A 51,467-nucleotide genomic window follows, 5' to 3' on the forward strand; every position below is an offset into this window, starting at 1 on the left:
GGAACATGCCCGTCATGATCCCGTTGGCCGCGGTCGCCACCATCAGTCCCGGCACCAGGAAGGCGCGGTACTGCTGGCCGGGCGTGGCGAGCGCGCTGCCGAAGACATAGCCGAAGAAGAGCAGCATCGTGATCGGCATGGTCTGGGTGAGGATCAGCAGACCCGGGTTGTGCCGGATGCGCCGCAGCTGCCGGCCGAGCATCGCGCCGCCGTCGTACGCCAAGGTGCTCATGTCGCGGGCTCCTTCACGTGGGCCGGGGTGCCGGTCCGCTCCCCGGTCAGCCGGAGGAAGACGTCGTCGAGGGTCGGTGGGCGCAGGCTCGCGTCGAGCAACGGGACCCCCGCGGCGTCGAGTTCGCGCACCAGGCGCGGCAGGGTCAGCGTCGGGTCGGTGGTGACGGCGCCCACCGAGCCCCGCTCACGGTCGAACGACGGCTCACTGCCGGTGAGCCGGTCCAGCACCCCGGCCGCCCCGGTCAGCGCGTCCCCGTGGGCCACGACCACCTCGGCGTACGAGCCGATCAGCGACTTGAGCCCGGCGGGCGAGCCGGTGTGGGCGACCCGACCCCGGTCGACGAGCGCGATGTCGTCGGCCAGCCGGTCGGCCTCCTCCAGGTACTGCGTGGTCAGCAGCACGGTCGTGCCGTCGTCCTTCAGGGCGCGCACGGCCTCCCAGATCTGGTTCCGGCTCGCGGGGTCGAGCCCGGTGGTGGGCTCGTCCAGGAACAGCACCTCGGGGCGGCGGACCAGGCTCGCGGCCAGGTCGAGCCGGCGCCGCATGCCGCCCGAGTAGGTGGAGGCCGGTCGGTCGGCGGCCTCGGTCAGCCCGAAGCGTGCGAGGAGTTCGGCGGCGCGCGCGCCGGAGTCCCGCATCCGGTGCAGCCGCGCGAACAGCCGCAGGTTCTCCCGTCCGGTCAGGTCGCCGTCGACCGACGCGTACTGCCCGGTGACCCCGATGGCGCGGCGGACGGCGCCGGCCTCCCGCACGAGGTCGTGGCCCGCGACACGCGCGGAACCCGCGTCGGGCCGCAGCAGCGTGGTGAGCACGCGTACGGCCGTGGTCTTGCCCGCGCCGTTCGGCCCGAGCACTCCGCAGACCGTGCCCCGCGCCACGGCCAGGTCCAGCCCCCGCAGCGCCCGAACCTCTCCGAACCGTTTCTCCAGACCCTCACTAAGTACAGCGTACGTAGTAGCCATGAGGGCACCATAGCGCACTACGTACGGTGTACGTAACTAGGATGGTCGCGAGGTGATCGACCAATGGCAGGGCGCAACGCCGTACCCGAAGTGATCTGGGCCCGTCCGGAGCGTGCGGGCCGCGGCCCGCGGCCGGCCCGCAGCCGCGCGGACATCGCGGCGGCGGCCGTGCGGATCGCGGACGCGGAGGGACTCGACGCGGTCTCGATGCGGCACGTGGCGGCCGAACTGGGCTGCGGCACGATGTCGCTCTACAACTATGTGCCGCGCAAGGAGGACCTGTACGAGCTGATGGTCGACGCCATCAGCGGCGAGCACGAGATCCGGGAACCCTCCGGCGACTGGCGCGCCGACATGACGACGGTCGCGCACCAGACCCGCGCCCTCATGCACCGCCATCCCTGGATGCCGCGCCTGATGTCCCCGGTCTACGGCTTCAGCCCCAACGCCCTGCGCTACCTGGAGCACTGTCTGGCCTGCCTCGACCCGCTCGACGTGCCCTACGGCACCAAGATGGAGCTGATCGCGATGCTCAACGGCGTCGTGACGACGTACGTGGGCAACGAACTCGCCACCGCCGAACGCGCCCGCACCCTGCCGTGGTCCGAGGAGCAGGAGAACGCGATGCGGATCTCCTACCTCATCGGGCAGGTGTCGACCGGCGCCTACCCGCGGATGGCCGCGGCCGTCATGCAGGACGCCGGCCCGATCGACCTGGAGGCGGTCTTCGAACGGGCGTTGAGCCGGGTGCTCGACGCCTTCGACCCCGCGCGGGCCGGGTGACCCCCGCGAGGGCCGCGCACCCGGTGCGCCGGCTCAGCACGGCGCCCGAGGAAACCTGGTGCGCTAGATCAGGGCGAACTGGCCTTCCGGGCCCTCTTCGTGGTGGTCGAGGACGGAGGCGGGCCCGCGGGCCGCGTCCGGCACCGGAAGGACGCCCGCCGTGCGCAGCCCGTCCGCGGTGACGGGCGCCCCGACGGTCAGCTCCCGCTGCTGCGGACGGAGTTCGGCCAGGAGGGTGAGCACCGTGACGAGTTCCAGCAGTTCGGACGTCCAGGCCTGCGGCCAGCCGGCGGGCCGCACCGCTTCCAGGGTGCCCGGCTCCGCCACCGCGGTCCTGGCCGCGAACCACTGCTCCAGCACGCGGACTCCTCCCGTCTCGAAGTCCCAGGCCTGCGGGGGCACCGGAGAGATCCGGCCCTCGTCCAGCAGCAGGGCCTCCTCGTCACGGTCGTAACGCAGACCGACGGGGCGGGCGGGCAGCGGGGCGCGCACATAGGGGCGACGGCCGCCGGGAAGCTTGGGGCGCTCCCCGTCGCGGCGCATCAGCCACAGCATCCGGCGGCCCAACTCGACGCCGTACGCCCACTCCTGGGGGTCCGCGGTGAGCGGGACCACCGGCCCGTCCGGACCGGACCGCGCGACGGCCACCGTCCAGGCGAGGAAGTCCAGGGGATCGGGGGAGTGGCCCAGCCGGGTGCCGAGATGGTCCAGCAGACCGGGCGCCAGGTTCGGTTCCAGGCCGCCGGGCCTGCGGTACAGCGGGCGGACGCGACCGGAGCGGGGCGCCGGCGTCCGGCCCGGGACCGCCTTCGCGGGCGGCGCGACGACCGGCGGCACCGACGAGACGAGCAGCACGGGCCCGGACGGCTCGGCCCCGGCCGGCTGCTCGACCGCGAACACCTGCCGTGCGTCGGCCACCCGCCACAACTCGGGCCGGGCGGCGTCGATCAGCCGGTGGTCCGGGATCAGCCACTGCTCGTCGAAGGGGCCGTGCACCACGCGCACCGGTTCCGGGCACGGACCCGACTCGCGGGCCAGCCGGCCCGTCCCGGTCGACTGTCCCGGCAGCTGGCCGACGGCCGACTGCGTCGTGCGCGAGCGCGTCGGCCCGAACAGCGCCTCGCGGTCCGGGCCTTCCGCCTTCAGCAGGGCGTCCCACCGTGCCTTCAGGGACGCCGCGTCGGGGGCCGTCGGCCACCCCCGGCCCAGCCTCGGCGGTGCGACGGACCACGGCATGAGGTCCGCGAGCAGCGGGGCGTCGTCGTGCGTCACGCCCGGCATCGTACGACGCGGCCGCCGGCCACCGCCTTCGTGCGGCATGCGTCAGTGGGCGTCGAGGGTGACGGTGAAGGAGAACCGGTCACCGCGGTAGTGGATGCGGGCCACGTCCAGGGCGCGGCCGTCCTCGCCGTGCACGATGCCCGTGTAGTGCAGGATGGGGCTCAGCAGCGGCACCTGGAGCAGCCGCGCCGTCTCCGGGTCCGCGAGCCGCGCCTCCACCGTGTCGGTGATCCGGCTGATGCGCACCCCCACCACGTCCCGGAGCACCTTGGTCATGGGCCAGCGCACCAGATCCTCCGGGTCGATCAGCGCGGCCAGCTCGGGACGCACGTAGTTGCGCGCGTGGTTCGTCGGCTCGCCCGTCTTCTCGTCGCTGCGCAGCCGGTGGTACGTGCCCACCTCGGCCAGATCGGGGAAGTACTCGGCGAGTTCGGCGGACACCGGCACCGACCCGTGGTCGAGCAGCCGCGTCGTCATCCCCGACTGCTGCGCCACGATCGCGTCCACCGAGCCGAGCAGACGTACGGGTGCGCCCCGCTGAGCGCTCGGCTCGATGAACGTGCCCCGCCGGCGATGGCGGGTGATGAGCCCCTCGTCCTCCAGCTCCTTGAGCGCCTGCCGCATGGTCAGCACGCTCACCCCGTAGTGGCCCGCCAGCTGCTCCTCGGTGGGCAGGCGCAGCGGGTCCTGGGGCGAGCGGCCGAGTATCGACGCGCGCAGGGACTGCGACACCTGATACCAGAGCGGCAGCTTGCGGTTCAGGACGATCGAGTCCGGGGCGAAGGAGGTCACGAGGGTATCCGTACCGGTCGCGGGCGTCGAATGCAACGGGTGGTGAATCTCAGTCCGTCGGACGGAAGTGCCGCTGGAGGCCCTGCCACACGTCGTCGTAGGCCTGTTGCAGGTGCTCCGCCCGCGCCGCCTGCGCCGTCGCGGTGACCGGCCAGCGGGTCTCGAACATGAACGCCAGCCCGTCGTCGATCTTGTGCGGACGCAGCTCCGCGGCGCTCGCCCGGTCGAAGGTCTCCCGGTCGGGACCGTGCGCCGACATCATGTTGTGCAGCGAACCACCACCCGGCACGAAGCCCTCCGCCTTCGCGTCGTACGCGCCCTCGATGAGCCCCATGTACTCGCTCATCACGTTCCGGTGGAAATACGGCGGCCGGAAGGTGTCCTCGCCCACCAGCCAGCGCGGCGCGAAGACGACGAAGTCGACCCCGGCCAGGCCCGGGGTGTCCGAGGGGGAGGTCAGCACGGTGAAGATCGACGGGTCCGGGTGGTCGTAGCTGATGGTGCCGATCACATTGAAACGGCGCAGGTCGTAGACGTACGGCAGATGGTTGCCGTGCCAGGCGACCACGTCCAGCGGCGAGTGGTCGTACGTCGCGGTCCACAGGTTGCCGCAGAACTTGTTCACCACCTCGACCGGGCCCTCGACGTCCTCGTAGGCGGCGACCGGCGCGAAGAAGTCGCGTGCGTTGGCCAGGCCGTTGGCGCCGATGGGGCCCAGGTCGGGCAGCTGGAAAGGAGCCCCGTAGTTCTCGCACACATAGCCGCGGGCCGCCGGGCTCGCCCCGCCGTCGGGCGCGGTGTCCAGCAGTTCCACCCGGAAACGCACGCCGCGGGGGATCAGCGCGACATGGCCCGGCTCCGCGTGCAGCAGCCCGAACTCGGTGTGCAGCAGCAGCCCGCCGCGCTCCGGCACGATCAGCAGCTCGCCGTCGGCGTCGCTGAACACCCGCTCCATCGAGGAGTTGGCGTGGTACAGGTGCACCGCCATGCCGGTGCGCTGTGTCACGTCGCCGTTGCCGCCGAGCGTCCACAGCCCCGCGAGGAAGTCGGTGCCTTCGGCGGGTTCCGGCAGCGGGTTCCAGCGCAGACGGTTCGGGTCGGGCACCGTCTCCGTGAAGGGGGCCGTGCGCAGCGCTCCGTTGTCCGTGCGGGTGAACGCCGGGTGCGCGGCCGACGGCCGGATCCGGTACAGCCAGGAGCGCCGGTTGTGCGCCCTGGGCTCGGTGAACGCCGTACCGCTCAACTGCTCCGCGTACAGCCCGAGCGGCGCCCGCTGCGGCGAGTTGCGGCCGTGCGGCAGGGCTCCGGGCACCGCCTCCGAGCTGTGTTCGTTGCCGAAACCGGAGAGGTAGGTCAGCCCCTCGGCCCTTTTCCTGGCGTCCCCGCTCATGATCGCTCCCTCGTGCCTGATTCCTATGCATCACCGTAGGATTCGTGGATTCCGCGCGCAAGAGGTCCGCTCCGGCCAACCTCCGTCGGCCGGCCCCGGTCCGATCGGCGCGACGACGTAGTCCTCAGGGGTCGCTGTACGGTGCAAGAACCCGACTCCAGGGGGATCCGGCTGTCGGACCGGTGTTCTACGCTCCCAGGCATGTCGAGGACGCGCGGACTGCTTGCCGTGCTCGCGGTCTGCGCCCTGCTGGGCGGGCCGTCGGGCTGCGGCTCCGGCGACGCGCACGAGCGGGAGGACGGACCGTCGGTCTCGCCCGTGGGCAAGGTGCTGGACGAGACGGACGAAGAGGGCCGGAACTACCGCGAGGTGGACAAGGAGGGGGCGCCGTATGTCGCGATCGAGGTCCAGCCGGACTCCGACGACAGCTGGGACGTGACCCTGAAGGTCCGCAACTTCCGCTTCTCGCCCGCCGGTACGCGCCCCGTCCCGGCGGCCGGGCGCGGCATCGCCCACCTCTCTGTCGACGGCAGGACCATCGCCCGGCTCCGCAGCGCCGAGTACCACCTCGCCGGGCGGCTCGTCCCGCGCGGCACCCATCACGTCACCGCGCGCCTGTACGCCGACGACGGCACCGTGTGGGCCGTCCGCGGAAAGCCCGTCGAGAGCACCGCCGACATCACGGCGTCGGAAGCCGGGGCGCCGGGCGCCGAGGGGGCCACGCCGACCGGGGGGTCCACGGGCACGGCCGCCGACGGGTCGCTGTCCGCGCCCGCGTCCGCATCGGCGACCGGATCCACGGCCGTGGCCGGATCCGCACCCGGCGATGTGTCCACGCCCGCTGCCGGGTCCGCACGCGCCGACGGGGCCGTAGTCGCCGACAGGTCCCCGTACGCCTACGGGTCCACCTGGGCAGGCGGGGTCCCGCGCGGCGCACGCCTCACGTCCGCCCCATGGGTCTCGCGCGCCGTCATACCCGGCTCCGCCGAGAAGATGAGTGCCCACCGCATCGAGGGCCGTACTGATACGGGAGGTTCACCGGATCCCGGCGGAAAGGCATCATGAAGCCCGTGCCCCATGCGACCTCGCTGCGCAGAGCGCCCGTACAGCGGCGCAGCGCCGAACGACTGACCAGAATCCTCGACGCCTGCGCCGACCTCCTCGACGAGGTCGGCTACGACGGCCTGAGCACCCGGGCCGTGGCCCAGCGGGCCGGCGTGCCCATCGGCTCCGTCTACCGCTTCTTCGGCAACAAGCGCGCCATGGCCGACGCGCTCGCCCAGCGCAATCTGGAGCGCTACACCGAGCGCGTCACGGCGCGCCTGGCGGCGGCCGAGGGCGACGGCTGGCGCACGGCCATGGACGCCGTGCTCGACGAGTACCTGGCCATGAAGCGCACCGCACCAGGCTTCTCCCTCGTCGACTTCGGCAACCAGATCCCCGTCGGCTCCCGCTACTCCGAGCCCAACACCCGTGTCGCCGACCGCCTCACCGACCTGCTCTCCGGCTACCTCGGACGCACCCCGGACGACGATCTGCGCCGCACCTTCCTGATCGCGGTCGAGACGGCCGACACCCTGGTGCACCTCGCCTTCCGGGTCCTTCCGGACGGGGACGAGCGGATCATCGAGGAGACCCGGGAGCTGCTGCGCGCCTACCTGGCCAGGGTCCTCGACTGAACCGTACGAGCGAGGGCGGGCGCCCGGTCGCGCTCGGGGTGGCGCGCGCGGGCGTCGGCCGTGCGCGGATCCGGCACGGCGCGCGGACGTCGCCCGGGCGGGCATGCGGGGAGCCGGAAGGTGTGCGGGCTGTCCGGCACCTTGGCGCCGGCCCTGCGCCGGGCGGGCATGGGTGTACGTGCGGGGGCGTGCGAGGTGCGTGCCGCCGGCCGCGCGGCCGGTGTCGCGCCCACGGGCGTACGACGTCCACGCGGGGCGGCGTACGACGTCCACGCGGGGCGGCGTACGGCCGGCGTGCGGGGTCCGTGGCCGTGGCGAACGGCCGGCGTGCGGGGTCCGTGGCCGTGGCGAACGGCCGGGGAATTTCCGACCGGGTCCCCGACAGCCCTCCCCTCCATGCATACCGGTCGGTATGCTCAGGCCCCAGTTCGTGTGCCACCGCCGCCACAGCCCTCCGGGAGGACCCGTGTCCCGCACCTCCGGCACCACTTCCGACACCCGCACCGCCCTGCGGATCTGCCCCCTGTGCGAGGCCACCTGCGGGCTGACCCTCACCGTCGAGGGGGGCCGCGTCACCGGTGCCCGCGGTGACCGCGACGACGTGTTCAGCAAGGGGTTCATCTGCCCCAAGGGCGCCTCCTTCGGCGCGGTCGACGGCGACCCGGACCGGCTGCGCACGCCCCTCGTCCGCACGGACGGCGAGCTGCGCGAGGCCACCTGGGAGGAGGCCTTCGACGCCGTGGCCGCGGGACTGCGCCCCGTCGCCGAGCGGTACGGCGCGAACGCGGTCGGCATCGTCCTCGGCAACCCCAACGTGCACACCATGGCCGGCGCCCTCTACCCGCCCGTGCTGCTCGCCGGCCTGCGCACCCGCAGCCTGTTCACCGCCTCCACGGTCGACCAGATGCCCAAGCACGTCTCCAGCGGGCTCCTGTTCGGCGACGCCAACGCGATCCCCGTGCCCGACCTGGACCACACCGATCACCTGCTCCTCATAGGGGCCAACCCGCTCGAATCCAACGGGAGCCTGTGCACCGCCCCCGACTTCCCGGGCAAACTCAAGGCGCTCAAGGCCCGCGGCGGCACGCTCACGGTGATCGACCCGCGCCGCACCCGTACCGCACGGCTCGCCGACCGGCACATCGCGATCCGGCCCGGCACCGACGCGCTGCTGCTCGCGGCGATGGCGCAGGTCCTCTACGAGGAGGACCTCGTCGACCTGGGGGACCTCGCGCCGCACGTCCAGGACGTCGCCGAACTGCGCGCCGAGCTGGCCGGCTTCACCCCTGAGGCGGTCGCCGGCGCCTGCGACGTGGACGCGGACACCATCCGGACCCTGGCCCGCGAACTCGCCGCCGCCCCGACCGCCGCCGTGTACGCGCGCATCGGCAGCTGCACCGTCCCGCACGGCACGCTCGCCAGCTGGCTGGTGGACGTCCTCAACATCCTCACCGGAAACCTCGACCGCCCCGGCGGCGCCCTCTTCCCACAGGCCGCCACCGACAGGTCGCCCCGGCCCGCGGGACCCGGCCACGGGTTCGCGCTCGGCCGCTGGCACTCGCGCGTGCGCCGGCACCCCGAGGCGAAGGGCGAGCTGCCGCTGTCCGCACTCGCCGAGGAGATCGACACCGCCACCGCCGAGGGCGAGCCGGTCCGCGCGCTCGTCGTCGTGGCCGCCAACCCCGTGCTCTCCGCGCCCGACGGCGCGCGGCTCGACAAGGCCCTGGACTCGCTCGACTTCATGGTCAGCGTCGACCCGTATCTGAACGAGACCTCGCGCCACGCCCATGTCGTCCTGCCTCCGCCGCCGCCCTCCCAGAGCCCGCACCACGACTTCGCGTTCAACACCCTCGCCGTACGCAACCAGGTCCGTTACACCCGCCCCGCCGTCCCCCTGGAGCCCGGCCGGATGGCCGAGTCGGAGATCCTGGCCCGGCTGATCCTGGCCGCCACCGGCATGCACGGCGCGGATCCGTCCGCCGTCGACACGATGGTGATCGACCAGACCCTCGGCAAAGCGGTCCGCGAGGAGCACTCGCCCGCGCACGGCCGGGACCCGCGCGAACTCGCCGCACAACTCACCGGGGACACCGGCCCCGAGAGGCGGCTCGACATGATGCTGCGCCTCGGCCCCTACGGCGACGGCTTCGGCGTACGGCCCGACGGGCTGACCCTTCAGAAGCTGCTCGCGCACCCGCACGGCATCGACCTCGGCCCGCTGGCACCGCGCCTGCCGCAGCCGCTGAAGACCAGGAGCGGCAAGGTCGAACTGCTGCCGCAGCCCCTCGCGGACGATCTGCCGCGCCTGCGGGAGGCGCTTGCGCAGCGCCCCGACGGGCTCGTCCTGATCGGCCGCCGCCATCTGCGCTCCAACAACAGCTGGATGCACAACGTGCCGGCCCTGACCGGCGGAACCAACCGCTGCACCCTGCACATCCACCCCGAGGACGCGGAACGCCTCGGCGTGCGCGACGGAGCGGACGTGCGGGTGAAGGGCGCCGGGGGAGAGGTGGTCGCCCCGGCCGAGGTCACCGACGGCGTCCGGCCGGGCGTGGTGAGCCTGCCGCACGGCTGGGGCCACGACCGCCCCGGCACCCGCATGCGCCATGCCTCCGCCGCCCCCGGAGTCAACGTCAACCAGCTCCTCGACGGCAGTCTGCTCGACCCGCTGTCGGGCAACGCGGTCCTCAACGGGGTACCGGTCGAACTCACCGCAACGTTGTGACCTGGAGTTTTGCGCTTATTGCTCGCGTGTCAACGTCTTGTTAACGCCGTTTGACGGGACCTAACGTCGTCGCACCGCCTGCCCGGTGGGATGTTCAAGGGCGAACGTTAGGTATCCACACATGCTGACCATCCTCGGCTTCACCATGATCGCGACCTTCCTGGTCCTGATCATGCTGAAGAAGATGTCGCCGATCGCGGCGCTCGTGCTGATCCCGGCACTCTTCTGTGTCTTCGTCGGCAAGGGCGCCGACCTCGGTGACTACGTCATCGACGGCGTCACCGATCTCGCCCCGACGGCGGCGATGCTGATGTTCGCGATCGTCTACTTCGGTGTGATGATCGACGTCGGCCTCTTCGACCCGATCGTCCGGGGGATCCTCAAGTTCTGCAAGGCCGATCCGCTGCGCATCGTCGTCGGCACCGCGGTCCTCGCCGCGATCGTGTCGCTGGACGGCGACGGCTCGACCACCTTCATGATCACGGTCTCGGCGATGTACCCGCTGTACAAGCGGCTGAAGATGAGTCGCGTCGTGATGACCGGCGTCGCCGCCATGGCCAACGGCGTGATGAACACGCTGCCCTGGGGCGGCCCGACCGCCCGCGCCGCCACCGCGCTCAAGGTCGACGCGTCCGACATCTTCGTGCCGATGATCCCCGCGCTCGCCGTCGGCCTGCTCGGCGTCCTGGCCCTCGCCTACGTCCTCGGCCGCCGCGAGCGCAAGCGGCTCGGCGTACTCACCCTCGACGAGGTGCTGGAGCCGCAGGAGGCCGAGACGGTGCTCGTCGCCGCGGGCGGCGGTGACGCCGGCCGGCCCGCGCGTACCGGTGGGGCCGGTACCGGAACCGACGCGGACGCCGACCCGTCCGGCGAGGACGACGCGTTCAAGGGACTCGACCCCGAACGCGCCACCCTGCGCCCCAGGCTCTACTGGTTCAACGCGCTCCTCACGGTCACCCTGCTCACCGCCATGATCATGGAGTGGCTGCCGATCCCGGTGCTCTTCCTGCTCGGCGCCGCGCTCGCGCTCACCGTCAACTTCCCCCACATGCCCGATCAGAAGGCCCGCCTCGGCGCCCACGCCGAGAACGTCCTCAACGTCTCCGGCATGGTCTTCGCCGCCGCCGTGTTCACCGGCGTCCTCCAGGGCACCGGCATGGTCGACCACATGGCCGGCTGGCTCGTCGACAACATCCCCGACGGCATGGGCCCGCACATGGCCTTCGTCACCGGCGTCCTGAGCATCCCGCTCACGTACTTCATGTCCAACGACGGCTTCTACTTCGGCATCCTCCCGGTCCTCGCCGAGGCCGGCCACGCGCACGGCGTCTCCTCCCTGGAGATCGCCCGCGCCTCGATCGTCGGCCAGCCGCTGCACATGTCGAGCCCGCTGGTGCCCGCCGTGTACGTCCTGGTCGGCATGGCCAAGGTCGAGTTCGGCGACCACACGCGGTTCGTGGTGAAGTGGGCGGCGCTCATCTCGCTGGTGGTGCTCGGCGCCGGAATCCTCTTCGGCATCATCTGATGCCCGACGCCTCACCTCGCGAGCGGCCCGGCAGGGGCTGGCTGCTGCGCCTCGTCATCGCCTTCGGCTTCGCGCAGGGGGCGGTGTCGATGGCCCGGCCCGCCGTCTCCTACCGGGCCCTCGCGCTGGGCGCGGACGAGCGCGCGATCGGCGTGATCGCCGGTGTGTACGCGCTGCTGCCCCTCTTCGCCGCGGTGCCGCTCGGCCGTCGTACGGACCACGGCCGGTGCGCGCCGCTGCTGCCGCTGGGCGTCGCCCTCATATCCGGCGGCTGCGCGCTGAGCGGTGTCGCCGGCACCCTGTGGTCGATGGCGGTCTGGAGCGGGGTGATGGGACTCGGTCACCTCTGCTTCGTGATCGGCGCACAGTCACTCGTCGCCCGCCAGTCCGCCGCGCACGAACAGGACCGCAACTTCGGGCACTTCACCATCGGGGCCTCGCTCGGCCAGCTCGTCGGGCCCGTCGCGGCGGGTGTCCTGATCGGCGGCCCCGACATGGCGGGCACCAGTGCGCTCGCGCTGCTCGTCGCGGGCGCGCTCGCGGCCGTCGCGCTCACCTCGCTGTGGCGCCTCGAGCACCGTACGGCGGTCAAGTCGCCCGGCACGGAGGGCGATCGGGTCCCGGTGGGGCGCATCCTGCGGAGCAGGGGCGTACCCGCGGGCATCTTCGTCAGCCTCGCCGTGCTGTCCGCCACCGACATCCTCACGGCGTATCTCCCCGTGGTCGGCGAGCACCGGGGGATCGCGCCGTCCGTGGTGGGGCTGCTGCTGAGCCTGCGCGCGGCGGCCACCATCGCCTGCCGTTTGGTGCTGACCCCTCTTCTGCGGGTGCTGGGACGCGCGCTGCTCCTCACGGTGACCTGTCTGCTGGCGGCCGTCCTGTGCGCCGGCATCGCGCTGCCGCTGCCGGTGTGGGCGCTGGCCGTGGTGCTCGTCGTCCTGGGCTTCTGTCTGGGGGTCGGTCAGCCGCTGTCCATGACGACGGTGGTGCAGGCCGCCCCCGACGGCGCCCGCTCCACGGCGCTCGCGCTGCGGCTGACGGGCAATCGGCTGGGGCAGGTGGCGGCGCCCGCCGCGGCGGGGCTGGTGGCCGGAGTCGCGGGCGTGGCCGCACCGTTCGTGATGCTCGGCGGGCTGTTGCTGCTGTCCTCGGGGATCGCCCTGCGTTCGCCGGCGAAGCCCGGCCGGGTGCGTGCCGGGGGAGCGCGGACGGGGGTGCCGTTGCGCCGCAAGAGCGATATCTGACGGGGTGCAGGGCGGTGTTGCCGCTCTTCTCCGGACAGATGTGAAAGAGAGTCAGATGAACGCCTGATTTGTATGACAATCATCTGACTTGGAGGATGTGCATGCCCACCTCGCCTCTGTCGTTCCGGCCGGCGCCGTCGCGCACCGCCGCCGCACGCGCGGGCGCCGCCGTCGCCCTGGCGGCCGTCACGGCCGCGGGCGCCGCTGTACTGGGGGCCCCGGCCGCATTCGCCGCCCCCGGCGACAACGGCGACGTCAACGTCCGCAGCACGACCACTTCCGTGGACGACCAGGAGGACGAGCTGAAGGTGTGCCGGTTCTACCTGGACGCCTTCGACTTCGACGCGAATCAGTCCATCAACTGGTCGATCGCGGCCCAGCCCCCCGTGGTCGACGGCTCCGTCCTCACGGGCACGCTCGCCCTCCCCTCGTCAGGCCACGGCCGGACCGCCGACCTGGTGCTGCCCGAGGGGCAGTACAGGCTGACCTGGGAGATCGCGGGCGGCAACGGCGCGGGCAAGCACAAGGTCTTCAAGGTCGACTGCGAGGGTGCCACCCCGAGCCCGACGACGACCGCGCCGGGCGGCGGAAGCGGCGGGCCGGGCGGTGGTCCCGGCGGGTCCGACGGCGGACCCAACGGCGGACCTCCCGCGGGCGGCGGCGGCCTCGCGCGCACCCAGGACTTCTCGCCGGTCGCCGGCGCGGCGGCCACGGGTCTGGTCGTGACCGGGGGAGTCGTGTACCTCAGGCTGCGCCGGCGTACCGATGGTGCGGCGTAGGCGCTCCCGGAGGCCCTGGTACCGGACGCGCGCCTACCGCCTGACACGGACAGCCGTGCTCGCCACCGCACTGGTGGCGGGCGGCGTCCGGTGGGCGGGGAGCGACGAGCCGACGGGGTCCGGGGCGGTGGCCGTGGCCGAGTCCCCCGGCCCGGCCGCCGCCACGGGGCCCGGTAGGGACGCGGGAGGTACGGACCGGACGAACGCGCGGCGGGCCGTCGCCGGGCCGCGCGGCGCAGGGGCCGGCCGGACCGCTCCCGCCCGGCCGGCCCGCCCGCCGAGACCGCTCCCGCGCTCACGTGCGACGGCGATCGACATCCCGTACTTCCGGCTGGCGGCCCCGGTCGTCGCCGTCCGGCTCGATCGCGAGCGGCGCCTGACCGTGCCGCCCGTGGACGACCCGAAGGTGGTCGGCTGGTACGAGGGCGGAGCCACGCCGGGCGAGCGGGGCACGGCCGTCGTCGTCGGGCACCGCGACACCAGGACGGGGCCCGCGGTCTTCGCGGCGCTCGGGCAACTGCCGGTCGGCCGGCTGATCGAGGCCCGGCGCGCCGACGGACGGGTCGCCGTCTACACGGTGGACGCCGTGAAGACGTACGAGAAGGCACGCTTCCCCGACAGGGAGGTGTACGGCGACAGGCAGCGCCCCGAGCTGCGTCTGATCACGTGCGGCGGTGTCTACGACCGCAGGAAGGGCTACGCCGGCAACATCGTCGTCTTCGCCCACCTCACTCAGACACGGGGGCGCGCCCGCACCATGTGAGAGCGCGGGCCGCACCCGGCCGGTCGCGCCGGGCGGGGCACCGCACCGCGGTCCGGTGCCGCCCCGCCCGGACCGGCCCGACGGCCCGGCGCTCGACGGTCGGAAGCCGGACCGCCCGGCGCGGGGTGCCCGACGTACCGGTGTCCGGACCGGGCGGGGCACCTGCGGCCACCGGTACCTGATCGTCCGTTTACGTCCGTGCCGAACCGGATGGTCCGATCCCGCCGGATGTCTTCCCCCGGGCGTGCGCGGTCCGTTAACTTCCGTGACTCATACGTCCCGTACGACCCGCACGGGACGTTCGACAACACGCTCTGGCGTCCAGTGAGCCCCCGGGGGCACCTCTCATGACACGCGCCATCTCCCTGCACAGCGTCAGCAAGTCGTACACACGCGGCGTCCGCGTGGTGGAGCGGTTGTCGCTCGACATCCGGCCGGGCGAGTTCCTGGTCCTGCTGGGGCCCTCCGGCTGCGGCAAGTCGACGGTGCTGAGAATGATCGCCGGACTCGAAGAGGTCACCGAGGGCGAGGTGCGTCTCGACGGCGAGTACGCCAACGACCTCCCCCCGTCCGGGCGCGACATGGCCATGGTCTTCCAGAACTTCGCCCTGTACCCGAGCATGACCAGCCGCGACAACATCGGCTTCCCGCTGCGCATCGAGGCGCCCGGCGACGACCCGCGCCCGCGGGTGGACGCCACCGCCCGGATGCTCGGCATCCAGGACCTCCTCGACCGCTTCCCGAACCAGCTCTCCGGCGGCGAACGTCAGCGCGTCGCCATGGGGCGGGCGATCGCGCGGCATCCGTCCGCCTTCCTGATGGACGAGCCGCTGTCCAACCTGGACGCCAAGCTCCGCAACCACCTGCGGGCCGAGATCGCCCGGCTCACCAGGGATCTGGGCACGACGACGGTCTACGTCACCCACGACCAGGCGGAGGCGATGTCGCTCGGCGACCGGGTGGCCGTGCTGCGCGGCGGGGTCCTGCAACAGCTCGGCACGCCCCGGACCGTCTACTCGCTGCCGGCGAACGTCTTCGTCGCCGCCTTCATCGGCACTCCGCGGATCAACCTGCTGCGCGGCCTGGTCCGGGCGCCGCTCGACGGCGCGATGTCGATCAGTCTGGGCAAGCAGTACCTCCGGCTGCCCGAACCCCTGTCCCTGGACCACCAGTTGCTGCGGGTCCAGCAGGGCCGCGAGGTCATCGTCGGACTGCGCTCCGAGGCCGTACGGCTCGCGAAGCCGTCCGCCGCCCGGCCCGGCGAGGTGGCGATCAGCGGGCTCGTCGAGCACGTGGAGTACCAGGGGCACGAGGTCCTCGTGCACTTCAACACGGGGTCGCGGCCCGCCGTGGTGCCGGAGCTGGAGTCGCCGCGTCCCACCCGCCCGGTCCGGCGACGGCGGCGCGAGGGCACGGTCCTCGACCGGCTGCGGGAGCGCGCCGGGGCCCTGCGGGCCGGCCCGGTGGTGGTCCTGGAGCATCCGGGGGACGCGGAACCCGACGTCCCCGACCTGGCCCCGCCCGAGGGCCGGCTGCCCGGGGACCTCGTCGTGCGCACCACGCCCGACATCGAGCTGCGGCACGGCATGCAGGTCCCCCTCCTCGTCGACCTCGCCCATCTGTTCGTCTTCGACCAGCACGGTGAACGCATCTGTCCGGCTCCGGCGCGGCTGCCGGACCTGGAGGAGTGAGTTCCGCTAGGCAGGGCCGCATGACCCCGTACAGCCTGCGCGCCCGTCCGGTCGCCGCCACCGCCACCGTCCTGCTCCTCGCCGGCGCTCCCGCCGCCCAAGCCGTGTTCGGCGACGAGGAACCGCGGGCTGCGGTGCGCGGGGCCGCGTACGTCGAGACCCGGCTTCTCTTCGGCACGGCGCGGCCCGACGGCGGATCCGCCGTCACCGACCGGCAGTTCATGGACTTCGTCGACCACGAGGTGACGCCGGAGTTCCCCGACGGACTCACCGTGCGGGAGGGGCGCGGCCAGTGGCGGGACGCGCACGGCGTGATCGAGCGGGAGCGGTCGTACGAGCTGGTGCTGCTCTACCCGGTCGCGCGGGCCGCCGCGAGCGACCGGAGGATCGAGGAGATCCGGAGTGCCTACGAGCGGACCTTCGGCCAGGAGTCGGTGGGCCGGGTCGACGACCAGGAGCAGGTCGACTTCTGACGGACGTCCCCCGAGGACGCCCTGGGGCCGACCACCCCTGGCGCCCCAAAACTATCATCGCTAGTTTAGGGTCCGGACGACGCGTCCCCGCCCGGGAGGAACACGATGAAGGCACATGACGGCATGTACATCGACGGCACCTGGCGCCCCGCCGCCGGCCGGGACACGATCGAGGTCGTGAACCCGGTCGACGAGCAGGTGATCGGCCGGGTCCCGGCGGGCACGGCCGAGGACGTCGACGCCGCCGTGCGTGCGGCCCGCGCCGCCTTCCCGGGCTGGGCCGCGACCCCGCCCGCCGAACGGGCCGCGCGGCTCGCCGCGCTCCGCGACGCGCTCGTCGCGCGCAAGGACGAGATCGCCGAGACCGTGACGGCCGAGCTGGGCTCGCCGCTCGCGTTCTCGCAGGCCGTGCACGCGGGCGTGCCGGTCCTGGTCGCCGGCTCCTACGCCGAACTGGCCGCGACGTACGACTTCGAGGAGAAGGTCGGCAACTCGACCGTCTACCAGGAGCCCGTCGGCGTCGTCGGCGCGATCACCCCGTGGAACTACCCGCTGCACCAGATCGTCGCCAAGGTCGCCCCGGCGCTCGCCGCGGGCTGCACCGTCGTCCTGAAACCCGCCGAGGACACCCCGCTCACCGCACAGCTCTTCGCCGAGGCCGTGGCCGACGCGGGCATCCCCGCCGGTGTGTTCAACCTCGTCACCGGCCTCGGCCCGGTCGCGGGCCAGGCCCTCGCCGAGCACCCCGACGTCGACCTGGTCTCCTTCACCGGCTCCACCGCGGTCGGCCGGCGGATCGGCGCCACGGCCGGGGCCGCCGTCAAGCGGGTCGCCCTCGAACTGGGCGGCAAGTCCGCCAACGTCATCCTGCCCAGCGCCGACCTGGCCAAGGCGGTGGCCGTCGGGGTCGCCAACGTGATGTCCAACTCGGGCCAGACGTGCAGCGCCTGGACCCGGATGCTCGTGCACACCGGACAGTACGAGGAGGCGGTCGAACTGGCCGCGGCCGCCGCCGCGAAGTACGGAGACCGCATCGGCCCCGTCGTCAACGCCAAGCAGCGCGACCGCGTCCGCGGCTACATCGACAAGGGCCTCGCCGAGGGCGCGCGGCTCGTCGCGGGAGGCACCGAATCCCCGCACGCACAGGGGTACTTCGTCAGCCCCACCGTCTTCGCCGACGTGACCGAGGAGATGTCGATCGCCCAGGAGGAGATCTTCGGGCCGGTCCTGTCGATCATCCGCTACGAGGACGAGGAGGACGCCCTGCGGATCGCCAACGGCACGGTGTACGGGCTCGCGGGCGCGGTCTGGGCGGGCGAGGAGGCCGAGGCGGTCGCCTTCGCGCGACGGCTCGACACGGGGCAGGTCGACATCAACGGAGGACGCTTCAACCCCCTCGCCCCGTTCGGCGGTTACAAGCAGTCGGGCGTCGGGCGCGAGCTCGGAGCGCACGGTCTGTCCGAGTACCTCCAGACCAAGTCCCTCCAGTTCTAGACCCCAGGAGCACGCACATGGTTCGCGCCGCCGTCCTTCCCTCCGTGGGCGCTCCCCTGGAGATCGCCGAGATCGACCTCCCCGAACCGGGCCCCGGCCGGGTCAGGGTCAGGCTCGCCGCCGCAGGGGTCTGCCACTCCGACCTCTCCCTGTCCGACGGCACCATGCGGGTGCCTGTCCCCGCCGTCCTCGGACACGAGGGCGCCGGCACCGTCGTCTCCGTCGGCGAAGGCGTCACCCACGTCGCGCCCGGCGACGGCGTGGTCCTCAACTGGGCGCCGTCCTGCGGAGCCTGCCACGCCTGTTCGCTCGGCGAGGTGTGGCTGTGCGCCAACGCCCTGACCGGCACGGCGGACGTGTACGCGCGCCGCGCCTCGGACGGCAGCGACCTCCATCCCGGCCTGAACGTGGCCGCGTTCGCCGAGGAGACCGTCGTCGCCGCGAGCTGCGTCCTGCCCGCACCGGACGGAGTCCCCCTGGCCGACGCGGCCCTGCTCGGCTGCGCCGTCCTCACCGGTTACGGTGCCGTCCACCACTCCGCGCAGGTACGCCCCGGCGAGACGGTCGCGGTGTTCGGTGTCGGCGGGGTGGGGCTCGCGGCCCTCCAGGCCGCGCGGATCGCGGGCGCCTCGAAGATCGTCGCCGTCGACGTCTCGCCCGAGAAGGAGTCCCTCGCGCGAGACGCGGGAGCGACCGACTACGTCGTCGCCTCCGACGCCACCGCGCGCGAGATCCGCGGCCTCACCGGCAAGCAGGGCGTCGACGTCGCCGTCGAGTGCGTGGGGCGCGCCGTGAGCATCCGCACCGCCTGGGACTCCACACGGCGCGGCGGTCGCACCACCGTCGTCGGCATCGGCGGCAAGGACCAGCAGGTCACCTTCAACGCGCTGGAGATCTTCCACTGGGGCAGGACCCTCGCGGGCTGCGTCTACGGCAACTGCGACCCGGCGCGGGACCTGCCGGTCCTCGCGGAGCACGTCCGCGCCGGGCGCCTGGACCTCGGGAGCCTGGTCACGGACCGGATCGCCCTCGACGGCATCCCGGCGGCGTTCGACAACATGATCGCGGGCAAGGGAGGCCGGGCCCTGGTCGTGTTCTAGTCGTGCCCGCCCGTTCGCGGGCCGGTGCCGGTCCGGGAACGGGCGGACCGGTGCCGGTCCGGGGTCAGGCCTGTTCCGGCTCGGGGCGGCGCTCCGGGGCGGCCGCCGCCGTCCCGCCGTCCGGGGGCACGAGTTCCGATGCCCCTGCCGTACCGGCACGGGGCCGGGAGCGCGACACCGCGACACCCGCCAGGCACAGTGCCCCGCCCGCCAGGGTGAGCGGTCCCGGCACCTCGCCGAGGAACAGCCAGGACATCAGGACGACCAGGGCGGGCACCGCGTACGTCGTCGCGCCCATACGGCTGGCGGTGGTGCGGGCCAGCGCGTACGCCCAGGTCGTGAAGGCCAGCGCGGTCGGGAAGAGGCCCAGGTAGACCATGTTGAGCGTGGCGGAGGCCGGCGCCTTCGCCGCCTCCGTCACGAGCTGCCCGGCGAAGGGCAGGCAGGCGACGGCGCCGACGAGGCAGCCGAACGTCGTGACCTGGAGCGCGCCGGCCCGGCCGAGCGCCGGCTTCTGCGCCACCACACCGCCCGCGTAGCCCACCGCGGCGAGCAGACACAGGACGACCCCGAGGACCGACGAGCCGCCCTCACCGGACATCGACAGGCCGACGGCGACGGCACCCGCGAACGACACGGCCATGCCCGCCAGCAGACGGGGCGGCATCGGGTCCCCGAGCAGTCGGGAGCCGAGAAGGGCGATGAGGATCGGGCCGATGTTCACGACGAGTGCCGCCGTGCCCGCGTCCAGCTGCTGCTCGCCCCAGTTCAGGACGACCATGTAGAAGCCGAACCACAGCAGCCCGGATATCGCGATCCCGGGCCAGGCCGCCCGGGGCGGCCACCCTTCCCTGCGGATCAGGCAGACGGCCCCGAGGGCGAGGGCCCCGGCGAGCAGCCGCCCCAGTGCCAGCGCGCCCGGCGAGTACGCCTCGCCCGCGCTGCGGATCGACACGAAGGCGGAGGCCCACAGTCCGACGGTGACGGTCGCGGCGCCCGCGGCGAGCAGCCGCGTGCGTCCGGTGGGCGGGGCGGGCCGGGAGGTGTTCATCATGCTCCTGAGGCTAGGCGGGGGGCGGGCGGAGGTCTCGCGGATTTCGGACGCCTGCCTGGGGCGCCGCTTCCGGAGCTGGTGCCGCCCGCCGTGCGCGGGGAAGGGACGGGCAGGGGCAGGTCAGCGCAGCGCGGCCGCCTCGACGCCCAGGAGCTCCGCGAGGGCCCGCTCGCCCTCGGGGGTCACCTTGACGGCCCGCTCCGTGCCGACGCGCACACACCATTTCGCGTCCAGGACGTGCCGGCACAGGGCCGCGCCGGCGCCGCCCGCGAGGTGCGGCCGGCGTTCGGTCCAGTCCAGACAGGCCCGGGTGAGCGGGCGACGGGCCGTGAGGTCGAGGTCGATGCCGGCGGACTCGAACCACCGCAGTCCGGCGTCGGTGAGGGCGAACCCGGTGTCCTGGCGGAGCAGACCGCGGGCGGTGAGGGCATCGGTGAGGGCGATACCGAGGCGCCCGGCGAGATGGTCGTAGCAGGTCCGCCCGCGGGCCATCGCCGACACCGCGCTCGACTCCCGGAGCGTGCGCGGGCGTTCGGCCCCGGCCGGCCCGACGTGCGCGGCGAGATCCTCGACGATCTGCGCGACGCGGGGGTCCGCCAGCCGTACGTAGCGGTGCCTGCCCTGCCGTTCCTCGCTGAGCAGCCCGCCCGTGACGAGCCTGCCGAGGTGCTCGCTGGCCGTGGAGGGGGCGACCTGGGCGTGCCGCGCCAGCTCGCCCGCCGTCCAGGCCCGCCCGTCGAGCAGGGCGAGCAGGAACCCGGCCCGCGTCTCGTCCGCGATCAGCGCCGCGAACCCCGCGAGCCCTGCTGCCCTGCTGTGCGTCGGCCTGGTCATGCCCTCCAGCATGCGCCACGGACGTTACGGCCCCCGCCGAAATGTCCTCGCTGCCGGGCTGCCCGGACCGGTCCGCTCAGCTCCCCACCGTCAGCTGCGCGTACTGGGCCGACAGGCCGTCCAGCAGCGCGGTGAGGCCCGTCTCGAAGGCCCGTTCGTCGATCTTCTCCTGCTGCTCGGCGAGCAGGTGTGCCTGCCCCAGGTGGGGATAGTCCGCGGGGTCGTAGGCGTCCGCGTCGTCGACGAAGCCCCCGGCGAACGAGCCCAGCGCGGAGCCCATGATGAAGTACCGCATCAGCGCCCCGATCGAGGTGGCCTGGGAGGGCGGCCACCCCGCCTGGACCATCGCGCCGAACACCGCGTCCGCGAGCCGCAGGCCCGCGGGCCGCCGCCCGGGACCGCGCGCGAGCACCGGAACGATGTTCGGGTGGTCGCGCAGGGCGGCCCGGTAGGAGACGGCCCAGTCGTGCAGCGCGGTGCGCCACTCGCGGCCGTCCTCGAACATCGTCAGGTCGACCTGCGCGCTGACCGAGTCCGCGACCGCCTCCAGGATCTGGTCCTTGGTGCGGAAGTGGTTGTACAGGGACGGCCCGCTGACGCCGAGTTCGGCGGCGAGCCGGCGCGTCGAGACGGCCGCGAGGCCCTCGGCGTCCACCAGCGCCCGCGCGGCGTCCACGATGCGGTCGGTGCTCAGCAGGGGCTTGCGCGGTCGGGCCATGGCGCACATAGTAGGGCTGCATTCGGAAACTAGCAGTGCTAATTTAAATGTACCGCTTTCAATGTCCGCAATCTGTGGGGTGACTCGGTATGAACCTGGAGCTCAGCGAGGAGCAGTCCGCCGTCCGGCAGCTCGCCAAGGACTTCGTGGACCGCGAGATCGCCCCGCACGTCGTCGAGTGGGATCGCGCCGAGGAGGTCGACCGGTCCATCGTGAAGAAGCTGGCCGAGGTCGGCTTCCTCGGGCTGACCATCGACGAGGAGTACGGCGGCAGCGGCGGCGACCACCTGGCGTACTGCCTGGTCACGGAGGAGCTGGGGCGCGGCGACTCGTCCGTCCGCGGCATCGTCTCCGTCTCGCTGGGCCTCGTCGCCAAGTCGATCGCCCACTGGGGCACCGAGGAGCAGAAGCGGCGTTGGCTGCCGGGGCTCACGGCCGGCGAGTACGTCGGCTGCTTCGGGCTCACCGAGCCCGGTACGGGATCGGACGCGGGCAGTCTGGCGACCCGGGCCGTGCGTGACGGCGACGACTACGTCATCAACGGCACCAAGATGTTCATCACCAACGGCACCTGGGCCGACGTCGTCCTGCTGTTCGCCCGCTCCACCGACGCGCCCGGCCACAAGGGTGTCTCGGCCTTCCTGATACCGACCGACACCCCCGGCCTGACCCGCCGCACCATCCACGGCAAGCTCGGGCTGCGTGGGCAGGCCACCGCGGAACTGGTCCTCGAGGATGTGCGGGTACCGGCGAGCGCGATGATGGCGCCCGAGGGCAAGGGCTTCGCCGTCGCGATGTCCGCGCTCGCCAAGGGCCGGATGTCGGTGGCGGCGGGATGCGTCGGCATCGCCCAGGCCGCGCTGGACGCCGCGGTGCGGTACGCGTCCGAGCGGGAGCAGTTCGGGAAGCCCATCGCCCAGCACCAGCTGGTGCAGGAGCTGATCAGCGACATCGCCGTCGACGTGGACGCCGCACGGCTGCTGACCTGGCGGGTCGCCGATCTCGTCGACCGCGGACTGCCGTTCGCCACCGAGTCGTCGAAGGCCAAGCTGTTCGCCTCCGAGGCCGCCGTGCGCGCCGCGAACAACGCCCTCCAGGTCTTCGGCGGCTACGGCTACATCGACGAGTACCCCGCGGGCAAGCTGCTGCGTGACGCGCGCGTGATGACCCTCTACGAAGGCACCAGCCAGATCCAGAAGCTGGTCATCGGGCGTGCGCTGACCGGGGTTTCGGCCTTCTGAGTACGTCCCGCGCGTTCCTGAGTATCTCGGCGGATGTGACGGCCCGGCCCCGGCGGCGACGCTTTCCCCATGAGTGAGACACCGGTCAAGCAGCAGAACACGGCCGCCTTCTACGGACAGGCCGTCGCCTCCTTCTCGGTCGCCATGGCCGCGACCGCCCTGGGCATCTTCAAGCTCCAGGCCGACGCCTGGGTGCGGGGCTTCCTCGCCATCGCGGTCCTGTACCTGGTGACGTCCGCCTTCACCCTGGCCAAGGTGATCCGTGACCGTCAGGACGGCACACGCGCCGGCGGGCGGGTGTACGACCCCTTCGAGAAGCTCTGATCCACCCCGGGGCGGAGGGTTTCGCCCCGGGTCGGCCTTCCGCGCCGAGCGGGGGATCTAAGCGGGCGCTCAGGTTCGGGGGTATGGTGTTCACCCTGTCGGTGGAGAAGGGGCGAACAGCGATGAGTACGGCGGAGGAGACGGCCGGCGGCGAGATGCAGCCGTGGGCCGAGGTCACCCCGGACGCGGCCCGGCGGCTGCTCGTCGCCGCCGTGGAGGCCTTCGCCGAGCGCGGGTACCACGCGACGACGACCCGGGACATCGCGGGCCGCGCGGGCATGAGCCCGGCCGCCCTGTACATCCACTTCAAGACCAAGGAAGAGCTGCTCCACCGGATCAGCAGGATCGGCCACGCGAAGGCCCTCGACATCCTGCGGACGGCCGCCCGGGGCGAGGGCGACGCGACCGAGCGCCTCGCGAACGCCGTGAGTTCCTTCGTGCGCTGGCACGCCGGAGGGCGCACCACCGCGCGGGTCGTACAGTACGAACTGGACTCGCTCGGACCCGACGCCCGGGCCGAGATCATCGGCCTGCGCCGCCAGGTCGACGCCGAGGTGCGCGGGATCATCCAGGACGGCGTGGCCGCGGGCGACTTCGACGTGCCGGACGTCCCCGGCACCACCCTCGCCGTGCTCTCCCTGTGCATCGACGTGGCCCGCTGGTTCAACGTGGACGGACCCCGGACGCCGGACGAGGTCGGCGCGCTCTACGCCGACCTCGTGCTGCGGATGGTGGGAGCCGGGAAGTAGCCCGGGCGCACCGGGCGGCGGTCAGAAGTAGTAGCGGGACACCGACTCGGCCACGCACACCGGCTTGTCGCCGCCCTCACGCTCGACGGTCACCGCGGCCGTGACCTGCACGCCGCCGCCCGCCTCGGTGACGTCCGTGAGGACCGCGGTGGCGCGCAGCCGGGAGCCCACCGGCACCGGGGCGGGGAAGCGCACCTTGTTGCTTCCGTAGTTGACGCCCATCTTCATGCCCTCGACGCGCATGACCTGCGGCACCAGCGCGGGCAGCAGCGACAGCGTGAGGTAGCCGTGCGCGATGGTCGTGCCGAACGGGCCCGCGGCGGCCTTCTCCGGGTCCACGTGGATCCACTGGTGGTCGCCCGTGGCGTCCGCGAACAGGTCGATCCGCTTCTGGTCGACCTCCAGCCAGTCGCTGTGTCCCAGCTGTTCGCCCACCGCCGCCTTCAGGTCGTCGGCGGACGTGAAGATCCTCGGCTCTGCCATGTCCCTGGCCTCCCGCGTCGCAATGTCTAAGCAACTGCTTAGCATGGTCGGGTGGAGGGCTCCTGTCAACGCACCGCGGTTGCCGGGGTGGGTTAGGTTCGAGGGGTGCCCCAGATTCCAGAGAAGATCCACGAGCTCACGGTCGGCCAGCTGTCGGCCCGCAGCGGCGCGGCCGTCTCCGCCCTGCACTTCTACGAGTCCAAGGGCCTGATCAGCAGCCGTCGCACCAGCGGGAACCAGCGCCGCTACCACCGTGACGCGCTGCGTCGTGTCGCCTTCGTCCGCGCGGCGCAGCGCGTCGGCATCCCGCTCGCCACGATCCGCGAGGCCCTCGCCGAGCTCCCCGAGGAGCGCACCCCGACGCGGGAGGACTGGGCCCGGCTCTCGGAGGCCTGGCGCTCCGAACTCGACGAGCGCATCAAGCAGCTGGGCCGGCTGCGGGACCACCTCACCGACTGCATCGGCTGTGGCTGCCTGTCTCTGGAGAACTGTGTGCTCTCCAACCCGGACGACGTCTTCGGCGAGCGGCAGACCGGCTCCCGACTCATGGTGGAACGCTCGGGCCGCACCGCGCGGCCGGAGCCGGCGAACGACTGCCGCTGAGCCCGGTCACCGGGCTCGCGTGAGCCGGTGCGCGACGGCCGCCGGTCCCGGTCTCCGGTGTGACGGGAGCCGGCGCGCGACAGTCTCCGGGCCCCGTCACCGGGCTGACGGGAGTCGGCGTGCGACGGCCGCCGGGCATCCGTCGCAGGGCCCCGCGTCCGGGCGGGCTCCTGTGGCGCACCTGCGCCACGTCCGGTCCCGGGGCGTCGGCGCCCGGGACCGGAGCGCGCGGTGGGTCACTCGTACTCCGTGCCGCCCTTGCGGGTCAGGTAGGCCGGGCTGACCGCCTTCGCGATGGCCCGGCCGCCCGTCACCGGGCTGTAGCGCTCGGTGGACGTGCGGACGACCACGCCCTCGCGCAGGTGCAGGTCGCGCCCGGACACCGTCTCCCGGCCGGTCGCGGTCTCCAGGACCTTCGCGATGTCGTACGGCCCCTCGTACAGCCTTGGCACCAGCGGCAGTTCGCCCTCCAGCAGAGCCGCAGCGTCCAGCCAGCGGACCTCGCCGTCGATCTCCGCGGACACGTCGAACACGGCGTAGCCGAGGGACTCGCGGCGTCCGTCGGCGCCGTACGACAGGTCCTGCACGCCCGCCCCGTACACCTCGCCGAAGATGCCGACGCGGCGCGCGCCCAGGTGGCCGGCGAGCCGGGCCGCGGCCTCCGCGACCCCGTGCCCGCGCACGGCCCGCCAGTACAGATTGCGCGGGTCCTCCTTCAGGGCGAGGGACTTGGCGCCGAAACCCTTCGAGGAGACGTACACGCGGTCCTCGTCGGCGACGTACGTCAGCAGGCAGGCCGATCCGTGCAGCTTCTCGGTCAGGACGACGGGCTCGCCGGGGGCGAAGATGTCCGGGTAGCGCTGGAGGTTCTCGATGTCGACCCAGGGCAGCAGGTCGGGCGCGGACTCGACGTCACCGTCCATCGTGGGCGGGACGGGCGGCACCCACTTGACGATGCCGAGCACCTCGGCGAAGTCGGTCCCCTCCTCGGCGGCCCGCGCCAGGTCGACGTCCGCCAGTGCCCGCGGGCGGCACACGATGCCCTGCGACAGCTCACCGCGCAGCCGTACCGCCTTGACCCGGTCCGAACCGCTCCCCGCCAGGCGACCGGTCAGACCGAGCTCCTCGATCAGCCCGGCCGGGAGCACGGACTGCTCCGGGATGTAGACGGCACGCTCGCCGGTGCGGTAGGCGCCCTTGGCGACCACGGCCCGGTAGAGGCCGACCTGGGCCAGTTCGAGGGCGTCGGCGTTCGGATGCTCGTGGATGGTCAGCACTTCGGCGGTGACGCGCAGCGTCGACATCGGGACTCCTCGGGTTCCTCAGCTGTGTTTCATCGCCTCCCACTGTCCGGACGGGAAAGTGCTGGATCGAGCGGATTTGCTGCTGCTAGCGTGTGGCGCTCTCGCTGCGCGCCGTGCGGTACTCGGCCAGTGCCCGCGTCACCAACTGGGCGTTGGACGAAGCTCGTTGTCCGTCCGACAGGGCCAGGGTGTCCTCCAGGCCGATACGGGTGGCCAGCCCCTGCCGGCCCGCGAGCCGCAGCACCGGCCAGGTGCCGCCGTCGAGGCCGTGCAGCAGCACGGGCCGGCCGTGGTGCCGCCCCGAGCCGGTGGGGCCACCGGCACGCGAGGGGCCTGTGCCGAGGTCGGCGAGCAGCGTCAGGGCCGACTCCCGCGCCGAGCGCGGCGAGTCGTCCATGACCTCGGCCAGGACGCGCAGGACGTGCGGCCCCAGGGGCGACACGGCGAAGCGCTCCGCGCCGTCCGTGCCCGACCAGATGCCCGCCTCCACGTCGATGCCACGGTCGAGGAGCGCCGCCGCCACGTCCTCGGCGCCCGGCTCGTGCCAGTTGACCGAGGCGTGGTCCGGCAGGACGGTCCAGGACCGGATCCGCTCCACGCGGGCCGCCGGATCGGGCTCGGCCCACGCGCCCGTGGTCACCCCGACCGGGACGTCCACCCGCGCCCGTATCGCCTCCAGAGTGGCCGCCAGGGCCTTCGGCGACAATGTGTCCCGGCCGCAGGGAGACTTGGGATGGACATGGATGTCCGACGCCCCGGCCGCGACCGCCTCGGCCGCGGACCGGGCCATCTCCTGCGGCGACATCGGCACGACGGCACCGTCGGACGATCCGCGCGCTCCGTTCAGACAGACCTGCACCATGCCTCGATGGTGCCACCCACCACCGACAACCGGACCCCGACGGGCGCCCGCCCGGGCGCACCTCGCGGGCGACCGCGGCGCGGTCCAGCCGGGGCGGCGCCGCGGGAACGACGACTCGTGGGCGGCCCCGGGAGCGCCCTGCGCCGAGTTGACCCGAAGAGGCGCGCCGCCCCACCGTTTGGACAGGCCTCAGGGCGGCCCCGCACAACCGCCGATCGGCGGGCGGCGCCCAGGGGATCGGCGAGTCGCGGGCGGCGCCGAGGGGATCGGCGAGCCGCGGCCGGCCCCGGTCGGCGGTCCGGGCCAGGTGGCCCCACGGCGTCGACGGGTTTCAGGGACGGCCCCGGAAGGGCGACGGCCCTCGGCGGCCCAGGGCGACCGGTGGGTCGGCGGGCCAAGCCCGTTCGCGCGGGGGTGCGGCTCCGTCGACGCACCCCCGTCCTGCTCAGGCCGACATCAGCAGCCGTCCACGCCTGGACTCCGCCAGGGCCTCGGGTGTCAGAACGGGCCGCGGCACCACGATTCCGCAGCTCGTGCAGACGGGTCCCGACGACGGCTCGTGGGCCAGGTCGTACCTCCAGGTGAGGCGCTCCCCGGCGCACACCGGGCAGACCGTGCCCGGCTCGCGCTCCAGCGCGGCGATCAGCCTGCGCAGCACCTCGGCCAGTGGTTCACGGGGATGTACGCGGGGGTCGTCGCACCATGCGACGCCGAAGCCGCCCCAGGTCAGCCGGTGCCAGTCGTCGACACTGCCCGGCCTGCGCAGTCCGTCGTGCTTCTCCTTCTTGCGACGCTGCGCGAACTCGACCTCGTAGGCGAGCCAGACGGAGCGGGCCTCCTCCAACTCCTCCAGCGCGGCCACGAGCCGCGCCGGATCGGGGGACCGGTCCTCCGGACCGAACCCGGCCCGGGAGCACAGATGGTCCCAGGTCGCCCGGTGCCCATAAGGGGCGAACCTCTCAAGGCACTTGCGCAGCGAGTAACGCCGCAGTGCCAGATCGCACCTCGGATCCCGCACCTGTCTCGCCAGACTCCGGAAACCCGCCATCGCCCTGCACCTCCGTCACACCTGCACCTGAACTTCGGTCACTTCGGCGTCGTCGTACGGACGTCGCCGAATAGACGTATCGACAAGCGATTCGGCTCCATCCTTTTTCCGATGACCGCCACCAGCCGACCGCCGAGTCCCTCCCGGCCTGCCTCCCACCGCTGTCAGCCGCCTGTCGACGGCCCGGTCCGGGTGCGATGAATCCAAAAAACTGACGCATGTTCATCTTCCAACTCGGGGATACCGGCGGTAACGTCCGGCCCACCCCCGTCGGGAGGAGCTGCCATGCCACGGCGCACCCCACGTACCGTCCTCGACAGACTGAGAACTCCCCGTCGATTCCCCAAGTTCCTCAAGAGCGCATCCGTATGCGTGCTCATTGCCGGTCTTTTGTCACCGCTTTCCCAGGCGGCGGCGACCGCGGCACCCTCGGCCGCCGCCACGAACGACTACTGCGGCGGCCAGTGCTCCGACATCCTCCCGCCCGGTGAGAACGGCAACGCGACCCTCGTCGAGATCCTGCTCAACCAGGCCTTCGGCACCCAGCCGGGCCACGCGGAGGACCAGCTCGCCCCCTACGGCGACCTGGCCAAGGGCTACTCCGGGCTCACCGACGCCAAGATCAACAACTTCTTCAACGACGCGTCCTTCGGCGTCCCTTCGGACCAGGTCGCCTCCACCACCAAGCCGCGCAGCGACGTGACGATCGTGCGGGACAAGAAGACGGGCGTCCCGCACATCACCGGCACCACCCGCTACGGCACCGAGTTCGGCGCGGGGTACGCCGCCGCCCAGGACCGGCTGTGGCTGATGGACGTCTTCCGGCACGTCGGACGCGGCCAGCTGACCTCGTTCGCCGGCGGAGCCCCGTCCAACCAGGGGCTGGAGCAGGAGTTCTGGCGCAACGCCCCCTATACCGAGGCGGACCTCCAGGCCCAGATCGACAACGCCACCGCCCAGGCCGGTGAGCGCGGCAAGCAGGCACTCGCCGACGCCAACGCCTACGTCGCCGGCATCAACGCCTACATCGACGCCTCCGACAGCGGTCGCTACTTCCCCGGCGAGTACGTCCTGACCGGACACAAGGACTCCATCACCAACGCCGGCACCATCGACCACTTCAAGCTCACCGACCTGGTCGCACTCGCCTCCGTCATCGGTGCGCTCTTCGGCTCCGGAGGCGGCGGCGAGGTCAACAACGCCCTCTCGCTGCTCGCCGCCCAGTCCAAGTACGGCGTGGTGGAGGGCACCAAGGTCTGGGAGTCCTTCCGGCAGCGCAACGACCCGGAGGCCGTGCTCACCGTCCACGACGGCCAGAGCTTCCCGTACGCCGTCAAACCGGACGACGCCCAGGGCCAGGCCCTGCCCGACGCCGGTTCGGTGACCCGGGAGCCGCTCGTCTACGACCGCACCGGCAGCGCGGGGACCGCCGCCGCCACCGGCGCCTCCGCGACGGCCGCCAAGACCTCCGTCAGCTCGGCGAAGCGCGGCATGTCCAACGCCCTCGTGGTGAGCGGCAAGCACACGGCGAGCGGCCACCCGATCGCCGTCTTCGGCCCGCAGACCGGCTACTTCGCGCCGCAGCTGCTCATGCTCCAGGAGATCCAGGGGCCGGGCCTGAGCGCCCGCGGCGCCTCCTTCGCAGGCCTGAGCATGTACGTCGAACTCGGCCGCGGCCAGGACTACTCCTGGAGCGCCACGACGTCGGGCCAGGACATCATCGACACCTACGCCGTCGAGCTGTGCCAGGACGACTACCACTACCTGTACCACGGCACCTGCACGGCGATGGACAAGGTCGAGCGGACCAACTCCTGGAAGCCCACCGTCGCCGACGGCACCGCGGCGGGCTCGTACCGGATGCAGGTCTACCGGACCAAGTACGGCCCCGTGGAATACCGCGCGACCGTCGGCGGGAAGAAGGTCGCCTACACCACGCTGCGCTCGTCCTTCATGCACGAGGCCGACTCGATCATCGGCTTCCAGATGCTCAACGACCCCGACTACGTGAAGAGCCCGCAGACCTTCCAGAGCGCGGTGCAGCACATCAACTACACCTTCAACTGGTTCTACGCCGACTCCTCGCACACCGCGTACTACAACAGCGGGGACAACCCGGTGCGCGCCACCGGTGTCGACGCCGACTTCCCGGTGTGGGCGCAGCCCGCGTACGAGTGGCGGAACTGGGACGCCGCGACGAACACCGCCCAGTACACCCCGGCCTCCGCGCACCCCAACTCCGTGGACCAGGACTACTACATCTCCTGGAACAACAAGCAGGCCAAGGACTACGCCGCGGCCCCGTGGGGCGAGGGCTCGGTGCATCGCGGCAACCTCCTGGAGGACCGCGTCAAGAAGCTCGTCTCCGCGGGCGGAGTGACCAGGTCCGCGCTGGTGAAGGCCATGGCCGACGCGGCCCTCGCCGACCTGCGGGCCGAGGACGTGCTGCCGAAGCTGCTGAAGGTGATCAACAGCTCGACGGTCACCGACCCCGCCGCCGCGGCGGCGGTGAGCAAGCTCTCGGCCTGGGTCACGGCCGGCGCGAAGCGCACGGAGACCTCGGCCGGATCCCACACGTACGCCGACGCCGACGCGATCCGCATCCTGGACGCGTGGTGGCCGCTGCTGGTGAAGGCGGAGTTCGAGCCGGTCCTCGGCAGCGACCTGTACGCCGCGTTCACCGGCAGCATCCCCGTCGACGAGGCGCCCTCGGCCGGGCACGGACCGACCGGCTCGCACGCCGGAAGCTCCTTCCAGTACGGCTGGTGGAGCTATGTCGACAAGGACATCCGGGCCGTGCTCGGCGAGTCGGTGCAGGGCGGCCTGACGCAGAAGTACTGCGGTTCCGGCAGCCTCGGTGCCTGCCGTGACGCACTGATCAGCACCCTGAAGGATGCCGCGAGCAGGACCGCCGCCCAGGTCTACCCCGGCGACGACCAGTGCTCGGCGGGCGACCAGTGGTGCGCCGACTCGATCGTCCAGCGCACCCTCGGCGGCATCAAGCACGGCAAGATCAGCTGGCAGAACCGGCCGACCTACCAGCAGGTGGTCGAGTACACCTCGCACCGGTAGCCGGCCGGCACGAGAACGCCGGCGGCCCCAGGGGTCGCCGGCGTCCTCACGGGCGGAGGTGTCCCCGCGGGCGGCGGGTCAGCGGACGCGGCCCGCCGCCAGCACCAGCTGCGCCAGTTCCCGGTGGCAGATGTCGCTGTGGGCCCCGGAGGGCGCACCGCCGCGCCGGACCACGGCCGCCGCGTCCACGTTGACGCAGCCGGCGGCGGGCAGTCGCGTGCGCAGGGCCTCGGCCAGCGCGTACTTCTTCGTCCCGGGCACCGCCTGCACCCCGTCGTGCCCCATCGCACCCCACTTGGCGCCCAGCAGCCGGTCGAGGCCGAACTCCGCCGTGGCCGTCCGGGAGTCGCCGGCCATCCGCGAGGCCAGCGGATAGATCTTCCCGAGCGCCGCGTCGAAGTGGGAGTAGCAGCACACCAGGGGGCCGTCGACGCGGTGGTGCTGGCCGTCGAGCACACCGCTCGCCCGCGGGTCGTGCGGCAGCCGTGCGGCGAACGCGTAGTGCGAGAAGGCCCCTTGGAGCAGGGTCACCGACTTCACGGAACGCACGCCCTGCGGCAGCCCCCGCAGGGCGAAGGAGACCAGCCGCCCGCCGAAGCTGTGCCCGACGAGGTGGACACGCACGTCCGGGGCCCCCTGCGCGAGTTGGCCCACGGCCCGCCCGAGCCCGCGCTCGCCGACCGTCCCCGCGCGCCGCTTCATCGCGTAGTACGTGGCCTGGCGCAGCAGTTCGTGCGCACCGTCCCACAACCGGGGCAGCGCGAAGGCCTCACCGTCCCCGGGCCCGGCGAGCGCCCGCGCGAACTCGTCGCACACCGCCGCCGTGTCCCCGAAGAGCATCAGCGGATCGCCCTCCGGCACACCTTCCGCCAGCGTGTCCGCGGCGAAGGACGTCTGCGGCCCCTGCGGCCGGACCTCGACGAGCAGCCGCACGAGACGGCCGAACTCCTCCAGCGAGGCGCCCTCGTCCGGCTGCTGGTCCAGCAGCCGCGCGATCTGCTCGACCACCGTCGCCCGCCCGGGGAAGACCTCCAGGAGCGCGTGCCGGGTGTTCTTGTCCAGCACCGGCTGCGCGGTCGCCGTGTCCTGCGCGGCCACCGGCCGGGGGAAGTCGGGAATCGGCTCGTCCGAGAACCGCATCGACGGCCACACCACACCCACGTACCCCAGGCGCGCGTTCGGGGCGAGTGCGGGGACGGGTTCGAAGAAGCGGCTGTAGAGACGGGTCGCACCCGAGCGGTCGTTGTTCCAGCCGTGCGCGAAGACGATCAGATCGCGGACCCCTCGCCGGGGCACCTCCGCGAGCAGTCGGTCGAGCTCCCGGCCGTCGGCGTCCCCGTCCGCGTCGAAGGTGAGTTCCCAGTAGGGAGAGACACTCACTTCCGGATCGGCCATGACAGACCCCCTCGTCCCCCGTGGGCGGTGCGATACGGGCGCATCGTCCTACCAGGGCACGAGGTTGGCCATACGTCACGCCTCACTCACCTGTAGACGAGATACTCCTTGCGCATCTGCCGGAAGGCCTTGAGCTCGTCCTGCCAGGCCGCCACGACCTCGTCGGCCGTCGCCCCGGCGTCGATCTTCGTGCGTACCAGGGTCGAGCCCGTGAGCTTGTCGATCCAGTTGTCGGAGCGCCAGGCGAAGCCGCTCCAGACCTGCTTGGCCGTCACGAGCAGCGCGATGCCGGTGCGAACGGGGTCGAAGGCGGCCCGGTCGTGCACATGGATCTGCACGCCCCCGATGGTCTTGCCCTGGAACTTGGAGAACGTGGGGGCGAAGTACGCCTCCCTGAAGTGCACGCCGGGCAGTCCGAGACGTTCCGCCGCCGCGGCCCACCGCCCGTCGACGCCCTCGGCGCCGAGCAGCTCGAACGGGCGGGTGGTGCCCCGGCCCTCCGACAGGTTGGTGCCCTCGAAGAGACAGGATCCCGAGTAGACCAGGGCGGTGTCGGGCGTCGGCATGTTCGGGCTCGGCGGCACCCACGGCAGCCCGGAGGCGTCGTAGAAGTCCGAGCGCTTCCAGTCGGACATCAGGACCGTGTCCAGCTTCACCGGCGTCGTCAGGAACTCCTTGTTGAACAGCCGCGCCAGTTCCGCCACGGTCATCCCGTGCGCCTGGGAGACGGGCTGCCGTCCGACGAAGGTCGCGAACTCCTTGTGCAGGACGGGCCCGAGGGCGTCCCGCCCGGTCACCGGGTTCGGCCGGTCCAGCACCACGAAGCGCTTGCCGGCGAGCTGCGCGGCCTCCATGCAGTCGTACAGCGTCCAGATGTAGGTGTAGAAGCGGGCGCCCACGTCCTGGATGTCGAAGACCACGGTGTCCACACCGGAGGCGGTGAAGACGTCGGCGAGCGGCTGCCCGCTCTTCTGGTACGTGTCGTAGACGGGGAGCCCGGTCGCCGGGTCGTCGTAGCGGCCCTCGGAACCACCGGCCTGCGCGGTGCCGCGGAAGCCGTGCTCGGGACCGAAGACGGCGATCACGTTCACCCGGGCGTCGGCGTGCATGACGTCGACGATGTGCCGGACGTCGCGGGTGACGCCCGTCGGGTTGGTGACCACGCCGACCCGCTCGCCGTCCAGCAGCGCGTAGCCGTCCCCTTCGAGGCGCTCGAAGCCGGTGCGCAGTTTGGCGCGGCCGCCCGGGGCCGCCGCGGCCGGTACCGGAGCCAGGGCCGCCGCGGCGGTGCCGGCGGCGAGGACAGCCCGTCTGGACAGGGGGGTGCCCCCACGTCGTGCGGAGCCGGAAGCGTCGGGGCGCATGGTGTGACCTCCGTGATCGCGGAAGCTGGCATGGGCACGCTACGCGCTCCGCGGGGCGATCCGGAATACCGCGGGCGCGGCCCGGACGCCGCCCGCCGCCCGGCGAGGGTGCCGCCGGGCCGCGGCGGTGTGCCGGGCTCGACTCCCGTCCCGCACCGCGGTGCCGTCCCGGGTGAGGCCGCGCACGTCGCACCCGGATCACTACACACTGCCCGGGATCCGCGGACGACGCCCGTCGTACCGTGTGGGATTCGCCCACCCGGGGTTCCGCGCGCGTCCGGGGGGCCGACGTCGTCGGGATGCGCGGCGGGAGGCACGGTGTCGTCGGGGAGCGGCGGCCGGGAGCGTCGCCTCGCCTCGGGGAGCCGCGCAGATCACACCGCCAGGGCCTCCCGCGACGCCGGACACCTCTTCCCTCGCAACATACCGACTGGTTAGTCTGGCGCTGCAGCAGAGCCGATTCGCGTCGCGTCGAAGGAGACCGATGGTGGAAGCCGTGCAGGATGCCCGAGTGGTCGTCACCGGAGCGGGAGGCGGTATCGGAGCCGCCCTGGCCCGGCGCTTCGCCGCCGAGGGGGCCAGGGTCGTCGTGAACGACCTGGACGCCGCCAAGGCCCGGGCCGTGGCCGACGAGATCGGCGCCGTCGCGGTCCCGGGCGACGCGTCCAGGATCGTCACGGAGGCGCGCGACGCCCTCGGCGGCACGATCGACGTCTACTGCGCCAACGCCGGTCTCGCCTCCGCCGGCACCGAGGCCGCCGGCGAGAAGGTCTGGGAGCTCGCCTGGGACGTCAACGTGATGGCCCACGTACGTGCCGCCCAGGAGCTGCTCCCGGCCTGGCTGGAGCGCGGCAGCGGCCGCTTCGTCTCGACCGTCTCCGCCGCCGGACTGCTCACCATGATCGGCGCCGCACCCTACAGCGTCACCAAGCACGGCGCGTACGCCTTCGCCGAATGGCTCTCCCTGACGTACCGCCACCGCGGCCTCAAGGTCCACGCGATCTGTCCGCAGGGCGTGCGCACCGATATGCTCGACGCCACCGGAAGCGCCGGTGACCTGGTGCTCCAGCCCACCGCCATCGAGCCCGAGGACGTCGCCGACGCGCTCTTCAAGGGCATCGAGGAGGACCGCTTCCTGATCCTGCCGCACCCCGAGGTCGCCGGGTTCTACGCGGCACGGGCCGCGGACCCCGACCGCTGGATGACGAACATGAACCACATCCAGCAGAAGTGGGAGGCGGGCCGGTGACCACTTCCGTCTACGCCGCCCAGCCGTGGCTGGCGCTGCTCGACGAGGCCCAGCGTGCCCCCGTGAGCCCGCCCGACACCCTGGTGCACGCGGTCCGCGCGGCCGTGGCGCACACCCCCGACCGCACCGCGCTCGCCTACTTCGACGGCCGGCTCAGCTACCGCGAGATCGACGTGCTGAGCGACTCCGTCGCCGGGCACCTCGCCGCCGGCGGCCTGGAGCGCGGCGACCGGGTCGCGATCCTGCTCCAGAACTCCCCGCAGTTCGTGGTCGCCCTGCTCGGCGCCTGGAAGGCCGGCGCGACCGTCGTCCCCGTCAACCCGATGTACAAGTCGGCCGAGGTCCGGCATGTGCTCGACGACGCCGCGGTCGTCGCCCTCGTCTGCTCCGACCGGGCCTGGGACGCCTATCTGCGGGAGACGGCCGCCGACTCCTCCGTACGCCTCGTCCTGACGGCGTGCGAGCTGGACCTCCAGACGCGCAACGACACCCGCGTCCTGAACTTCGAGCGGCTGCCCGCCGCCGCGGGCACCGCCGACCTCGTGGACGTCGCCCGGCAGGGCCACCCGGCACCCGGCGGCCGTGACCTCGGACCCGCCGACATCGCCCTGATCAGCTACACCTCCGGCACGAGCGGCACCCCCAAGGGAGCCACCAACACGCACGGCAACATCATGTACAACGCCGAGCGGCAGCGGACCGGCCTCGGCCTGCCCGAGTCGCCCGTGTACTTCGCGATGGCACCGCTGTTCCACATCACCGGCATGGTCTGCCAGCTCGCCGCCTGTCTCAACAGCCGGGGCACGCTCGTCCTCGCCTACCGCTTCGAGCCGGGGGTCGTCCTCGACGCGTTCGCCGAGCACGCGCCCCACTACACCGTCGGCCCGTCGACCGCCTTCATGGCCCTGGCCGCCCACCCGGCGGTCACCCCCGGGCACTTCGCCTCCTTCACGGTCATCTCCTCCGGCGGCGCCCCGCTGCCGCCCGCCCTCGTCGAGAAGTTCCGGGCCGGCTTCGGGCCGTACATCCGCAACGGCTACGGCCTCACCGAGTGCACCGCGCCCTGCGCCTCCGTGCCACCGAGCCGCGAGGCGCCGGTGGACCCGGTCTCGGGGACGCTCGCGGTGGGTGTGCCCGGCCCCGACACCGTCGTCCGCATCGTCGACGACCTCGGGCAGGAAGTGCCCTTCGGAGAGCAGGGCGAGATCGTCGTTCGGGGACCGCAGGTCGTCCCCGGCTACTGGCACCGTCCCGAGGCCACCGCGGAGACCTTCCCTGACGGCGAGCTGCGCACCGGAGACATCGGCTTCATGGACGCCGACGGCTGGCTGTACGTGGTCGACCGCAAGAAGGACATGATCAACGCGTCCGGTTTCAAGGTGTGGCCCCGCGAGGTCGAGGACGTCCTCTACACCCATCCGGCGGTCCGCGAGGCGGCCGTGGTCGGGGTGCCGGACGGCTACCGCGGCGAGACCGTCAAGGCGTACATCAGCCTGCGTCCGGGCGCCGAGGAGGACCCCGACGCGCTCGCCGCGTACTGCAAGGAGAGACTGGCCGCCTACAAATACCCGCGGGAGGTGGAGATCCTCCCCGACCTGCCGAAGACGGCAAGTGGGAAGATCCTCCGTCGGGAACTGCGTTCCCGCTCCCATGAGTCCCAGTAGACGACAACGCGAAGACAACCCTCGGAAGGCAGGTGGCGGCAGTGCCCAGGACGACGGACGGTGACGGCACGCCCGTCCCGCAGCGGCTCTTGGCCGCCGCCACCCGGCTCTTCGCGGAGCAGGGGTACGACCGGACCTCCGTGCAGGAGATCGTGGAGGCGGCCGGCGTCACCAAGGGGGCGCTGTACCACTACTTCGGGTCCAAGGACGACCTCCTGCACGAGGTCTACGCGCGCGTGCTGCGCATCCAGCAGGAGCGGCTGGACGCCTTCGCCGACGCGGACGCGCCCGTCGAGGAGCGGTTGCGCGGGGCCGCGGCCGACGTCGTCGTCACGACGATCGACAACCTCGACGACGCGTCGATCTTCTTCCGCTCCATGCACCACCTCAGCCCCGAGAAGCACAAGCAGGTGCGTGCGGAACGGCGGCGCTACCACGAGCGCTTCCGCGCGCTGATCGAGGAGGGCCAGAAGAAGGGCGTCTTCTCCACGGCCACGCCCGCGGACCTGGTCGTCGACTACCACTTCGGCTCCGTGCACCACCTGTCCACGTGGTACCGCCCCGACGGCCCGCTCACCCCCCAGCAGGTCGCCGACCACCTGGCCGACCTGCTGCTGCGCGCCCTGCGCCCGTAGCCGGGCTCCGTTCCCGGGGGCTCCGACCGGCCAGACCTCCGATCGGCCTGGACGACCTCGTCCTCGATCGCCGGACGAGCCGGGAGCCTCCGGCTCCGGGCGGCGGAAGTTCAGCGCCTCCGGCGCTCGACGAGCAGGGTCCGGGACGGGCAGGGGCGGAGCGGGCGAGGACCCCGTGGGGCCCGCCCCTCCGCCCCCGCGGAGCCCGGTGTCACAGGTACTGCTTGATCTCCCGCCGCGCCAGCGACCGCTGGTGCACCTCGTCCGGGCCGTCGGCCAGCTTCAGCGTGCGCGCGCTCGCCCACAGCTCCGCCAGCGGGAAGTCCTGGCTGACGCCCCCGGCCCCGTGCAACTGCACGGCCTTGTCGAGGATGTCGACCACGGTACGAGGCGTGGCGATCTTGATGGCCTGGATCTCGGTGTGCGCACCCTTGTTGCCGACCGTGTCCATCATCCACGCGGTTTTCAGCACCAGCAGCCGCAGCTGCTCGACGGCGACCCGGGCATCGGCGATCCAGTTCTGCACGACGCCCTGCTGGGCGAGCGGCTTGCCGAACGCCGTACGGGACACGGCCCGCCGGCACATCAGCTCGATCGCCCGCTCGGCCATGCCGATCAGCCGCATGCAGTGGTGGATCCGCCCCGGCCCGAGCCGTGCCTGGGCGATGGCGAAGCCGCCGCCCTCCTCGCCGACCAGGTTGCCGACGGGCACCCGCACCTGGTCGAAGACGACCTCGGCGTGGCCTCCGTGCGAGTGGTCCTCGTAGCCGTACACCTGCATGGCACGCCGGACCTCGACGCCCGGGGTGTCGCGCGGCACCAGCACCATCGACTGCTGACGGCGGATGTCGGACCCCTCGGGGTCCGTCTTGCCCATCACGATGAAGATCCTGCAGTCCGGGTTCATCGCCCCGGAGATGTACCACTTGCGGCCGGTGATGACGTACTCGTCGCCGTCCCGCCGGATGTGCGTGGTGATGTTCGTGGCGTCGGAGGAGGCCACCTCCGGCTCGGTCATCGCGAACGCCGAGCGGATCTCACCGGCGAGCAGCGGCTCCAGCCACTGCTTCTTCTGCTGCTCGTCGCCGAACTGCGCGAGCACCTCCATGTTCCCGGTGTCGGGCGCGGCGCAGTTCAGCGCGGTGGGCGCCAGGTGCGGGCTGCGGCCGGTGATCTCGGCGAGCGGCGCGTACTGGAGGTTGGTCAGCCCGGCGCCGTACTCCGAATCGGGCAGGAAGAGGTTCCACAGGCCCTGCCTGCGAGCCTCGGCCTTCAGCTCCCCGACGACGGCCGGGGTGTCCCAGGGCGACGCCAGCCGGGCGCGCTGCTCCTCGGCGACGGCCTCCGCCGGATAGACGTACTCGTCCATGAAGGCGAGCAGCTTGGCGCGCAGCTCCTCGGTGCGTGCGTCGAATGCGAAGTCCATGGCGGATCAGCCTTCCTGAAGGGTGGTCAGGCCGTGCTCGATGAAGAAGGGCACCAGCTCGCCGATGCGGTCGAAGCCGGCGCCGACCGTCTGGCCGAGCGTGTAGCGGTAGTGGATGCCCTCCAGGATCACGGCGAGCTTGAACCAGGCGAAGGCCGTGTACCAGGAGACGGCGGACACGTCGCGCCCCGAGCGCGCGGCGTACCGCTCGACGAGCTCGGCCGGGTCGGGGTGCCCGGCGGCCGAGGCGGTCGTGCTGATGGGGGAGTTCGGCAGGTCCAGCGGCGCGCTGTACATCACCAGCAGGCCGAGGTCGGTGAGCGGATCGCCGAGCGTGGACATCTCCCAGTCGAGGATGGCCTTGATGCGGTCGTCGGTGCCGATCAGCACGTTGTCGAGCCGGTAGTCGCCGTGCACCACGGCGGGCGCCGGGGAATGCGGCAGCTCGCGTCCCAGGGCGGCGTGCAGCTCGTCGATCCCCGCGAGCTCACGGTTCCTGGACGCGTCCAGCTGCTTGCCCCAGCGGCGCAGTTGCCGGTCGAGGAAGCCCTCCGGGCGGCCGAAGTCGCCGAGGCCCACTTCCTCCGGGTCGACCGCGTGCAGCTCGACCAGCGTGTCCACCAGCCCGAGGACGGCGTCGCGGGTGCGCTGCGCGCCGAGCGGGGCGAGCTGCTGCGCCGTGCGGTAGGGCGTTCCCTCCACGAACTCCATGACGTAGAACGGCGCACCGAGCACCGACTCGTCCTCGCACAGCAGCAGCGGGGCGGGTACCGGCACGGCCGTCGGGTGCAGGGCGCTGATCACCCGGTGCTCGCGCTTCATGTCGTGCGCGGTGGCCAGCACATGGCCCAGCGGAGGCCGTCGGACGACCCACTTCGCGGTGCCGTCGGTGACCGCGTAGGTGAGGTTCGACCGTCCGCCTTCGATCAGCCGGCCGGTCAGGGGGCCGTGCACCAGTCCCGGGCGCTCACGGTCGAGCAGGCCGCGCAGCTGGTCGAGATCGAGACCTGGCGGGTGGTCTGGGCTCATCATTGCTCCTACGCACATGGAAACCGGATGTCGACCATGATGCCGACCGGTCGGTATGTCGTCCAGTGGGTGCGCGAAACGTGATCGGCGTCTCCCCGGGGCCGCGCGGGACGTGCGGGCCGCGCGGCCGAGGGGAGACGCCGTGAGGGGGTGCCGGGTCGGCGCCGGGAGGCGACTGCTCAGTGGTCGTCCCAGTGCCCGTCGTGCCGGGCGTGCCGGTGGCCGTCGTGCAGGTAGTCGAGGTGGTCGCCGTGCGCCACGGCCGTGTGGCCGCAGCCCTCGCCGTGCTGGTGTGCGTGCTCCTCGTGCGCGACGTGGCCGCTCGGCTCGCACTCGTCCCAGTGTCCGGAGTGCTCGCGATGCAGGTGTCCGTCGTGCGCGTAGTCGACGTGGTCCCCGTGCCGCACCTGGGGGTGACCGCAGTCCGGGCCGTGGGTGTGCTCGTGGGTCGGGTGCTCCTGGTGAAGGGTGGTCATGCTGCTCACCTTCGGAAGTGGCGTGGAATGACGACTCAGGCTAGCGCCGCAAAAAGGGGCAATCGTGCGTTTTAGGTCATGCGTGCCGTCCATGTACTCCGGAGGGTCGAGACCGTCGCACGCCCGCGCAGCCGACGCGCCCGACGGGCCGGGCCACCGGACGGGGTGTCCCGCCGGTGACTCGCCCCGTCGTCGTGGGCCGACGAGTGGACCCGTCACAGGGCCTACTGGGGGTTTACCGGGGGGCCGACCGAGGGGCAGACCGGGGGACCGACCGGAGCGGCGGACCCGGGGCACGTGAAGGGAGTGACCCCGGAGCACCGGCGGCACTCTTCCTCAGAACACGAGCGCCAGCGCGCACACGGCCAGCGCCACCGTGCACAGGGCCGCCGCGGTCGCGTGCCGGGGCGCGAGTGCCGCCGGGCCGCTCGGGCCGGCCGTCGACAGGGTCCGGATGCGGTGATGCGCCAGCGTCAGGAAGCCCAGCCACAGCGCGCAGCACAGCGCACAGGCCAGCAGGCCGGCCACCGAGCGGCCACCGTGCAGCGCCGTCTTCATGGCGAGCAGGGCGGCGACCGTGCTCGACAGGGTCGTCCGCCGCCAGGCGAGGCGGGTGCGCTCCGGCTGGAGGCCCGGGTCCCGCTCGTCCTGGGCCTGCGAGGTCACCCCGCCCACCCGGCGAGCACCACGAACACCATCGCGAGCGCGACGACGGCGACGGCGATGCTCAGCAGCGCCGGGAAGCGGGACACCGGCAGGTCGTCGCCGCGGCGCATGGCGCGCTCGCAGCGCACCCAGTGATTGACGGCGCGCAGCGAGCAGAGCACGCCCGCGCCCAGCAGGGCGAGCGCGAGGCCCACGCGCCAGGCCCAGCGCAGGTCCGGCAGGAACTGGTCCACCGCGAAGCCGCCGCCGATCAGCGCGAGCGCCGTGCGCAGCCAGGCGAGGAAGGTCCGCTCGTTCGCCAGCGAGAACCGGTAGTCCGGTGTCCCGCCCTCCTGGCGGATCTCCTGGGGCGCGAACCACAACCGGACATTCCGCACGAGTTCGATCACGCCCAGGACCCTACCGGTCCGGTGCGGGGAGCATCCCGGGCCCTCTGCCCGCTCTGTTCGGCCCCTCCGTCCGAGGCGGTCCGCTGCCCGGCGCTGCGCGAGGCCCGCCCTCGGTCCGCTGCCCGGCTACTCCATCCGAGGCTCGGCCTCGTGGCCCGCTGCCCGGCCCCTTCCGTCCGAGGCGGTATGCGGCACGGCCCGCGGTCCGCCCCGCCCGGTTCCTCAGTCCGCCGCGCGGTGCTCCTTGAGCCGCTCGTAGGCGGCCAGGCCGTCCGGGACCCACGTCCAGTCCGCCAGACGGCTCTCCAGCTCCTCGTCGGAGAGGAAGTCGTGCCAGGCGACCTCCTCCACCTGCGGGTTCACCGGCAGTTCGCAGCGGACCTCGTACACGGCCGACCACCAGCTCTGCCCGGCACCGTCGTCGTAGAGGAACTTGAACAGCGGCACGGGCCGGGGGAGCCCCTGGACGCCGAGCTCCTCCTCCGCCTCACGCAGCGCGGCGCCGTCGTAGGACTCGCCCGCGCCCACGACCCCGCCGACGAACATGTCGTAGAAGGAGGGGAAGACCAGCTTCGTGGACGTGCGGCGATGGACGAAGACACGGCCCTCGGCGTCCCGCGCCAGGACGAAAACGGCCCGGTGGCGCAGCCCGCGCGCGTACGCCTCCCCTCGCCGGGACTGCCCGATGACCTGGTCGTTCTCGTCCACGATGTCGAGGATCTCGTCGGCGGCGCTCATGCCTCCATCCAAGCAGTCCGGGGCGACGCGCGGGCGGTGTGCCCGCCGTCCGGTGCGCAGGTCCCGCATCCCGCGTGGTCCGCGCCGTCCGGACCGGCCCCCGCTCCTGTGCGGTCGGCGTCGTCCGGCGCGTGCTCCTCAACGCGGCTGGAGGTCCCGCGACCGCTCCGTCTCCGAGGTGCCGGCGGGCATCGCCGGGTGCAGTCCCAGCAGCACGATGCCCACCACGACGGCGGCGAGGCCCGCGGCCTCCCAGGCGAGCGCCCCGGCGTCCATGCGCAGCCGGTCCCCGAGGAAGCCCACCCCGCAGACGATGCCGGCGATCGGCTGGGCCGCGGTGAGCGCGGGCAGCGACATCCGCAGCGGCGCGGTCTCGAAGGCGCTCTGGACCAGGATCAGACCGGTCACGCCGAGCACCAGCACCACGTAGGGCTGCCAGCCGGTGAGCAGTTCGCCCCAGCCGCCCTCGCCGAACCGTTGTCCGCTGACCCGGGTCAGCGCGTCCTGGACGCCGTACAGCAGTCCCGCGGCGAGGGCGAGCAGCACCGGAGCCGCGCTCAGCCGGGACCGTTTGGCGTACGTGGTGAGGAGCAGGGCGAGGCCGATCATGATCCCGATGATCAGCCAGTGGCGCAGCGGATCGGTGACGGCGTCGCCGCCTTCCGGCTGTCCGGCCACGATGAACGCGGTGACCCCGCCCGCGAGCAGCGCGAGCCCGGCCCATCCCTGCCGTCCCAGCGGCTGTTTCGTCTGGTGGCGGGAGAGGGCGAGCGCGAAGAGGAGGTTCGTCGCGAGGAGCGGTTCCACGAGCGAGAGCTCGCCCTTGCCCAGGGCGATGGCACCGAGGACCAGGCCGCAGACCATGAGCCCTATGCCGCCGAGCCAGCGCGGGACGCGGATCAGGTCGAGCAGCAGCCGGGGGGAGAGGAAGTCGCTGAGCGGCGCGTGCGAGGCCGCGTTCTGCTGGAGCACGAAGCCGAAGCCGAGACAGCAGGCCGCGCTCACGGCAAGGATCAGAACGAGAACCGACACGCTGAGTACCTCTTGACGTCAGGCGGGCCACGGTTGCGTTCCCGCCGACTGTAGTGCCATGGGCCGGGGCCTGCCCCCGGGAGTACCCGGAATCAGGCAGTTGACTCGGTCACTCTTCTTGCCGAAGGATCTGACCGACCAGTAACAAGCTGTGGTCGACGGCGACGTCAACCTCCACCAATGTCTCATCAACCAGCGACGAAGCCGATCGGTTCGTGACAAACGTCATGAATCCCCCCATGACGACCGATCCGACCAGTCGGAATGCCGAGAGGACGGGCCCATGGCCTACGACGCAGATGTGATCGTGATCGGAGCGGGCCTCGCCGGGCTCGCGGCGACCGCGGAGCTCGTCGACGCGGGCCGCAGGGTGATCCTCCTCGACCAGGAGCCCGAGCAGTCGATCGGCGGGCAGGCGCACTGGTCGTTCGGCGGTCTCTTCTTCGTCGACTCGCCCGAGCAGCGCCGCATGCGGATCAAGGACAGCCACGCGCTCGCCCTCCAGGACTGGATGGGCACGGCCGCCTTCGACCGCCCCGAGGACCACTGGCCCCGGCAGTGGGCGGAGGCCTACGTCGACTTCGCGGCCGGTGAGAAGCGGTCCTGGCTGCACCGGCAGGGCGTGCGGTTCTTCCCCGTGGTGGGCTGGGCCGAGCGCGGCGGCTACGACGCCAACGGGCACGGCAACTCGGTACCCCGCTTCCACATCACCTGGGGCACCGGGCCCGGCCTCGTCGCACCCTTCGAGCGGCGGGTGCGGGCGGGTGCCGCCCGCGGTCTGGTGCAGCTGAAGTTCCGCCACCGTGTCACGGGCCTGTCCCGCAGCGAAGGCTCCGTGGACACCGTCACCGGCGAGATCCTGGAACCGTCCGGCATCGAACGCGGTCAGGCCAGCAGCCGCAAGGTCACCGGTGCCTTCGAGTTCAAGGCCCAGGCGGTGATCGTCACGTCGGGCGGCATCGGCGGCAACCACGACCTCGTCCGGGCCAACTGGCCGGAGCGGCTGGGCAGCCCGCCCGAGCGGATGATCGCCGGCGTGCCCGCGCACGTGGACGGCAGGATGCTGGGGATCGCCGAGGAGGCCGGTGCCCGCCTCATCAACCGCGACCGGATGTGGCACTACACCGAGGGCATCCAGAACTGGAACCCGATCTGGGAGAACCACGGCATCCGTATCCTCCCGGGCCCGTCCTCCCTGTGGCTCGACGCGCGCGGCAACCGCCTGCCGGTGCCGCTCTTCCCCGGCTTCGACACGCTGGGCACGCTCGAACACATCATGCGCACCGGATACGACCACACGTGGTTCGTGCTCGACCAGCGGATCATCGGCAAGGAGTTCGCGCTCTCCGGCTCGGAGCAGAACCCGGACCTGACCGGCAAGTCGGTCAAGGATGTGATCGGCCGGGCGCGCGCCGACGTGCCGGGCCCGGTCAAGGCCTTCATGGACCACGGGGCGGACTTCGTCGTGGAGAAGGACCTCGGGGCGCTGGTGCGCGGGATGAACGCGCTCACGAAGGAACCGCTCATCGACGAGGCCGCGCTGCGCCACGAGATCGTCGCCCGCGACCGCGAGATCGCCAACCCGTTCACCAAGGACCTCCAGGTCACGGCGATCCACGGTGCCCGCAGGTTCCTCGGCGACCGGCTGATCCGCACGGCCGCGCCGCACCGCATCCTCGATCCCAAGGCGGGACCGCTGATCGCCGTCCGGCTCAACATCCTCACCCGCAAGACGCTCGGAGGCCTGGAGACGGACCTCTCCTCGCGTGTGCTCACGGAGGGCGGTGACCCGCTGGAGGGCGTGTACGCCGCCGGTGAGGCCGCCGGGTTCGGCGGCGGCGGGGTTCACGGCTACCGGTCGCTCGAGGGCACCTTCCTCGGCGGCTGCCTGTTCTCCGGGCGTACCGCGGGCCGGGCGGCGGCCAAGGCGGTCGGCTGACCGCGAAGCGGAGCGCCGACAGCGGGCCGCGGGGGCAACCCCGCGGCCCGCACGGGGAGTTGACACGTGTAGCGGACCGGCCGCCCTTGACGTGAAGCCTTGGCTGCCGGTTGGCTGTGCGTGATCGGCTCCCGACGAACCGCGCCTGTGAGGACGACCCGCGGTGTCACCACCCCCGCCTCCCCTCGGCCGCGGTCGCAAGCGCGCGGCCCATGCCTTCGACCCCGCGCTCGACGACGCCGAAGTCGTCACGGCACGTGCCGCGTTGAACCAGGGCCGCTGGACCGCCGTGCGCGCACTGCTGACCGCGACCGGCGACGACTGGGACCGCCGCGGCCACCGCGTCACCGTGCTGGCCCAGGCACCCGCCGCGCTCGCCTGGTTCCGCGACTGGCAGCTCGCGGAACCCGAGTCCGCCGACGCCGCCGTGCTCGTCGGCTGTGCCACCGTCCAGCGCGCGCTGGACGGCAAGGTGCGGCCGGAGCGCGCCCGCGAGGCCTGCCACGCCGCCGCGCAGCTCGCGCCCGCCGACCCCACGCCGTGGCTCGGCCTGCTCGTCCTGGAGCGGACCCTCGGCACCGAGGACGAGGTGGTGCGGCTCTTCGACGAGGTCCGCCACCGCTACCCCGACCACCATCACGCCCACCATCTGATGGTGGCCCGGCTCGCCGAGCGCCGTGCCGCCGCGGGCCAGGACCCACTGCACGAGGTCTACGACTTCGCCAACTGGGCCGCCGAACAGGCCCCCGCCGACTCGCCCCTGGCCGTTCTGCCGGTCGTCGCGCACGCCGAGCGTTACCGCGTGCTCGCGGGCGCCGGCAGCGAACCCGCCGACCCGGTCGCCTCCGGGCACTGGGTCGGACGCCGGGCCCGCCAGGTGATGAAGGCCGCCTTCGACTGGTGGCTGGAGTGGGAGCACGAGGACCACCCGCGCCGCCTGGTCGACCTGAACTTCCTCGCCCACGCCAAGTTCTGCGAGGGGCGCGGCGCCGAGGCCGCCGCCCTGTTCCACCGCATCGGCGAGCACGCCACCGAGGCGCCGTGGTCGTACCCCGACCGCGACCCCCACCGAGCCTTCCGTGCCGCACGCGACAGCGCGCTCGGCACGGTCTGAACAGCACCTCCGCGAGACCCGCGACCCCCGGAAAACCGCACACCCGAAAGGACGACCCGCGATGACGACGGGCAGTTCGAGCACATCGAGTACGTCGAGCACGGGCAGACCGGACGCCGACGGCGCCGGCATCAGCACGTTCAAGGGACAGGACCGCGCGCTGCGCGCCGACCGGCTGGGCACGGGGGGACTGCTGCTGTCCGTCCTCGCCGCCACCGCGCCCCTCATGGTGGTCGCGGGTGTCATGCCCACCACATTCGCGGTGATGGGCATCGTCGGGCAGCCGCTGCTCTTCGTCATCCTCGGCGTGGTCCTCGTGCTCTTCAGCGTCGGATACGCCGAGATGAGCCGGCACGTCCACAACGCGGGCGCCTTCTACGCGTACATCTCGCGCGGCCTCGGCGGCACCGCGGGCGCGGCGGCGGCCCTCGTCGCCCTCGTCGCCTACAACGCCCTCCAGGTCGGCATCTACGGCATCTTCGGCTTCGAGGTCTCCGGACTCTTCTCCACCTACCTCGACCTCGAGATCGCCTGGTGGATCCCCGCGCTGGCGGCCGTCCTGCTCGTCGGCGCGCTCGGCTGGCTGAAGATCGACGTCAACGCGCGCGTGCTGGGTGTCCTGCTCGTCATCGAGGTGGTCCTCGTCGTCATCTTCGACATCGCCGCGGTCGCCGACCCGGCGAAGGAAGGACTGTCGCTGCACGCCTTCAACCCGGACACGCTCACCGGCGCGGGCGTCGGCACCGCGCTGTGCTTCTGCATCGCGGCCTTCCTCGGCTTCGAACAGGCCCCGGTGTACGCGGAGGAGACCAGCCGTCCGCACATCCTGGTGCCGCGCGTGATGTTCCTCGCCGTCGGCGGCGTCGCCGTGTTCTTCGCGCTCAGCTGCTGGGCGCTCACCGTGGCCACCGGCCCCTCGGGCATCGTCGGAGCCTCCCAGAAACAGAGCGCGGGCCTGCTCTTCTTCCTCACCGAGTCACGGCTCGGCGGCACCTTCACCGACGTGCTGCACATCCTGTTCGTGACCGGCATGTTCGCCGCCATGCTCAGCTTCCACAACGTCGTCGCGCGATACGCCTTCGCCATGGGCCGGGAAGGCCTGCTGCCCGCGGCCTTCGGACGCACCACCGGATCGACCGGCGCCCCCGGTTCCGGCTCGCTGCTGCAGACCGCGGTGTCCCTGGTGTTCGTGATCGCCTTCGCGGTCGCCGACGACAAGCCCACCGGTGACCCGACCGCACCCGTGCTGCACCTGTTCACCTGGGGCGGCAACATCGGCGCGCTCGGCGTCATCGTGCTGATGGCGATCGCCTCGCTCTCCGTCATCGTCTTCTTCGCCCGGCGCGGTGCCGCGGGCGCCCAGGCCTGGCGCCTGGTCACCTCGGCGCTCGCGGGCATCGCCCTGCTCGTCATCGCGGTCTACACCGTCAAGGACTTCGACGTCCTCGTCGGCGCGGGCCCGGACTCCTCGCTGAGCTGGCTGCTGCCGTCGATCATCGGGGCCGCCCTGGTGATCGGTATCGTCCAGGGGCTCGTGCTGCGCGCCCGCAAGCCCGAGGCGCACGCCCGCATCGGTCTCGGAAACGAGGCGTTCCAGCTGGACAAGGCGGCCGAATCCGCGTCCTGACACCGCCACGCCGGACCGGGTCCACCGGGACGGCCCGTGGGAAAAGATGACGGAACTCTGACGGGCACCCGCCACCGCTGGCTTTTTGGGGGTCGCGGGTGCTCGAATCAGTGTGTGAAGCCAGAACGACCCGAGGAGCCGGGCCCGGACCGCGAAGCGAGGCCGGTCGACGAACCGGCCGGGGAACCGGACCCCGAACCGCCCGAGGAGCGCGGTGTGCCGATCGGCCGCCGGGTCCTGCTCGGCACGCTCGGACTCGGCGCGCTGGGCGTCCTCGCCGCGTCCCCGCTCCAGCGCGCCCTCGAATCCTTCCTCGCCGGGGCCTCGGAGAAGGACCCCACGGGCCTCACCGGCCTGCTGCCCAACGGCGGCGGCTTCCGCTACTACTCGGTGGCGTCGTCCGTCCCGCACAGGACCGCCGCCGACTACCGCCTCACCGTCGACGGCCTGGTCGACCGCCCGAGGAGCTACACCCTCGCCGACCTGCGTGCCCTGCCGCAGACCCGCCTCGTGCACGACGTCCAGTGCGTCACCGGCTGGCGGGTGCCGGGCACCCCCTTCGAGGGCGTACGCCTGTCCCACCTCCTCGACGCCGCCGGAGTGCGTTCCTCCGCCGGGGCGATCCGCTTCACGTGCTTCGACGGGACGTACACCGAGAGCCTCACGCTGAAGCAGGCCCGCCGCTCCGACGTGCTGGTGGCGCTGCGGATGCAGGACAAGCCCCTCGGCCACGACCACGGCGGCCCGGTCCGGCTCTACGTCGCCCCGATGTATTTCTACAAGTCCGCCAAGTGGCTCTCCGGCATCACCGTCACCGAGGACGTCCGTCCCGGGTACTGGGAGGAACGGGGCTACGACGTCGACGCCTGGGTCGGCCGCTCGAACGGACGCGACGATGAACCCACGAGTTGACGACACCCCCGCCCGGCCGGCGCACGTCGGGTCCTCCGCACGCGTACGGCGCTTCAGCCGTGCGGAGCGCTGGGTGCACCGGACGACGGCCGTGCTCATGGGCACCTGCGTGATCACCGCGGCGTTCCTGTACATCCCCGAGTTCGCCGCGCTCGTCGGGCGCCGCGAGCTGGTGGTGAGGGTCCACGAGTGGGCGGGACTGCTGCTGCCCGTGCCGGTCCTCGCGGGACTCGCCTCCCGCGCCTTCCGCGCCGACCTGGGTTTCCTGAACCGCTTCGGGCCGCACGACCGGGTCTGGCTGCGGGCGGCCCTGCGACGCGACAAACGCCGTCAGTCGCGTCCCGCCGGCAAGTTCAACGCGGGGCAGAAGGTCTACGCCGCCTGGATCGCCGGCGCCACGCTGGTGATGCTGGGCACCGGCCTGCTGATGTGGTTCACCCATCTCACCCCGTTGATCTGGCGGACCTCGGCCACCTTCGTGCACGACTGGCTGGCCCTGACGATCGGCATCGTCCTCGCCGGACACATCGGGATGGCGCTGGGCGACCCGGAGGCCCGCCGCGGACTGCGCACCGGATCGGTGAGCCGCCTGTGGGCGGACCGGGAGCACCCGCTGTGGCGCCCCTGAGCGGCCGGGTCCCGGTGCTCAGGAGGCGAAGTCCAGCAGCACCTTGCAGGACCGGCTCCGGTCGGCGGCGAGGGCGAACGCCGACTCCGCGTCCCGCACCGGCACCACGGCGCTGACCAGTTCGTCGAAGGCGGGCTCCGCCGCGAGCAGGGCCAGTGCGTCGTCGAACTCGGCGCCGAAGCGGAACGCGCCCCGCAGTTCGATCTCCCGGCTCACCAGCAGATTCCCCGCGAACGGGCTCCGGCCGGGCGGCAGCATGCCCAGTTGCACGACGACCGCGCCGCGCCGCACCAGGCGCAGACAGGTGTCCAGGCCCGCGGCGACCCCCGACGCCTCGACGGCGACGTCGACCTCGGCGGGCCACGAGGGGTCGTCGGGATCGTCGGCCCGTACGACCGCGTCGGCTCCGGCCGCGATGGCGTACGACAACGCACGGGGCAGCAGGTCCGTGACGGTGATACGCGCGGCGCCCGCGGCCCGTGCGGCGGCCACCACGAGGCAGCCGATGGGGCCGGCCCCCGTCACCAGCACATGCCGGCCCGTCACGTCCCCGGCCCGCCGCACCGCGTGCAGCGCGACGGAGAGCGGCTCGGCGAGGGCGGCCCGCCGCAGGTCCAGCTCCGCCGGCAGGGCCCGCAGCTGCCCGGCCGGCACCACGAACCGCGCGGCGAATCCGCCCTGGACGTGCGGGGTGCGTGCCGCGCTGCCCAGGTACCGGGTGTCGCGGCACACGTTCGAGCGGCCGTCGAGGCACTCGGGGCAGGCGCCGCAGGGAGTCGCCGGGTGCACCGCGACCGGCGTGCCCGGCGCGGGCCCGCGGGCCCCGGCACCGTACGAGACCACGGTGCCGACCACCTCGTGGCCTAGCACCATCGGCTCCCGGAGCCGGAAGTCCCCGACCCCGCCGTGCCGCCAGTAGTGCAGGTCGGAACCGCACACCCCGCCGTACCGGACGGCGACCAGCGCCAGTCCGGGGCCGGGGGAGGGCACCGGGAGCTCGTCGACCCGCAGGTCGCCCTGTCCGTGGATCACACAGCCGAGCATCGTCACGTCCCTCTCAGAGCACGCTCGTCATACCGCCGTCGACGTACAGCACCTGCCCGCCGACGAAGTCCGCCGCGGGGGAGGCGAGGAAGAGCAGCCCGCCGACCAGGTCGTCGGTACGGCCCCACCGCCCGGCAGGGGTGCGCCGCCGCACCCAGGAACTGAACTCCTCGTCGTCCACGAGCGGCCGGGTGAGCTCGGTCTCGATGTAGCCGGGACCGAGCCCGTTGACCTGCACCCCGTGCGGGCCCCAGTCGGCGCACATGCCCTTGGTGAGCATCTTCAGCGCGCCCTTGGCGGCCGCGTACGGCGCGATGCCCGGGCGGACGACCTCGCTCTGCAGCGAACAGATGTTGATGATCTTTCCGTGGCCGCGCGCGGTCATCCCGCGGGCGGCCTCGCGGCCCACGAGGAACGCACTCGTCAGGTTGGTGTCCAGGACGCGGTGCCAGTCCGCGTCCGTGAACTCCAGGAGCGGGGAGCGCAGTTGCATGCCCGCGTTGTTGACGAGTATGTCCAGCGGGCCCACCCGCTCCTCGACGTCCGCGATGCCCGCGGCCACCGAGGGCCCGTCGGTGACGTCGAACACCGCGGTGCGGACGTCGCCGGGCAGTTCCGCGGCGGCCTCGTCGAGCCGTCGCGCGTCCCGCCCGTTGAGGACCACGGTGCAGCCCGCCTCCAGCAGTCCGCGGGCGAGCGCGAGCCCGATGCCGCGGCTGGAGCCGGTGACCAGCGCCGTGCGGCCGCTGATGTCGAAGAGGGGGTGAGCCATTGCCGTACTCCATGGTTTCCGGCACTCCTGTGGTGCCTACCGGATCACGAGGGACAGGGCTAGATCCAATGCCGTGTAGTTAGGGGCGGGGCTGGTGTGTCAAGCAGTCTGAAGCAGAGATGGAGCTCCTGCTAGAACCGTGTCGACCAAGATCACTGTT

48 protein-coding genes (1 of these 48 cut by a window edge) are annotated in these 51,467 nt (G+C 72.5%); 25 read left to right on the forward strand and 23 right to left on the reverse strand.

Annotated elements, in window-relative coordinates; all coding sequences use genetic code 11:
- Together ACZ4IF_RS38470 and ACZ4IF_RS38475 are read right to left on the reverse strand one after the other, a co-directional pair.
- Nucleotides 1–232: the 5' end (the start) of an ABC transporter permease gene (locus tag ACZ4IF_RS38470; RefSeq protein ID WP_467571864.1), read on the reverse strand. The gene continues 551 nt to the left of window position 1, outside the view; 232 of the gene's 783 nt are visible here — the first part of the coding sequence; its start codon is at nucleotides 230–232; the stop codon falls past the left edge of the window.
- A complete protein-coding gene (locus ACZ4IF_RS38475) occupies nucleotides 229–1,197 on the reverse strand; it encodes an ATP-binding cassette domain-containing protein (RefSeq protein WP_467571867.1) in 969 nt (322 codons plus the stop codon). The genes ACZ4IF_RS38470 and ACZ4IF_RS38475 overlap by 4 nt, the downstream gene beginning before the upstream one ends.
- Nucleotides 1,198–1,260: 63 nt before the next feature.
- On the opposite strand from ACZ4IF_RS38475, the gene ACZ4IF_RS38480 reads away from it, so the two are divergent.
- Entirely contained in the window at nucleotides 1,261–1,980 is a 720-nt protein-coding gene (locus ACZ4IF_RS38480) for a TetR/AcrR family transcriptional regulator C-terminal domain-containing protein (RefSeq protein ID WP_467571870.1), read from the forward strand.
- A gap of 63 nt (nucleotides 1,981–2,043) precedes the next feature.
- Here the strand turns inward: ACZ4IF_RS38480 and ACZ4IF_RS38485 are convergent, their stop codons facing one another.
- From ACZ4IF_RS38485 to hmgA, 3 genes are read right to left on the reverse strand one after another with little or no spacing between them, the layout of a single operon-like run.
- Entirely contained in the window at nucleotides 2,044–3,261 is a 1,218-nt protein-coding gene (locus ACZ4IF_RS38485; RefSeq protein WP_467571873.1) for a type ISP restriction/modification enzyme, read from the reverse strand.
- Between the two features lie 42 nt (nucleotides 3,262–3,303).
- On the reverse strand, nucleotides 3,304–4,053 hold the full coding sequence (locus ACZ4IF_RS38490) for a GntR family transcriptional regulator (RefSeq protein WP_095933271.1): 750 nt from the start codon (nucleotides 4,051–4,053) through the stop codon (nucleotides 3,304–3,306).
- Between the two features lie 49 nt (nucleotides 4,054–4,102).
- Nucleotides 4,103–5,443: a homogentisate 1,2-dioxygenase gene (hmgA, locus tag ACZ4IF_RS38495; protein WP_467571877.1), complete on the reverse strand. Its 1,341-nt coding sequence runs from the start codon at nucleotides 5,441–5,443 to the stop codon at nucleotides 4,103–4,105.
- Nucleotides 5,444–5,644: 201 nt separating this feature from the next.
- Between hmgA and ACZ4IF_RS38500 the strand changes: the two genes are divergently transcribed.
- The 11 genes from ACZ4IF_RS38500 to ACZ4IF_RS38550 all read left to right on the forward strand — a co-directional run bounded on the left by ACZ4IF_RS38500 (nucleotide 5,645) and on the right by ACZ4IF_RS38550 (nucleotide 18,916).
- On the forward strand, nucleotides 5,645–6,508 hold the full coding sequence (locus tag ACZ4IF_RS38500) for a nuclear transport factor 2 family protein (RefSeq protein ID WP_467571880.1): 864 nt from the start codon (nucleotides 5,645–5,647) through the stop codon (nucleotides 6,506–6,508).
- Nucleotides 6,505–7,122: a TetR/AcrR family transcriptional regulator gene (locus ACZ4IF_RS38505; RefSeq protein ID WP_426680271.1), complete on the forward strand. Its 618-nt coding sequence runs from the start codon at nucleotides 6,505–6,507 to the stop codon at nucleotides 7,120–7,122. The genes ACZ4IF_RS38500 and ACZ4IF_RS38505 overlap by 4 nt, the downstream gene beginning before the upstream one ends.
- Before the next feature lie 466 nt (nucleotides 7,123–7,588).
- Nucleotides 7,589–9,847: a molybdopterin oxidoreductase family protein gene (locus ACZ4IF_RS38510; RefSeq protein WP_467571885.1), complete on the forward strand. Its 2,259-nt coding sequence runs from the start codon at nucleotides 7,589–7,591 to the stop codon at nucleotides 9,845–9,847.
- 121 nt (nucleotides 9,848–9,968) lie between these two features.
- Complete coding sequence (locus ACZ4IF_RS38515; protein ID WP_467571888.1) at nucleotides 9,969–11,372, forward strand: CitMHS family transporter; 1,404 nt, start codon at nucleotides 9,969–9,971, stop codon at nucleotides 11,370–11,372.
- The gene (locus tag ACZ4IF_RS38520; protein ID WP_467571891.1) at nucleotides 11,372–12,616 is read left to right on the forward strand and encodes an MFS transporter; all 1,245 of its coding nucleotides are present in this window, start codon (nucleotides 11,372–11,374) and stop codon (nucleotides 12,614–12,616) included. Before ACZ4IF_RS38515 ends, ACZ4IF_RS38520 begins: the two co-directional genes overlap by 1 nt.
- Before the next feature lie 101 nt (nucleotides 12,617–12,717).
- Nucleotides 12,718–13,395: a hypothetical protein gene (locus ACZ4IF_RS38525; RefSeq protein WP_467571894.1), complete on the forward strand. Its 678-nt coding sequence runs from the start codon at nucleotides 12,718–12,720 to the stop codon at nucleotides 13,393–13,395.
- A complete protein-coding gene (locus ACZ4IF_RS38530) occupies nucleotides 13,382–14,158 on the forward strand; it encodes a class F sortase (RefSeq protein ID WP_467571897.1) in 777 nt (258 codons plus the stop codon). The genes ACZ4IF_RS38525 and ACZ4IF_RS38530 overlap by 14 nt, the downstream gene beginning before the upstream one ends.
- A 347-nt stretch (nucleotides 14,159–14,505) precedes the next feature.
- Nucleotides 14,506–15,849 (forward strand): ABC transporter ATP-binding protein, encoded by a 1,344-nt coding sequence (locus ACZ4IF_RS38535; protein ID WP_345647955.1) that lies wholly within the window; start codon nucleotides 14,506–14,508, stop codon nucleotides 15,847–15,849.
- Between the two features lie 20 nt (nucleotides 15,850–15,869).
- A complete protein-coding gene (locus ACZ4IF_RS38540; RefSeq protein WP_467571900.1) occupies nucleotides 15,870–16,322 on the forward strand; it encodes a DUF3574 domain-containing protein in 453 nt (150 codons plus the stop codon).
- A 105-nt stretch (nucleotides 16,323–16,427) separates the two neighbouring features.
- Nucleotides 16,428–17,816, forward strand: a complete 1,389-nt coding sequence (locus ACZ4IF_RS38545; RefSeq protein ID WP_467571903.1) for an aldehyde dehydrogenase family protein — start codon at nucleotides 16,428–16,430, stop codon at nucleotides 17,814–17,816.
- Between the two features lie 17 nt (nucleotides 17,817–17,833).
- Nucleotides 17,834–18,916 (forward strand): Zn-dependent alcohol dehydrogenase, encoded by a 1,083-nt coding sequence (locus tag ACZ4IF_RS38550; RefSeq protein WP_467571906.1) that lies wholly within the window; start codon nucleotides 17,834–17,836, stop codon nucleotides 18,914–18,916.
- A gap of 64 nt (nucleotides 18,917–18,980) precedes the next feature.
- On the opposite strand, the gene ACZ4IF_RS38555 is transcribed toward ACZ4IF_RS38550, so the two are convergent.
- From ACZ4IF_RS38555 to ACZ4IF_RS38565, 3 genes are all read right to left on the reverse strand, one after another.
- Nucleotides 18,981–19,970: a DMT family transporter gene (locus ACZ4IF_RS38555; RefSeq protein WP_467571909.1), complete on the reverse strand. Its 990-nt coding sequence runs from the start codon at nucleotides 19,968–19,970 to the stop codon at nucleotides 18,981–18,983.
- 120 nt (nucleotides 19,971–20,090) lie between these two features.
- On the reverse strand, nucleotides 20,091–20,816 hold the full coding sequence (locus ACZ4IF_RS38560; protein ID WP_467571912.1) for an ArsR/SmtB family transcription factor: 726 nt from the start codon (nucleotides 20,814–20,816) through the stop codon (nucleotides 20,091–20,093).
- Nucleotides 20,817–20,880: 64 nt separating this feature from the next.
- Nucleotides 20,881–21,522 carry a TetR/AcrR family transcriptional regulator gene (locus ACZ4IF_RS38565; RefSeq protein ID WP_467571916.1) on the reverse strand — a complete coding sequence of 214 codons (642 nt, stop codon included), beginning with the start codon at nucleotides 21,520–21,522 and terminating at the stop codon, nucleotides 20,881–20,883.
- Between the two features lie 89 nt (nucleotides 21,523–21,611).
- Here ACZ4IF_RS38565 and ACZ4IF_RS38570 point away from each other — a divergent pair, with 89 nt between their 5' ends.
- From ACZ4IF_RS38570 to ACZ4IF_RS38580, 3 genes are all read left to right on the forward strand, one after another.
- Nucleotides 21,612–22,763 (forward strand): acyl-CoA dehydrogenase family protein, encoded by a 1,152-nt coding sequence (locus ACZ4IF_RS38570; protein ID WP_467571919.1) that lies wholly within the window; start codon nucleotides 21,612–21,614, stop codon nucleotides 22,761–22,763.
- 69 nt (nucleotides 22,764–22,832) lie between these two features.
- Nucleotides 22,833–23,087 carry a YiaA/YiaB family inner membrane protein gene (locus ACZ4IF_RS38575; RefSeq protein ID WP_095933255.1) on the forward strand — a complete coding sequence of 85 codons (255 nt, stop codon included), beginning with the start codon at nucleotides 22,833–22,835 and terminating at the stop codon, nucleotides 23,085–23,087.
- Between the two features lie 122 nt (nucleotides 23,088–23,209).
- Nucleotides 23,210–23,836, forward strand: a complete 627-nt coding sequence (locus ACZ4IF_RS38580; RefSeq protein ID WP_467571922.1) for a TetR/AcrR family transcriptional regulator — start codon at nucleotides 23,210–23,212, stop codon at nucleotides 23,834–23,836.
- Between the two features lie 21 nt (nucleotides 23,837–23,857).
- On the opposite strand, the gene ACZ4IF_RS38585 is transcribed toward ACZ4IF_RS38580, so the two are convergent.
- Nucleotides 23,858–24,319, reverse strand: a complete 462-nt coding sequence (locus tag ACZ4IF_RS38585; RefSeq protein WP_095933254.1) for a MaoC family dehydratase — start codon at nucleotides 24,317–24,319, stop codon at nucleotides 23,858–23,860.
- A gap of 105 nt (nucleotides 24,320–24,424) precedes the next feature.
- Here ACZ4IF_RS38585 and soxR point away from each other — a divergent pair, with 105 nt between their 5' ends.
- On the forward strand, nucleotides 24,425–24,922 hold the full coding sequence (gene soxR / locus ACZ4IF_RS38590) for a redox-sensitive transcriptional activator SoxR (protein WP_095933253.1): 498 nt from the start codon (nucleotides 24,425–24,427) through the stop codon (nucleotides 24,920–24,922).
- Nucleotides 24,923–25,158: 236 nt separating this feature from the next.
- On the opposite strand, the gene ACZ4IF_RS38595 is transcribed toward soxR, so the two are convergent.
- The 3 genes from ACZ4IF_RS38595 to ACZ4IF_RS38605 all read right to left on the reverse strand — a co-directional run bounded on the left by ACZ4IF_RS38595 (nucleotide 25,159) and on the right by ACZ4IF_RS38605 (nucleotide 28,136).
- Nucleotides 25,159–26,226: an RNA ligase (ATP) gene (locus ACZ4IF_RS38595; RefSeq protein WP_467571926.1), complete on the reverse strand. Its 1,068-nt coding sequence runs from the start codon at nucleotides 26,224–26,226 to the stop codon at nucleotides 25,159–25,161.
- 85 nt (nucleotides 26,227–26,311) lie between these two features.
- The gene (locus ACZ4IF_RS38600; protein ID WP_467571930.1) at nucleotides 26,312–27,088 is read right to left on the reverse strand and encodes a 3-keto-5-aminohexanoate cleavage protein; all 777 of its coding nucleotides are present in this window, start codon (nucleotides 27,086–27,088) and stop codon (nucleotides 26,312–26,314) included.
- Between the two features lie 445 nt (nucleotides 27,089–27,533).
- Nucleotides 27,534–28,136 carry a hypothetical protein gene (locus ACZ4IF_RS38605; protein WP_345647917.1) on the reverse strand — a complete coding sequence of 201 codons (603 nt, stop codon included), beginning with the start codon at nucleotides 28,134–28,136 and terminating at the stop codon, nucleotides 27,534–27,536.
- Nucleotides 28,137–28,421: 285 nt separating this feature from the next.
- Here ACZ4IF_RS38605 and ACZ4IF_RS38610 point away from each other — a divergent pair, with 285 nt between their 5' ends.
- Nucleotides 28,422–31,208: a penicillin acylase family protein gene (locus tag ACZ4IF_RS38610; RefSeq protein ID WP_467571933.1), complete on the forward strand. Its 2,787-nt coding sequence runs from the start codon at nucleotides 28,422–28,424 to the stop codon at nucleotides 31,206–31,208.
- Between the two features lie 78 nt (nucleotides 31,209–31,286).
- Here ACZ4IF_RS38610 and ACZ4IF_RS38615 read toward each other — a convergent pair whose 3' ends face one another.
- Complete coding sequence (locus tag ACZ4IF_RS38615) at nucleotides 31,287–32,603, reverse strand: serine-threonine protein kinase (RefSeq protein ID WP_467571937.1); 1,317 nt, start codon at nucleotides 32,601–32,603, stop codon at nucleotides 31,287–31,289.
- 86 nt (nucleotides 32,604–32,689) lie between these two features.
- Nucleotides 32,690–33,967, reverse strand: a complete 1,278-nt coding sequence (locus tag ACZ4IF_RS38620) for an exo-beta-N-acetylmuramidase NamZ family protein (protein ID WP_467571940.1) — start codon at nucleotides 33,965–33,967, stop codon at nucleotides 32,690–32,692.
- A gap of 484 nt (nucleotides 33,968–34,451) precedes the next feature.
- Here ACZ4IF_RS38620 and ACZ4IF_RS38625 point away from each other — a divergent pair, with 484 nt between their 5' ends.
- From ACZ4IF_RS38625 to ACZ4IF_RS38635, 3 genes are read left to right on the forward strand one after another with little or no spacing between them, the layout of a single operon-like run.
- Nucleotides 34,452–35,216, forward strand: a complete 765-nt coding sequence (locus ACZ4IF_RS38625; RefSeq protein WP_467571943.1) for an SDR family oxidoreductase — start codon at nucleotides 34,452–34,454, stop codon at nucleotides 35,214–35,216.
- Entirely contained in the window at nucleotides 35,213–36,880 is a 1,668-nt protein-coding gene (locus ACZ4IF_RS38630; RefSeq protein WP_467571946.1) for a class I adenylate-forming enzyme family protein, read from the forward strand. Before ACZ4IF_RS38625 ends, ACZ4IF_RS38630 begins: the two co-directional genes overlap by 4 nt.
- Nucleotides 36,881–36,921: 41 nt before the next feature.
- The gene (locus ACZ4IF_RS38635; protein WP_028801670.1) at nucleotides 36,922–37,515 is read left to right on the forward strand and encodes a TetR/AcrR family transcriptional regulator; all 594 of its coding nucleotides are present in this window, start codon (nucleotides 36,922–36,924) and stop codon (nucleotides 37,513–37,515) included.
- Nucleotides 37,516–37,726: 211 nt separating this feature from the next.
- Here the strand turns inward: ACZ4IF_RS38635 and ACZ4IF_RS38640 are convergent, their stop codons facing one another.
- The 7 genes from ACZ4IF_RS38640 to ACZ4IF_RS38670 all read right to left on the reverse strand — a co-directional run bounded on the left by ACZ4IF_RS38640 (nucleotide 37,727) and on the right by ACZ4IF_RS38670 (nucleotide 43,271).
- On the reverse strand, nucleotides 37,727–38,941 hold the full coding sequence (locus ACZ4IF_RS38640; protein ID WP_467571950.1) for an acyl-CoA dehydrogenase family protein: 1,215 nt from the start codon (nucleotides 38,939–38,941) through the stop codon (nucleotides 37,727–37,729).
- A gap of 6 nt (nucleotides 38,942–38,947) precedes the next feature.
- Nucleotides 38,948–39,970, reverse strand: a complete 1,023-nt coding sequence (locus ACZ4IF_RS38645) for a phosphotransferase family protein (protein WP_345647893.1) — start codon at nucleotides 39,968–39,970, stop codon at nucleotides 38,948–38,950.
- 179 nt (nucleotides 39,971–40,149) lie between these two features.
- A complete protein-coding gene (locus ACZ4IF_RS38650) occupies nucleotides 40,150–40,446 on the reverse strand; it encodes a hypothetical protein (RefSeq protein ID WP_359492573.1) in 297 nt (98 codons plus the stop codon).
- 336 nt (nucleotides 40,447–40,782) lie between these two features.
- Nucleotides 40,783–41,112 carry a DUF202 domain-containing protein gene (locus ACZ4IF_RS38655; protein ID WP_467571953.1) on the reverse strand — a complete coding sequence of 110 codons (330 nt, stop codon included), beginning with the start codon at nucleotides 41,110–41,112 and terminating at the stop codon, nucleotides 40,783–40,785.
- Nucleotides 41,109–41,501 carry a YidH family protein gene (locus ACZ4IF_RS38660; protein WP_467571956.1) on the reverse strand — a complete coding sequence of 131 codons (393 nt, stop codon included), beginning with the start codon at nucleotides 41,499–41,501 and terminating at the stop codon, nucleotides 41,109–41,111. Before ACZ4IF_RS38660 ends, ACZ4IF_RS38655 begins: the two co-directional genes overlap by 4 nt.
- A 222-nt stretch (nucleotides 41,502–41,723) precedes the next feature.
- Nucleotides 41,724–42,239 (reverse strand): NUDIX hydrolase, encoded by a 516-nt coding sequence (locus tag ACZ4IF_RS38665; RefSeq protein ID WP_467571959.1) that lies wholly within the window; start codon nucleotides 42,237–42,239, stop codon nucleotides 41,724–41,726.
- A gap of 138 nt (nucleotides 42,240–42,377) precedes the next feature.
- A complete protein-coding gene (locus ACZ4IF_RS38670; RefSeq protein ID WP_095933235.1) occupies nucleotides 42,378–43,271 on the reverse strand; it encodes a DMT family transporter in 894 nt (297 codons plus the stop codon).
- Between the two features lie 283 nt (nucleotides 43,272–43,554).
- On the opposite strand from ACZ4IF_RS38670, the gene ACZ4IF_RS38675 reads away from it, so the two are divergent.
- From ACZ4IF_RS38675 to ACZ4IF_RS38695, 5 genes are all read left to right on the forward strand, one after another.
- Nucleotides 43,555–45,210 carry an FAD-binding dehydrogenase gene (locus tag ACZ4IF_RS38675; RefSeq protein ID WP_467571962.1) on the forward strand — a complete coding sequence of 552 codons (1,656 nt, stop codon included), beginning with the start codon at nucleotides 43,555–43,557 and terminating at the stop codon, nucleotides 45,208–45,210.
- Between the two features lie 163 nt (nucleotides 45,211–45,373).
- A complete protein-coding gene (locus ACZ4IF_RS38680) occupies nucleotides 45,374–46,324 on the forward strand; it encodes a hypothetical protein (protein ID WP_467571964.1) in 951 nt (316 codons plus the stop codon).
- A gap of 61 nt (nucleotides 46,325–46,385) precedes the next feature.
- Nucleotides 46,386–47,951, forward strand: coding sequence for an APC family permease (locus ACZ4IF_RS38685; protein WP_467571967.1), 1,566 nt, complete (start codon nucleotides 46,386–46,388; stop codon nucleotides 47,949–47,951).
- Between the two features lie 114 nt (nucleotides 47,952–48,065).
- Entirely contained in the window at nucleotides 48,066–48,863 is a 798-nt protein-coding gene (locus ACZ4IF_RS38690; protein WP_467571971.1) for a molybdopterin-dependent oxidoreductase, read from the forward strand.
- On the forward strand, nucleotides 48,847–49,491 hold the full coding sequence (locus tag ACZ4IF_RS38695; RefSeq protein ID WP_467571973.1) for a cytochrome b/b6 domain-containing protein: 645 nt from the start codon (nucleotides 48,847–48,849) through the stop codon (nucleotides 49,489–49,491). The genes ACZ4IF_RS38690 and ACZ4IF_RS38695 overlap by 17 nt, the downstream gene beginning before the upstream one ends.
- A gap of 18 nt (nucleotides 49,492–49,509) precedes the next feature.
- Here the strand turns inward: ACZ4IF_RS38695 and ACZ4IF_RS38700 are convergent, their stop codons facing one another.
- Both ACZ4IF_RS38700 and ACZ4IF_RS38705 read right to left on the reverse strand, forming a co-directional pair.
- A complete protein-coding gene (locus tag ACZ4IF_RS38700; RefSeq protein ID WP_467571976.1) occupies nucleotides 49,510–50,535 on the reverse strand; it encodes an L-idonate 5-dehydrogenase in 1,026 nt (341 codons plus the stop codon).
- A 13-nt stretch (nucleotides 50,536–50,548) separates the two neighbouring features.
- Nucleotides 50,549–51,307 (reverse strand): SDR family oxidoreductase, encoded by a 759-nt coding sequence (locus ACZ4IF_RS38705; RefSeq protein ID WP_467571979.1) that lies wholly within the window; start codon nucleotides 51,305–51,307, stop codon nucleotides 50,549–50,551.
- Between the last annotated feature and the right edge of the window lie 160 nt (nucleotides 51,308–51,467).

It is taken from the genome of Streptomyces sp. NPDC025784 (genome assembly GCF_055558435.1).

Excerpts from the sequence above, each read along its gene's own strand:
- ACZ4IF_RS38475 (WP_467571867.1), bottom strand. The coding sequence starts at position 1,197 with ATGGCTACTACGTACGCTGTACTTAGTGAGGGTCTGGAGAAACGGTTC.
- ACZ4IF_RS38480 (WP_467571870.1), top strand. The coding sequence starts at position 1,261 with ATGGCAGGGCGCAACGCCGTACCCGAAGTGATCTGGGCCCGTCCGGAG.
- ACZ4IF_RS38485 (WP_467571873.1), bottom strand. The coding sequence starts at position 3,261 with ATGCCGGGCGTGACGCACGACGACGCCCCGCTGCTCGCGGACCTCATG.
- hmgA (WP_467571877.1), bottom strand. The coding sequence starts at position 5,443 with ATGAGCGGGGACGCCAGGAAAAGGGCCGAGGGGCTGACCTACCTCTCC.
- ACZ4IF_RS38500 (WP_467571880.1), top strand. The coding sequence starts at position 5,645 with ATGTCGAGGACGCGCGGACTGCTTGCCGTGCTCGCGGTCTGCGCCCTG.
- ACZ4IF_RS38505 (WP_426680271.1), top strand. The coding sequence starts at position 6,505 with ATGAAGCCCGTGCCCCATGCGACCTCGCTGCGCAGAGCGCCCGTACAG.
- ACZ4IF_RS38515 (WP_467571888.1), top strand. The coding sequence starts at position 9,969 with ATGCTGACCATCCTCGGCTTCACCATGATCGCGACCTTCCTGGTCCTG.
- ACZ4IF_RS38520 (WP_467571891.1), top strand. The coding sequence starts at position 11,372 with ATGCCCGACGCCTCACCTCGCGAGCGGCCCGGCAGGGGCTGGCTGCTG.
- ACZ4IF_RS38525 (WP_467571894.1), top strand. The coding sequence starts at position 12,718 with ATGCCCACCTCGCCTCTGTCGTTCCGGCCGGCGCCGTCGCGCACCGCC.
- ACZ4IF_RS38530 (WP_467571897.1), top strand. The coding sequence starts at position 13,382 with ATGGTGCGGCGTAGGCGCTCCCGGAGGCCCTGGTACCGGACGCGCGCC.
- ACZ4IF_RS38535 (WP_345647955.1), top strand. The coding sequence starts at position 14,506 with ATGACACGCGCCATCTCCCTGCACAGCGTCAGCAAGTCGTACACACGC.
- ACZ4IF_RS38540 (WP_467571900.1), top strand. The coding sequence starts at position 15,870 with ATGACCCCGTACAGCCTGCGCGCCCGTCCGGTCGCCGCCACCGCCACC.
- ACZ4IF_RS38545 (WP_467571903.1), top strand. The coding sequence starts at position 16,428 with ATGAAGGCACATGACGGCATGTACATCGACGGCACCTGGCGCCCCGCC.
- ACZ4IF_RS38550 (WP_467571906.1), top strand. The coding sequence starts at position 17,834 with ATGGTTCGCGCCGCCGTCCTTCCCTCCGTGGGCGCTCCCCTGGAGATC.
- ACZ4IF_RS38555 (WP_467571909.1), bottom strand. The coding sequence starts at position 19,970 with ATGATGAACACCTCCCGGCCCGCCCCGCCCACCGGACGCACGCGGCTG.
- ACZ4IF_RS38560 (WP_467571912.1), bottom strand. The coding sequence starts at position 20,816 with ATGCTGGAGGGCATGACCAGGCCGACGCACAGCAGGGCAGCAGGGCTC.
- ACZ4IF_RS38565 (WP_467571916.1), bottom strand. The coding sequence starts at position 21,522 with ATGGCCCGACCGCGCAAGCCCCTGCTGAGCACCGACCGCATCGTGGAC.
- ACZ4IF_RS38570 (WP_467571919.1), top strand. The coding sequence starts at position 21,612 with ATGAACCTGGAGCTCAGCGAGGAGCAGTCCGCCGTCCGGCAGCTCGCC.
- ACZ4IF_RS38575 (WP_095933255.1), top strand. The coding sequence starts at position 22,833 with ATGAGTGAGACACCGGTCAAGCAGCAGAACACGGCCGCCTTCTACGGA.
- ACZ4IF_RS38580 (WP_467571922.1), top strand. The coding sequence starts at position 23,210 with ATGAGTACGGCGGAGGAGACGGCCGGCGGCGAGATGCAGCCGTGGGCC.
- ACZ4IF_RS38585 (WP_095933254.1), bottom strand. The coding sequence starts at position 24,319 with ATGGCAGAGCCGAGGATCTTCACGTCCGCCGACGACCTGAAGGCGGCG.
- ACZ4IF_RS38595 (WP_467571926.1), bottom strand. The coding sequence starts at position 26,226 with ATGTCGACGCTGCGCGTCACCGCCGAAGTGCTGACCATCCACGAGCAT.
- ACZ4IF_RS38600 (WP_467571930.1), bottom strand. The coding sequence starts at position 27,088 with ATGGTGCAGGTCTGTCTGAACGGAGCGCGCGGATCGTCCGACGGTGCC.
- ACZ4IF_RS38605 (WP_345647917.1), bottom strand. The coding sequence starts at position 28,136 with ATGGCGGGTTTCCGGAGTCTGGCGAGACAGGTGCGGGATCCGAGGTGC.
- ACZ4IF_RS38610 (WP_467571933.1), top strand. The coding sequence starts at position 28,422 with ATGCCACGGCGCACCCCACGTACCGTCCTCGACAGACTGAGAACTCCC.
- ACZ4IF_RS38615 (WP_467571937.1), bottom strand. The coding sequence starts at position 32,603 with ATGGCCGATCCGGAAGTGAGTGTCTCTCCCTACTGGGAACTCACCTTC.
- ACZ4IF_RS38620 (WP_467571940.1), bottom strand. The coding sequence starts at position 33,967 with ATGCGCCCCGACGCTTCCGGCTCCGCACGACGTGGGGGCACCCCCCTG.
- ACZ4IF_RS38625 (WP_467571943.1), top strand. The coding sequence starts at position 34,452 with ATGGTGGAAGCCGTGCAGGATGCCCGAGTGGTCGTCACCGGAGCGGGA.
- ACZ4IF_RS38640 (WP_467571950.1), bottom strand. The coding sequence starts at position 38,941 with ATGGACTTCGCATTCGACGCACGCACCGAGGAGCTGCGCGCCAAGCTG.
- ACZ4IF_RS38645 (WP_345647893.1), bottom strand. The coding sequence starts at position 39,970 with ATGAGCCCAGACCACCCGCCAGGTCTCGATCTCGACCAGCTGCGCGGC.
- ACZ4IF_RS38650 (WP_359492573.1), bottom strand. The coding sequence starts at position 40,446 with ATGACCACCCTTCACCAGGAGCACCCGACCCACGAGCACACCCACGGC.
- ACZ4IF_RS38665 (WP_467571959.1), bottom strand. The coding sequence starts at position 42,239 with ATGAGCGCCGCCGACGAGATCCTCGACATCGTGGACGAGAACGACCAG.
- ACZ4IF_RS38675 (WP_467571962.1), top strand. The coding sequence starts at position 43,555 with ATGGCCTACGACGCAGATGTGATCGTGATCGGAGCGGGCCTCGCCGGG.
- ACZ4IF_RS38685 (WP_467571967.1), top strand. The coding sequence starts at position 46,386 with ATGACGACGGGCAGTTCGAGCACATCGAGTACGTCGAGCACGGGCAGA.
- ACZ4IF_RS38695 (WP_467571973.1), top strand. The coding sequence starts at position 48,847 with ATGAACCCACGAGTTGACGACACCCCCGCCCGGCCGGCGCACGTCGGG.
- ACZ4IF_RS38700 (WP_467571976.1), bottom strand. The coding sequence starts at position 50,535 with ATGCTCGGCTGTGTGATCCACGGACAGGGCGACCTGCGGGTCGACGAG.
- ACZ4IF_RS38705 (WP_467571979.1), bottom strand. The coding sequence starts at position 51,307 with ATGGCTCACCCCCTCTTCGACATCAGCGGCCGCACGGCGCTGGTCACC.